Annotated in this window: 61 protein-coding genes and 1 tRNA gene (1 of these 62 running past the window's edge); 29 read left to right on the forward strand and 33 right to left on the reverse strand. The window is 68.6% G+C overall.

The genetic code is table 11. The features are described from left to right. Both VHS75_RS08685 and VHS75_RS08690 read left to right on the forward strand, forming a co-directional pair. Window positions 1–396: hypothetical protein (locus VHS75_RS08685; RefSeq protein WP_329638214.1), on the forward strand; the 396-nt coding region annotated here is incomplete at its 5' end. Further along, on the forward strand, window positions 389–1,096 hold the full coding sequence (locus VHS75_RS08690; protein WP_329638215.1) for a Fe-Mn family superoxide dismutase: 708 nt from the start codon (window positions 389–391) through the stop codon (window positions 1,094–1,096). The genes VHS75_RS08685 and VHS75_RS08690, both read left to right, overlap by 8 nt. A gap of 3 nt (window positions 1,097–1,099) precedes the next feature. Here VHS75_RS08690 and VHS75_RS08695 read toward each other — a convergent pair whose 3' ends face one another. From VHS75_RS08695 to VHS75_RS08705, 3 genes are all read right to left on the reverse strand, one after another. Beyond that, window positions 1,100–2,398 (reverse strand): divalent metal cation transporter, encoded by a 1,299-nt coding sequence (locus VHS75_RS08695; protein WP_329638216.1) that lies wholly within the window; start codon window positions 2,396–2,398, stop codon window positions 1,100–1,102. Between the two features lie 66 nt (window positions 2,399–2,464). Beyond that, complete coding sequence (gene copC / locus VHS75_RS08700; RefSeq protein ID WP_329638217.1) at window positions 2,465–2,821, reverse strand: copper homeostasis periplasmic binding protein CopC; 357 nt, start codon at window positions 2,819–2,821, stop codon at window positions 2,465–2,467. 23 nt (window positions 2,822–2,844) lie between these two features. Next, on the reverse strand, window positions 2,845–3,423 hold the full coding sequence (locus tag VHS75_RS08705; RefSeq protein ID WP_329638218.1) for a hypothetical protein: 579 nt from the start codon (window positions 3,421–3,423) through the stop codon (window positions 2,845–2,847). 102 nt (window positions 3,424–3,525) lie between these two features. Between VHS75_RS08705 and VHS75_RS08710 the strand changes: the two genes are divergently transcribed. The 5 genes from VHS75_RS08710 (at window position 3,526) to VHS75_RS08730 (ending at window position 9,047) form a co-directional block, all read left to right on the forward strand. After that, the gene (locus VHS75_RS08710) at window positions 3,526–4,806 is read left to right on the forward strand and encodes a hypothetical protein (RefSeq protein WP_329638219.1); all 1,281 of its coding nucleotides are present in this window, start codon (window positions 3,526–3,528) and stop codon (window positions 4,804–4,806) included. 113 nt (window positions 4,807–4,919) lie between these two features. Then, on the forward strand, window positions 4,920–5,300 hold the full coding sequence (locus VHS75_RS08715) for a GntR family transcriptional regulator (RefSeq protein WP_329638220.1): 381 nt from the start codon (window positions 4,920–4,922) through the stop codon (window positions 5,298–5,300). A 1-nt stretch (window position 5,301) separates the two neighbouring features. Further along, the gene (locus VHS75_RS08720) at window positions 5,302–6,276 is read left to right on the forward strand and encodes an SPFH domain-containing protein (protein ID WP_329638221.1); all 975 of its coding nucleotides are present in this window, start codon (window positions 5,302–5,304) and stop codon (window positions 6,274–6,276) included. Between the two features lie 28 nt (window positions 6,277–6,304). After that, on the forward strand, window positions 6,305–7,300 hold the full coding sequence (locus VHS75_RS08725) for an alpha/beta hydrolase (RefSeq protein WP_329638222.1): 996 nt from the start codon (window positions 6,305–6,307) through the stop codon (window positions 7,298–7,300). A gap of 76 nt (window positions 7,301–7,376) precedes the next feature. Next, a complete protein-coding gene (locus VHS75_RS08730) occupies window positions 7,377–9,047 on the forward strand; it encodes an amidohydrolase (protein WP_329638223.1) in 1,671 nt (556 codons plus the stop codon). A gap of 54 nt (window positions 9,048–9,101) precedes the next feature. Here the strand turns inward: VHS75_RS08730 and VHS75_RS08735 are convergent, their stop codons facing one another. Beyond that, entirely contained in the window at window positions 9,102–9,380 is a 279-nt protein-coding gene (locus tag VHS75_RS08735; RefSeq protein ID WP_329638224.1) for a hypothetical protein, read from the reverse strand. Window positions 9,381–9,492: 112 nt separating this feature from the next. On the opposite strand from VHS75_RS08735, the gene VHS75_RS08740 reads away from it, so the two are divergent. Continuing rightward, window positions 9,493–9,777, forward strand: coding sequence for a hypothetical protein (locus VHS75_RS08740; RefSeq protein WP_329638225.1), 285 nt, complete (start codon window positions 9,493–9,495; stop codon window positions 9,775–9,777). Between the two features lie 118 nt (window positions 9,778–9,895). Here VHS75_RS08740 and VHS75_RS08745 read toward each other — a convergent pair whose 3' ends face one another. Beyond that, complete coding sequence (locus VHS75_RS08745) at window positions 9,896–10,417, reverse strand: thioredoxin family protein (protein WP_329638226.1); 522 nt, start codon at window positions 10,415–10,417, stop codon at window positions 9,896–9,898. Between the two features lie 179 nt (window positions 10,418–10,596). Here VHS75_RS08745 and VHS75_RS08750 point away from each other — a divergent pair, with 179 nt between their 5' ends. The 4 genes from VHS75_RS08750 (at window position 10,597) to VHS75_RS08765 (ending at window position 15,522) form a co-directional block, all read left to right on the forward strand. Beyond that, window positions 10,597–11,553 carry a CsgG/HfaB family protein gene (locus VHS75_RS08750; protein WP_329638227.1) on the forward strand — a complete coding sequence of 319 codons (957 nt, stop codon included), beginning with the start codon at window positions 10,597–10,599 and terminating at the stop codon, window positions 11,551–11,553. An 85-nt stretch (window positions 11,554–11,638) separates the two neighbouring features. Then, window positions 11,639–12,133 carry a pyridoxamine 5'-phosphate oxidase family protein gene (locus VHS75_RS08755; RefSeq protein ID WP_329638228.1) on the forward strand — a complete coding sequence of 165 codons (495 nt, stop codon included), beginning with the start codon at window positions 11,639–11,641 and terminating at the stop codon, window positions 12,131–12,133. A gap of 298 nt (window positions 12,134–12,431) precedes the next feature. Beyond that, a complete protein-coding gene (locus tag VHS75_RS08760; protein ID WP_329638229.1) occupies window positions 12,432–13,145 on the forward strand; it encodes a Crp/Fnr family transcriptional regulator in 714 nt (237 codons plus the stop codon). Window positions 13,146–13,386: 241 nt separating this feature from the next. Next, a complete protein-coding gene (locus VHS75_RS08765; RefSeq protein ID WP_329638230.1) occupies window positions 13,387–15,522 on the forward strand; it encodes a M13 family metallopeptidase in 2,136 nt (711 codons plus the stop codon). 136 nt (window positions 15,523–15,658) lie between these two features. On the opposite strand, the gene VHS75_RS08770 is transcribed toward VHS75_RS08765, so the two are convergent. Both VHS75_RS08770 and VHS75_RS08775 read right to left on the reverse strand, forming a co-directional pair. Then, window positions 15,659–15,907, reverse strand: a complete 249-nt coding sequence (locus VHS75_RS08770) for a DUF6356 family protein (RefSeq protein WP_329638231.1) — start codon at window positions 15,905–15,907, stop codon at window positions 15,659–15,661. A gap of 205 nt (window positions 15,908–16,112) precedes the next feature. After that, complete coding sequence (locus VHS75_RS08775; RefSeq protein ID WP_329638232.1) at window positions 16,113–17,168, reverse strand: hypothetical protein; 1,056 nt, start codon at window positions 17,166–17,168, stop codon at window positions 16,113–16,115. 101 nt (window positions 17,169–17,269) lie between these two features. Between VHS75_RS08775 and VHS75_RS08780 the strand changes: the two genes are divergently transcribed. Then, window positions 17,270–18,196 carry a pyridoxal-phosphate dependent enzyme gene (locus tag VHS75_RS08780; RefSeq protein WP_329638233.1) on the forward strand — a complete coding sequence of 309 codons (927 nt, stop codon included), beginning with the start codon at window positions 17,270–17,272 and terminating at the stop codon, window positions 18,194–18,196. Here the strand turns inward: VHS75_RS08780 and VHS75_RS08785 are convergent. Further along, complete coding sequence (locus VHS75_RS08785; protein WP_329638234.1) at window positions 18,193–18,423, reverse strand: hypothetical protein; 231 nt, start codon at window positions 18,421–18,423, stop codon at window positions 18,193–18,195. The two genes, VHS75_RS08780 and VHS75_RS08785, sit on opposite strands and share 4 nt — an antisense overlap. Before the next feature lie 118 nt (window positions 18,424–18,541). On the opposite strand from VHS75_RS08785, the gene VHS75_RS08790 reads away from it, so the two are divergent. Beyond that, window positions 18,542–19,048, forward strand: coding sequence for an OsmC family protein (locus VHS75_RS08790; protein WP_329638235.1), 507 nt, complete (start codon window positions 18,542–18,544; stop codon window positions 19,046–19,048). 18 nt (window positions 19,049–19,066) lie between these two features. On the opposite strand, the gene VHS75_RS08795 is transcribed toward VHS75_RS08790, so the two are convergent. Beyond that, window positions 19,067–19,141 (reverse strand) — tRNA-Gly (locus tag VHS75_RS08795). Window positions 19,142–19,298: 157 nt separating this feature from the next. Between VHS75_RS08795 and VHS75_RS08800 the strand changes: the two genes are divergently transcribed. Continuing rightward, the gene (locus tag VHS75_RS08800; RefSeq protein WP_329638236.1) at window positions 19,299–20,393 is read left to right on the forward strand and encodes an NADH:flavin oxidoreductase; all 1,095 of its coding nucleotides are present in this window, start codon (window positions 19,299–19,301) and stop codon (window positions 20,391–20,393) included. A 210-nt stretch (window positions 20,394–20,603) separates the two neighbouring features. Further along, window positions 20,604–21,191: an HD domain-containing protein gene (locus VHS75_RS08805; RefSeq protein WP_329638237.1), complete on the forward strand. Its 588-nt coding sequence runs from the start codon at window positions 20,604–20,606 to the stop codon at window positions 21,189–21,191. 125 nt (window positions 21,192–21,316) lie between these two features. On the opposite strand, the gene VHS75_RS08810 is transcribed toward VHS75_RS08805, so the two are convergent. The 12 genes from VHS75_RS08810 to VHS75_RS08865 all read right to left on the reverse strand — a co-directional run bounded on the left by VHS75_RS08810 (window position 21,317) and on the right by VHS75_RS08865 (window position 31,471). Then, window positions 21,317–21,505, reverse strand: coding sequence for a helix-turn-helix transcriptional regulator (locus VHS75_RS08810; protein WP_329638238.1), 189 nt, complete (start codon window positions 21,503–21,505; stop codon window positions 21,317–21,319). Further along, on the reverse strand, window positions 21,502–21,879 hold the full coding sequence (locus VHS75_RS08815; RefSeq protein ID WP_329638239.1) for a hypothetical protein: 378 nt from the start codon (window positions 21,877–21,879) through the stop codon (window positions 21,502–21,504). The genes VHS75_RS08810 and VHS75_RS08815 overlap by 4 nt, the downstream gene beginning before the upstream one ends. Window positions 21,880–22,182: 303 nt before the next feature. Beyond that, window positions 22,183–23,067 carry a TraB/GumN family protein gene (locus tag VHS75_RS08820; protein WP_329638240.1) on the reverse strand — a complete coding sequence of 295 codons (885 nt, stop codon included), beginning with the start codon at window positions 23,065–23,067 and terminating at the stop codon, window positions 22,183–22,185. 27 nt (window positions 23,068–23,094) lie between these two features. Then, complete coding sequence (locus VHS75_RS08825) at window positions 23,095–24,114, reverse strand: 2'-deoxycytidine 5'-triphosphate deaminase (protein WP_329638241.1); 1,020 nt, start codon at window positions 24,112–24,114, stop codon at window positions 23,095–23,097. A 41-nt stretch (window positions 24,115–24,155) separates the two neighbouring features. Next, a complete protein-coding gene (locus VHS75_RS08830) occupies window positions 24,156–24,902 on the reverse strand; it encodes a basic secretory protein-like protein (RefSeq protein ID WP_329638242.1) in 747 nt (248 codons plus the stop codon). Between the two features lie 14 nt (window positions 24,903–24,916). After that, window positions 24,917–25,963 carry a hypothetical protein gene (locus VHS75_RS08835; protein WP_329638243.1) on the reverse strand — a complete coding sequence of 349 codons (1,047 nt, stop codon included), beginning with the start codon at window positions 25,961–25,963 and terminating at the stop codon, window positions 24,917–24,919. A 106-nt stretch (window positions 25,964–26,069) separates the two neighbouring features. Then, on the reverse strand, window positions 26,070–27,305 hold the full coding sequence (locus VHS75_RS08840) for an alpha/beta hydrolase (protein WP_329638244.1): 1,236 nt from the start codon (window positions 27,303–27,305) through the stop codon (window positions 26,070–26,072). A 12-nt stretch (window positions 27,306–27,317) separates the two neighbouring features. Continuing rightward, window positions 27,318–27,899 (reverse strand): hypothetical protein, encoded by a 582-nt coding sequence (locus VHS75_RS08845; protein WP_329638245.1) that lies wholly within the window; start codon window positions 27,897–27,899, stop codon window positions 27,318–27,320. A gap of 62 nt (window positions 27,900–27,961) precedes the next feature. Next, window positions 27,962–29,035: a hypothetical protein gene (locus tag VHS75_RS08850; RefSeq protein WP_329638246.1), complete on the reverse strand. Its 1,074-nt coding sequence runs from the start codon at window positions 29,033–29,035 to the stop codon at window positions 27,962–27,964. A 202-nt stretch (window positions 29,036–29,237) separates the two neighbouring features. Next, complete coding sequence (locus VHS75_RS08855; RefSeq protein ID WP_329638274.1) at window positions 29,238–29,408, reverse strand: hypothetical protein; 171 nt, start codon at window positions 29,406–29,408, stop codon at window positions 29,238–29,240. 1 nt (window position 29,409) lies between these two features. Beyond that, window positions 29,410–29,844: a DUF1801 domain-containing protein gene (locus VHS75_RS08860; RefSeq protein WP_329638247.1), complete on the reverse strand. Its 435-nt coding sequence runs from the start codon at window positions 29,842–29,844 to the stop codon at window positions 29,410–29,412. A gap of 211 nt (window positions 29,845–30,055) precedes the next feature. Continuing rightward, window positions 30,056–31,471 carry an aldehyde dehydrogenase family protein gene (locus tag VHS75_RS08865; RefSeq protein ID WP_329638248.1) on the reverse strand — a complete coding sequence of 472 codons (1,416 nt, stop codon included), beginning with the start codon at window positions 31,469–31,471 and terminating at the stop codon, window positions 30,056–30,058. A gap of 98 nt (window positions 31,472–31,569) precedes the next feature. Here VHS75_RS08865 and VHS75_RS08870 point away from each other — a divergent pair, with 98 nt between their 5' ends. From VHS75_RS08870 to VHS75_RS08895, 6 genes are all read left to right on the forward strand, one after another. Then, complete coding sequence (locus VHS75_RS08870) at window positions 31,570–32,460, forward strand: LysR family transcriptional regulator (RefSeq protein WP_329638249.1); 891 nt, start codon at window positions 31,570–31,572, stop codon at window positions 32,458–32,460. 323 nt (window positions 32,461–32,783) lie between these two features. Next, entirely contained in the window at window positions 32,784–33,278 is a 495-nt protein-coding gene (locus VHS75_RS08875; protein WP_329638250.1) for a hypothetical protein, read from the forward strand. A 202-nt stretch (window positions 33,279–33,480) separates the two neighbouring features. Beyond that, the gene (locus VHS75_RS08880; protein ID WP_329638251.1) at window positions 33,481–34,020 is read left to right on the forward strand and encodes a hypothetical protein; all 540 of its coding nucleotides are present in this window, start codon (window positions 33,481–33,483) and stop codon (window positions 34,018–34,020) included. 308 nt (window positions 34,021–34,328) lie between these two features. Then, window positions 34,329–35,513: an O-succinylhomoserine sulfhydrylase gene (gene metZ / locus VHS75_RS08885; protein WP_329638252.1), complete on the forward strand. Its 1,185-nt coding sequence runs from the start codon at window positions 34,329–34,331 to the stop codon at window positions 35,511–35,513. 41 nt (window positions 35,514–35,554) lie between these two features. Next, the gene (locus VHS75_RS08890; RefSeq protein ID WP_329638253.1) at window positions 35,555–36,109 is read left to right on the forward strand and encodes a surface-adhesin E family protein; all 555 of its coding nucleotides are present in this window, start codon (window positions 35,555–35,557) and stop codon (window positions 36,107–36,109) included. Between the two features lie 105 nt (window positions 36,110–36,214). Then, complete coding sequence (locus VHS75_RS08895; protein WP_329638254.1) at window positions 36,215–37,645, forward strand: methyltransferase domain-containing protein; 1,431 nt, start codon at window positions 36,215–36,217, stop codon at window positions 37,643–37,645. Here VHS75_RS08895 and VHS75_RS08900 read toward each other — a convergent pair. The 4 genes from VHS75_RS08900 to VHS75_RS08915 all read right to left on the reverse strand — a co-directional run bounded on the left by VHS75_RS08900 (window position 37,642) and on the right by VHS75_RS08915 (window position 41,688). After that, a complete protein-coding gene (locus tag VHS75_RS08900) occupies window positions 37,642–38,544 on the reverse strand; it encodes an Hsp33 family molecular chaperone (protein WP_329638255.1) in 903 nt (300 codons plus the stop codon). The two genes, VHS75_RS08895 and VHS75_RS08900, sit on opposite strands and share 4 nt — an antisense overlap. Window positions 38,545–38,584: 40 nt before the next feature. Continuing rightward, entirely contained in the window at window positions 38,585–39,520 is a 936-nt protein-coding gene (gene argF / locus VHS75_RS08905) for an ornithine carbamoyltransferase (protein ID WP_329638256.1), read from the reverse strand. Next, window positions 39,517–40,710 (reverse strand): aspartate aminotransferase family protein, encoded by a 1,194-nt coding sequence (locus VHS75_RS08910; protein WP_329638275.1) that lies wholly within the window; start codon window positions 40,708–40,710, stop codon window positions 39,517–39,519. The genes argF and VHS75_RS08910 overlap by 4 nt, the downstream gene beginning before the upstream one ends. Before the next feature lie 159 nt (window positions 40,711–40,869). After that, the gene (locus VHS75_RS08915; RefSeq protein WP_329638257.1) at window positions 40,870–41,688 is read right to left on the reverse strand and encodes an ABC transporter permease; all 819 of its coding nucleotides are present in this window, start codon (window positions 41,686–41,688) and stop codon (window positions 40,870–40,872) included. A 250-nt stretch (window positions 41,689–41,938) separates the two neighbouring features. Between VHS75_RS08915 and VHS75_RS08920 the strand changes: the two genes are divergently transcribed. The 3 genes from VHS75_RS08920 (at window position 41,939) to VHS75_RS08930 (ending at window position 44,278) form a co-directional block, all read left to right on the forward strand. Continuing rightward, a complete protein-coding gene (locus VHS75_RS08920) occupies window positions 41,939–42,439 on the forward strand; it encodes a GcrA family cell cycle regulator (RefSeq protein WP_329638258.1) in 501 nt (166 codons plus the stop codon). A gap of 134 nt (window positions 42,440–42,573) precedes the next feature. Then, the gene (gene xseA, locus VHS75_RS08925; protein ID WP_329638259.1) at window positions 42,574–44,031 is read left to right on the forward strand and encodes an exodeoxyribonuclease VII large subunit; all 1,458 of its coding nucleotides are present in this window, start codon (window positions 42,574–42,576) and stop codon (window positions 44,029–44,031) included. Between the two features lie 28 nt (window positions 44,032–44,059). Next, on the forward strand, window positions 44,060–44,278 hold the full coding sequence (locus VHS75_RS08930; protein WP_329638260.1) for a DUF2093 domain-containing protein: 219 nt from the start codon (window positions 44,060–44,062) through the stop codon (window positions 44,276–44,278). Here the strand turns inward: VHS75_RS08930 and VHS75_RS08935 are convergent. Then, on the reverse strand, window positions 44,275–45,186 hold the full coding sequence (locus VHS75_RS08935) for a lysophospholipid acyltransferase family protein (protein WP_329638261.1): 912 nt from the start codon (window positions 45,184–45,186) through the stop codon (window positions 44,275–44,277). The two genes, VHS75_RS08930 and VHS75_RS08935, sit on opposite strands and share 4 nt — an antisense overlap. Before the next feature lie 47 nt (window positions 45,187–45,233). Then, window positions 45,234–46,169 carry a lysophospholipid acyltransferase family protein gene (locus VHS75_RS08940; RefSeq protein WP_329638262.1) on the reverse strand — a complete coding sequence of 312 codons (936 nt, stop codon included), beginning with the start codon at window positions 46,167–46,169 and terminating at the stop codon, window positions 45,234–45,236. A 124-nt stretch (window positions 46,170–46,293) separates the two neighbouring features. Here VHS75_RS08940 and VHS75_RS08945 point away from each other — a divergent pair, with 124 nt between their 5' ends. Together VHS75_RS08945 and hisN are read left to right on the forward strand one after the other, a co-directional pair. Further along, entirely contained in the window at window positions 46,294–46,689 is a 396-nt protein-coding gene (locus VHS75_RS08945; protein WP_329638263.1) for a helix-turn-helix transcriptional regulator, read from the forward strand. A gap of 26 nt (window positions 46,690–46,715) precedes the next feature. Continuing rightward, window positions 46,716–47,543, forward strand: a complete 828-nt coding sequence (gene hisN, locus VHS75_RS08950; protein WP_329638264.1) for a histidinol-phosphatase — start codon at window positions 46,716–46,718, stop codon at window positions 47,541–47,543. On the opposite strand, the gene VHS75_RS08955 is transcribed toward hisN, so the two are convergent. From VHS75_RS08955 to VHS75_RS08965, 3 genes are all read right to left on the reverse strand, one after another. Continuing rightward, entirely contained in the window at window positions 47,540–49,090 is a 1,551-nt protein-coding gene (locus VHS75_RS08955; RefSeq protein ID WP_329638265.1) for an alpha/beta hydrolase, read from the reverse strand. The two genes, hisN and VHS75_RS08955, sit on opposite strands and share 4 nt — an antisense overlap. An 11-nt stretch (window positions 49,091–49,101) precedes the next feature. Beyond that, entirely contained in the window at window positions 49,102–49,419 is a 318-nt protein-coding gene (locus VHS75_RS08960) for an SCP2 sterol-binding domain-containing protein (protein ID WP_329638266.1), read from the reverse strand. Window positions 49,420–49,492: 73 nt separating this feature from the next. Then, the gene (locus VHS75_RS08965; RefSeq protein WP_329638267.1) at window positions 49,493–50,362 is read right to left on the reverse strand and encodes a methyltransferase; all 870 of its coding nucleotides are present in this window, start codon (window positions 50,360–50,362) and stop codon (window positions 49,493–49,495) included. 235 nt (window positions 50,363–50,597) lie between these two features. On the opposite strand from VHS75_RS08965, the gene VHS75_RS08970 reads away from it, so the two are divergent. Then, window positions 50,598–51,050 carry an Hsp20 family protein gene (locus VHS75_RS08970; RefSeq protein WP_329638268.1) on the forward strand — a complete coding sequence of 151 codons (453 nt, stop codon included), beginning with the start codon at window positions 50,598–50,600 and terminating at the stop codon, window positions 51,048–51,050. A 71-nt stretch (window positions 51,051–51,121) separates the two neighbouring features. Here VHS75_RS08970 and VHS75_RS08975 read toward each other — a convergent pair whose 3' ends face one another. The 3 genes from VHS75_RS08975 to gpmA all read right to left on the reverse strand — a co-directional run bounded on the left by VHS75_RS08975 (window position 51,122) and on the right by gpmA (window position 53,621). Continuing rightward, window positions 51,122–52,378, reverse strand: a complete 1,257-nt coding sequence (locus VHS75_RS08975) for a pentapeptide repeat-containing protein (protein ID WP_329638269.1) — start codon at window positions 52,376–52,378, stop codon at window positions 51,122–51,124. A 77-nt stretch (window positions 52,379–52,455) separates the two neighbouring features. Continuing rightward, on the reverse strand, window positions 52,456–52,893 hold the full coding sequence (locus tag VHS75_RS08980) for a deaminase (protein WP_329638270.1): 438 nt from the start codon (window positions 52,891–52,893) through the stop codon (window positions 52,456–52,458). A gap of 17 nt (window positions 52,894–52,910) precedes the next feature. After that, window positions 52,911–53,621: a 2,3-diphosphoglycerate-dependent phosphoglycerate mutase gene (gpmA, locus tag VHS75_RS08985; RefSeq protein WP_329638271.1), complete on the reverse strand. Its 711-nt coding sequence runs from the start codon at window positions 53,619–53,621 to the stop codon at window positions 52,911–52,913. 102 nt (window positions 53,622–53,723) lie between these two features. On the opposite strand from gpmA, the gene VHS75_RS08990 reads away from it, so the two are divergent. After that, window positions 53,724–53,861, forward strand: the 5' portion of a protein-coding gene (locus tag VHS75_RS08990) for a hypothetical protein (protein ID WP_329638272.1). It continues 108 nt past the right edge of the window; 138 of the gene's 246 nt are visible here — the first part of the coding sequence; the start codon lies at window positions 53,724–53,726; the stop codon falls past the right edge of the window.

Consider the following 53,861-nt stretch of genomic DNA (forward strand, 5'->3'; position numbering starts at 1 on the left):
CGCGTGGCGGGGTTCGGGCGTCAGCTGGTCCGCGCCCTGGCGCCGCGCGAGGCGGGACCCGCCGGGCCCAGGCTCTATTCCGGGCCGGACGATGCGCGGTTCCAGCGCCTGCGCGCGCTCATGGAGCGGGACTGGACCCCAGGCCTGGCGCGCCGGCTCGGGATCGCCCCGGACGACCTGCCGGTGATCTGGGACGCCGACCTCCTGCTCGGGCCAAGGACACCGCTGGGAGATGACAGCTACGTACTTTGCGAGATCAATGTCAGTTCGGTCTTTCCGATTCCGGACGAGGCGCCGGAGGCGCTGGCCGAAACGACACTGAAGCGGCTTACCGCGGCCAAGCGGCCGCGCCGCCGAGAAGCCCCGACCTTGTCCACGGAGAAACCCCATGACTGAACCCACCCTCGACCGCCGTATGCTGCTCGGCGGCGCAGCCCTCGCCGGCGCAGCGGTCGCCGCCGCCGCCGCGACCGCCGTGGCCCAGCCCGCGCCGCCGGCCGCGGCGGGGTTCGCCCAACAGCCCCTGCCCTTCGACCCGAAGGCCGTCCCGGGGCTCTCGGAAAAGCTGCTGGTGAGCCACCACGACAACAACTACGTGGGCGCCGTGAAGCGGCTGGGCGCCATCCGCGCCGAGTTCGGCAAGCTGGATCCGGCCAGCGCGCCGGTGTTCGAGGTCAACGGGCTGAAGCGCGAGGAGCTGATCGCCTGGAACTCGATGATCCTGCATGAGGTCTATTTCAGCGGCTTCGGGCCGTCCGCAGCGCCCAGCGCGCCGCTGGCGCAGGCCGTGGAACGCGACTTCGGCAGTCTCGACCGTTGGGCCGCGGAGTTCTCCGGCATGGGCAAGGCGCTGGGCGGCGGCTCGGGCTGGGTGATCCTGACCTACAGCCGCCACGACGCGCGTCTGGTGAACAGCTGGGCCTCCGACCATACCCAGACCGTGGCCAACGGCGCGCCGCTGCTGGTGCTCGACATGTATGAGCACGCCTATCACATGGACTATGGCGCGAAGGCCGGCGACTACGTGAACGCCTTCATGAAGGCCGTGTCCTGGCGCCACGCCAACGAGGTGTTCCGGAAGGCCAGCGCGGCCTAGGCGCTACTTTCCCCAGGTCGCGAAGAGGCCGATCGCCGCGGCGGCCATCACGGCGGTGGAGAGCCAGCCCACGATTTTCAGGCCGCGGCCGAGCTTGAAATCGCCCATGGCTTCCTTGTGGCTGGAGAGGTGCATCATCAGCGCCATCACCGGCACGGCGACCACGCCGTTGATCACCGCGCTCCAGAACAGCGCCTTGATCGGGTCAATAGGGCTGTTGTTGAGCAGCACGCCCAACAGCGTGGCGACGGCGATGGCGGCGTAGAAGGCCTTGGCGCGCCGCGGCTTGCGCGCCAGGCCCACATGCCAGCCGAGGGTCTCGCCCAGCGCATAGGCCGAGGAGCCCGCCAGCACGGGCAGGGCCAGGAGGCCGGTGCCGATGATGCCGATGGCGAAGATCGTGAAGGCGAAGCGCCCGGCGATGGGGCGCAGGGCCTCGGCGGCCTGGGATGAGGTCTGGATGTCGGTGATCCCATGGGCGTGCAGGGTGGCCGCCGTCGTCAGGATGATGAACAGGGCCACGGCATTGGAGAATCCCATACCGATGTAGGTGTCCCAGCGGATACGGCTGAACTCGGCCGTCGCCTGTTCGGGGGCGCGCTCCAGCGGCTTGGCGTCGGTCCGCTCCTTGACCTCCTCGACCTCCTCCGCCGCCTGCCAGAAGAACAGGTAGGGGCTGATGGTGGTGCCGAGGATGGCGACGACCACGGTCATGTAGGCCGGGGTGAAGGTGATCTGCGGGATCACCAGGCTCCTGGCCACCTCGCCCCACGGCGTGTGGACGACGAACACCACGCCCACATAGGCGAACAGCGACAGCGTCAGCCACTTCAGGATCGAGACGTAGCGGGAGTAGCGGGAGAACACCTCCAGCAGCACGGTGACCAGGCCGAAGAGGGCGGCGTACACGAGCTGCGGCCCGCCGATCAGCAGCTTCAGCGCCGCGCCCATGGCGCCCAGATCGGCGCCCAGGTTGATGACGTTGGCGATCACCAGCAGGGTGACGATCGAGGCGACCACCGGGGTCGGATAGTGCTTCTTCAGGTTGCCGGCGATGCCGCGGCCGGTGACCCGCCCGATGCGCGCGCTGATCTCCTGGATGGCGCACATCAGCGGCCAGGAGAACAGCATCACCCAGCTGAGGCCGAAGCCGAACTGGGCGCCGGCCTGGGAGTAGGTGGCGATGCCGCTGGGATCGTCGTCCGACGCGCCGGTGATCAGGCCGGGGCCCAGCACCTGCAGGAGCTTCGGCCGCTCCGGCTGCTTGACGTCCGGATTCGGGGCGGCGGCGCGTTCGGTCATCTGGGTCAGCTCCCCTTTCGAGCCCAGCCGGAACGCACCTCCGCCGTTCTGGCTCCGCTGGGGAGCCTATTTCACGGTAAAGCCGAAGTCGCCGTCGGTTTCGTGGCCGTCCTCGGTCTTCATGTGCCACTTCACCCTGTAGGCGCCCGCGGCCAGAGAGCCGGTGAAGGGCACGGTCACGACGCGCTTGGTCTTGTCGAGCGCCATCGGGCCGGTGGCCACCGCCGCGCCCCCGGGGCCGGCGACCTTCACGCTCGAGGCGGCGGGGACCAGCTCTTCGCTGTAGTGCAGGGTCAGCGCCTTGGGCGCGGCGACGGTGGCGCCGTTCTTGGGCGAGCCGGTGATCAGCCGGGCGTGGGCGGAGGCCTGGCCGGCGAGAGCCAGGGCGGCGACGGCGACGAGGGCGAGGACGGTCTTGTGCATGAGGGGTCTCCTGGGTGAGGCCGTCAGGTCGCCGGCTTGGCTTCGTACTTGCCCTGCTTGGCCTTGATGTCGGCCGGCCAGTCGGGCAGCGGATTGCCCTGGGCGGGGCCGTTGGCCTTGATGCCCGGGTCGATCACGTACTCTTTGTGGCAGGCCGTGCAGATCAGATAGACCTTGGCGCCCTCGTCGTAGACGCCCTGCTTGTCGTGCTTCTCGGCGGCGGCCTTGGCCAGGATCGCCTCGGCGGTGAGCTGTTGGGCGAACTTGTCGAAATCGGCTTCCGGCGCCCGCGGGCGGCCCGGCAGCTGCAGGGCGTTGCCGGCCTCGATCAGCACGGCGGCGGCGGTCTCCATGGACTCCCAACCCTCGTCGGTGGTCGGCGTCAGGTCCTTGGTTCCCTTGCCCGTCTCTTCGGTGCCCGAGCCCTTCCAGTAGGCGAAAGAGGCCGGGTCGACCACGTGGCCCATGAACTCCTTCATGTCCAACGCGTCGACGTTGTACTTCGCCTGGCTGGCGGGCGCGGCCGGTTTCTGCGGCGAGCAGGCAAGCATCAGCGACACGGGAAGGGCGGCGCAGGCCGCGAGCGTGAGAAGGCGTTTCAAGGGAGTCCCCCGGATTTTCACTGTCGGAAGCCATACTTTGCCAACTGGGTCCGTGTCCGGTTAAATACGGTCTCTCAGGGGTTACATAAGGTTACAGTTACATTGTCCGAGGCGGCCAGGGAGCAGGCAGGCGACGAGATCGCCGAGCTGGCCGCGCGGCTGCGGGCGCGCCAGGCGCTGGGCCGTTCGGACGGCCAGAACCGGTTGTTCGACTTCCTGGCGGAATGCGCCGTGGCCGGCGCGCGGCCCAAGGAGTTCGAGGTGGCCGCCGCGGTGTTCGGCCGCTCGTCCGCCTTCGACGGCTCGCAGGACGCCTCGGTGCGGGTGGCGGTGCACCGTCTGCGCCGCAAGCTCGACGACTTCTACGCCGGCCCTGGCCGCGACGAGACGGTGCGGCTGACGATCCCCAAGGGGGAGTATCGCATGGTGGCCGAGCCGCGGGCCGCCGAGCCGCCGGCCGCGCCGATCGTCGCGCGCTCGATGCGAGCCTACGTCATCGCCGGGATCGCGGCTCTCATCCTGCTGAACCTGGCGGCCTGGGCGGCCTTTTGGATGACCCATGGCGCCGAGCGGCCCCTGGCCCGGGCGCAGAGGGCCGCGCCATGGAGCGCCGTCCTCAAGTCGCCGACGCCGACCCTGCTGGTGATCGGCGACTACTACATCTTCGGCGAGATCGACGAGGCCGCCGGCGTCGACCGGCTGATCCGGCAATATTCGATCAATTCGGCGTCGGACCTCGACGACTGGCTGATGGACAATCCCAAGGCCATGGGCCGCTACCGCGACTTGGATCTCTACTACCTGCCGGTCGGCGCGGCGTTCGCCCTGCGCAGCGTGGCGCCCCTGCTGTCGGCGGGCGCGGCGCATGCGGACAATGTGCGCGTGGTGATGGCCTCCGACCTGACGCCGGAGATGCTGAAGCGCAACAACATCGTCTATGTCGGATACCTGAGCGGCCTGGGCGTGCTGCGCAATCCGGTGTTCGCCGCCTCGCGCTTCTCGGTCGGCGAGACCTATGACGAGCTGGTGGACGGCCCGACCCGTCACATCTACCGCAGCCAGGAGGGCGGGCCGAGCCAGGGCGACGCCAGCCGCCGCGACTACGGCTACGTGGCCGCCTTCCAGGGCCCGTCCGGCAACCACATCGTGGTGATCGCCGGCGCCCGCGACACCGGCCTGCAGCAGGCGGCCGAGGCCATGGCGAACCCACAGACGCTGAAGGCGCTCGCCCAGACTGTGAAGACCAAGGACAATTTCGAAGGTCTTTACGAAGTCGACGGCATCGGCCGTTCCAGCCTGGGCGGACGGCTGGTAGTCGCCGCGCCGCGGACCAAGGTCGATCCCTGGACCGCCCAGCCCAACCTCAGCTTCCCGCAGGGCTGATCTCCTCTCCCCCGGCGAAGCCGAGAGGGAGAGGTGTCACGCCTACCAAACACCGTTTGACAGCCCTCGTCGTCGGCGTATTGTATGAGTGTATGCATACACAGGCGCAAATATTGGCCGCGCTGCGGCTGGGGGACTCCGGCGTCCCGATCTATGTGCAACTGCGCGAGCAGTTCCTGCGCGCGATCGGCGCCGGCGTGCTCAGCCCCGGCGACCAGATGCCGACCATGCGCCAGGTGGCTGTGGCCCTGAAGGTCGACCTGAACACCGTGCGCCGCGCCTACGACGAGCTGGAACGGCTGGGCGCGCTGGAGCTGGTGCGCGGGCGCGGCAGCTTCGTGGCTGTGCCGCCGCCGGCCATGCAGGGCCACGAACACGAACGGGAAACCGAGAACCTGGCGCGCCAGACCCTGGCCGCCGCCGCTGCTCTGGGGGTCGACCCCCTGGCGCTCGCGGATCGCATCGCGGCGCTCGCCGCGCAAAAGGAGACCTAAGATGAGCAACGCCTACATTCCGGGCGTGACCTTCCCCGCCGGCAGCTTTCGCCGGCGCGGGAGCAATGGGCTGGCGACGCTGATCGCCGTCGTCCTCGTCGGCTTCGCGGCGTTCTCCTTCCAGGAGGGGGTTCGCAGCGGGTTCAGTCTCTACTTCTGGCTGGGCGGGGGTCTGCTCCTCTTGGGCGTGCTGACGCCCATGTCGATGAAGATGGCCAACCAGTGGGAGCGCGCGGTGGTGCTGCGGCTGGGCAAGCTGCAAGGGGTCAAAGGGCCGGGGCTGTTCTTCATCGTGCCGGTCATCGACGACGTGTCGTCCTGGCTCGACCAGCGCATCCAGACCACCGAGTTCAACGCCGAACAGGCGCTCTCCAAGGACACCGTGCCGGTAGATGTGGACGCCGTGGTGTTCTGGCAGATCCACGATCCCGAGCGCGCCGCGCTGGAGATCACCGACTATCGCTCGGCGATCAGCCGCGTGGCCCAGACCTCGCTGCGGGAAATGGTCGGCTCGTCCCTGCTTTCCACCCTGCTCTCCGACCGCAAGCACGGCGACGAGCTGCTGCGCGAGGAGATCGGGCGCAAGACCGCCGACTGGGGCGTCACCGCCATCAGCGTCGAGATCCGCGACATCGGGGTGCCCGACGCCCTGCAGGACGCCATGAGCCGCGAGGCCCAGGCCCAGCGCGAGGCCGCCGCGCGGATCCACCTGGGCCAGGCCGAGCTGTCGGTGGCGGAGAAATTCGTCGAGGCCGCGGAGATCTACGCCCGCAGCCCGGCGGCCCTGCAGCTGCGCGCCATGAACATCATCTACGAGACCACCAAGGAACGCGGGGCGACCATCCTGATGCCCAGCGCCATGGTCGACGCCATGAACCCCGGCGGCTTGCTGGGACTGGTGAGCGCCGCCCAGGCCGGCCAAGTCCCGCCGCCGCCGGCTCCGCCGGCGCCGCCCGCTTCACGCACCCGCCGCTAGCCGGCCGCCAGGGCCGGAGGGGACGACGATGATGTTGCGCAGACTGACGATCTGGATCGCCTGCCTGACTGTGGCGATGCTGACGATGGCCATGGTTCTGGCCAGCGCCGCCCACGCCGAGGAGGGGACCGCGAAGGGTATGGAACGGGAAGTCACTGTCGATGGCGGAGCCGCGCCGCTCTACGGCTCCCTGCTCGCGCCGGCCGTCGCCCGGCCCGGGCCGGCGGTGCTGCTGATCGCCGGCTCGGGGCCCACCGATCGCGACGGCAATTCGACGGTCCCCGGCGTCAGGCCCGCCAACCTCAAGCTGATCGCCGACGGGCTCGCGGCCGCGGGCGTGACCAGCCTGCGCTACGACAAGCGCGCCATCGCCAAGAGCGCGCCCGCGGCGGTGCGCGAGGCGGACATGCGTTTCACCACCGCCATCGACGACGCGGTGCTGTTCGCGCGCCTCCTGAAGGCCCAGCCGGGGGTGACCTGCGTCATCCTGCTCGGCCATTCAGAGGGTGCGCTGGTCGCCGCCCTGGCGGCGCAGAAGATCGAGACCTGCGGCGTGATCGAAGTGTCCGGCGCGGGCCGCCCGTTCGGCGTGGTCATCCGCGAACAACTGGCCGCCCAGAACCTGCCGCCGCCGCTCATGGCCCAGATCGAAACGGGTCTGACGGACCTGGAGCATGGGCGCCAGATCGCGAATATTCCGGGCCTGGAAGCGTTGTTCCGGCCCAGCGTACAGCCCTATCTCATCTCCCAGCTGACCCTCGATCCGGCCAAGGCGCTGGCGGCGGTCAAGGCGCCCGTCCTGATCCTGCAGGGCGACAACGACGTACAGGTCTCCGTGCAGGACGCTCGACTGCTGGCGGCGGCGCGGCCCGACGCCAGGCTGGTCATCGTGCCGGGCATGAACCACGTCCTGAAAAGCGCGCCGAACGACCGCGCCGGCAATATCGCGACCTACGCCGATCCCGGCCGTCCGCTGGCGCCGGGGGTGACGCAAACAATCGTGGCTTTCGTGAAATCGGCGTAGCATCGACCCTCCGCGAGACGCCGAAGGAATGCAGCAGCCGATTGCCGCCAGCCCTGCGCGGGGCTAGCTAGGCCGTATGCGCACATTCGCCCTCGGCCTTCTCGCCACCGTCGCCCTCGCCGCCCCGCTGGCGGCGTCCGCAGCGGCCCCCGCCGCCGACCTCGTCATCTGGGGCGGGCCGATCTACACGGCGGTCGACGCCAAGCCGAAGGTCGAGGCCGTCGCGGTCAGCCATGGACGGATCGCCTACGCCGGCGGCAAGGCCGGCGCCCAGGCCCTGGTCGGCCCCAAGACCCAGGTGATCGACCTGAAGGGCTCGGCGCTCTTCCCCGGCTTCACCGACGCCCACGCCCACCTGAGCGAGATCGGCAAGCGCGAACTGACGCTGAACCTGGAGGGCTCCAAGTCGGCCGCCGAGGTCACCGGCCGGCTCAAGACCTATATGGCCGAGCACCCGGGGGTCCGCGTGATCGAGGGCGTGGGCTGGATCGAGACCGGCTGGCCGGAAGGCCGCTTCCTGCAGCGCTCGGACCTCGACGCCGTTGCGCCGGACGTGCCCGTGCTGCTGCATCGCGCCGACGGCCATGCGCTCACCGCCAACACGGCGGCGCTGAAGGCGGCCGGGATTGACGAGACCACCGCCGTCCCCGCCGGCGGCCAGATCCTGAAAGGGCCGGACGGCAAGCTCACCGGGATGCTGGTGGACAACGCCATGCGCCTGGTGGCCGGCGTGCACCATGCGCCGACCCGCGAGGAAAAACTGGCCGCCTATCGCGCGGCGTTCCGCGTCGAGACCGCCTACGGCTGGACGGGCATCCACTACATGAGCGTCGCCTGGCCCGACGTGGCGCTGATGGAGGAACTCGACAAGTCCGGCGAGGCGACCTTGCGGGTCTACAACATGGTCGACGCCGCCGAGGCCGGGCCGCTGTTCGCCGGCGGGCCGCGCGCCACGCCGGACGGGCGGATCACCACGCGCGGCATCAAGCTCTACATGGACGGCGCGCTCGGTTCGCGCGGCGCGGCCCTGTTCGAGCCCTATTCCGACGCGCCGGGCCTGAAGGGGACCTTCATCACCGAGCCGAAGGTGATGGCCGGCTATCTGAGCCAGGCCCTCGCCAAGGGCATCCAGGTCTCTACCCACGCCATCGGCGACCGCGGCAATGCGACGGCGCTGGACCTCTATGAGCAGGCCTTCAAGGCCGACCCCGCCAAGGGCAGAGCCGCGCGCTGGCGGATCGAGCACGCCCAGATCCTGCGGCCGGTCGACATCCCGCGCTTCCAGGCCGACGGGGTGATCGCCTCCATGCAGCCCAGCCACGCCATCGGCGACTTCCACTTCGCCCCGGCGCGACTGGGAAAGGATCGGCTGAAAGGCGCCTATGCCTGGCAGAGCCTGCTGAAGTCCGGCGCCGTGGTGGTCGGCGGCTCCGACGCCCCGGTGGAGCGTGGGGCGCCGCTGATCGAGTTCTATGCGGCGGTGGCGCGCAAGGACCTGAGCGGCTTCTCCAACGCCGACTGGCATCCGGAAGAGGCGCTCACGCGCGCCCAGGCGCTGAAGCTGTTCACGGCGTCAGCCGCCTATGCGCGGTTCGCGGAGAAGGATCTGGGGACCATCAGCGTCGGCAAGCGCGCCGACCTCTCCGGCTTTTCGGTCGACCTGATGACCGCGCCGGAGGCGGCGATCCCCAAGGGCCATGCCGTGCTGACCGTGGTCGACGGCAAGGTGGTCTACGACAAACGATAGCTTGCAAGGCGCGGCGGGGCGCCTGGGCCCCGCCGGCTCGAAATTCAGTCGGATCTAGTCGTCGCCGTCGGTGATGTCGGCGATGCCGCCGCTCATCTTTTCACCGAAGGCGGTGTTGACGACCTTGCCCTTGTCGATCTGGCCCGGGTGGGCTTTCCCGTCATCGACCTTCGCGGCGTGCGTCCTGCGCCTGTCGTCCCCGTCGGCGATGTCGGAGAGATGGCCGTCCATCTTCTCGCCAAAGGCCGAGTTGACGACCGTGCCCTTGTCCTTCTGGTTCGGCCGGGCTCGCGGGCCGTCGGTGGTCTTGGGATCTTCCGGGGTCTCGGCCATGGGGAATTCTCCTCCTCTTGAGCCACCAGCTTATGGGCCCTGCCCTGCGCTTTCAACTCGCGCGGCGTTGCGAAGGCGCGCTAAGCCACCCGCGCTCAGCAAGGAGGCAGGAATGGCGGCAGGGTGGCTGATCGCGGTGCTGGTGGAGATCGCCGGCGAGCCCAAGGCCCTGCGCCACTACTTCGCTGTCGGTCACGAGGACCAGGGCAAGGCCGAATGGACCGCCGTCGATTGGGCGCAACGCACCGGCCGCGTGGCGTCCAGCCCGGTCGGCGGCGAGGAGCCGGTGCAGGCGGTGCGCGCGCTGACGGAGGCCAAGATGAAGGTTCTGGGCCTGGCCCAGGGCGAGGTGCGCGAACTGGGCTGGCGCCATCCGCGGCGTTGGCTGACGGGTTAGGCTTCTAGAGCGCGTCAGGGTGAAGTGGAAGCCGGTTCACCCGTCCGACACGCTCTAAACCTTTGAAGATAGACCCTTCTCGTCCGGTTCAGGTGGAAACACCTGAACCGGGAAGGGTCTAACGCGCCCACTGCGCGAGCCAGTCGGCCAGGGCCTGCGGCGTCATGCTGCGCGCGTCCTGCAGGGCCGAGACGCGGCCCCCGTCCAGCAGCTTGTCGGTCGTGGGATCGACGACCAGCAGCGCCGGCACGCCCTCTAGTCGCTCGGTGATGCCCCAATGGGCGGGGACCTGCAGGTTCTTGTCGAAACGGCCGACGTCCACGAGGACGGTGACGTAGTGCTTGTCGAGGAAGGCCTTGAACTCCGGCCGGTCCATGGACGCCGACAGGATCCGGCAATCACCACACCAGTTGCCGCCCAGGTCCACCAGCAGCAGTTTGTGTTCGGCCCGGGCGCGCGTCTTGGCGCGGGCGACCGCGGCGTTGGCGTTGGCGTCGGCCGCGTCGTTGTAGGGATAGGGCAAGGGCGTCTGCAGCTGGGCGAAACTGTCGATGGCGATCTTCGGCGGCGTGACCGGCGCGGCGGCGGCGGGGCCGGCCAGCGCCAGGGCCGCCGACGCGGTGACAAGATATCGGAACATACGATCTCCTTGGGCGGCACACTTAAGGTCGCCTTGGGCGACGCTCAAGGCCACGCTGCGCTTCGGCGAAGGGAAAAACGTCCGATGTCTGCTCGCCCCAAGGGCGACTTCAATTGAAGCAGCGCCCTGCGAGGTATAGATTGCCGCGGTTAACTTTGATCGGCTTTCGGGGGGCAAGGATGCGCAGACTTTCGTCACTCGCCAGCGCCGTGGGCCTCGCCGCCGTCCTCTGCGCCCAGCCGGCGTCCGCTCAGTATGGCACGGACAAGAAGAAGCCCGAGGGCACGCCGGAACTGCCACAGTGCGACAAGCCGCTGGGCCGCGCGGCGATCAAGGAGCCGCAGCGCGACTGGTGGACGGGGCTCGGCCTCTCCAATCCCGAGACCTTGCTGAAGCTGTTCGCCTCCCGCTCCAACTGCCTGCGGATCGTCGACCGCAACGCCGGCCTGGCCATGCGCAACGAAGAAACCGCCCTGGGCGCGAGCGGCGACCTGCGGCGCGGCTCCAACATCGGCAAGGGCCAAGTCGCCGGCGCCGACTTCTTCATCGTGCCGGACTTGGCCAACTCCAACGCCAATGCCGGCGGCAACAATCTGAGCGGGGTGGGTAACAGCTTCGGGCGCCGTCTGGGGGGCTTTGGGGCGCTGGCCGGCAGCATCAGCACCAAGCGCTCCGAGGCCCAGGCGCTGATCACCCTGGTGGACGCCCGCTCCACTGAGCAGCTCTATGTGGCCGAGGGAACCGCCCAGAAGACCGACATCTCGTTTGGCGCCGGCGGCGGCAGCTATGGCTGGAGCGGCTTCGCCGCCCTGGCCGGCGGCGGCTATTCCAACACCGACATAGGCAAGGTGGTGACGGCGGCCTATTTCAACGCCTTCGTCGACCTCGTCCACTATATGCAGAAGGACGCGCCGACCGGCGAGCAGGCGAGCCAGGCGGCCGGCATCCAGGCCTACACGGTCAAACAGGCGATCGTGATGCGCAAAACGCCGTCGCCGCAGGCGGCGCAGGTGCGCAGCTTCAAGATCGGCGACATGGTTTATCCCACCGGCCAGAAAAACGGCATCTGGTGGGAAGTCGACGACGAAAACGGCAATCGCGGCTGGGTGTCATCGGCAATGATTGCGACGCACTGACGGGAGTGCGGGAACGGGGCTGGCGCGGCAGCGTCGTCCGTCGAGAGACGGCGATCTGCGCCAGGACAACATCGGGGCGGGGTCCATGAACAAGGTCGTGCACGGCGGCGACGCCATACTTCAGCGCCTATGGGACGCGATCGCCGCGCAGCGCATGGGCATGCTGGGGCTCACCAAGTCCGGGCTGCACGCCCAGCCGATGCTGGCCTTCGTCGAACGGCGGCGCAAACGGCTGTGGTTCATCGCCCGGACCGACACCGAGATGGTTCAGAGCATCGGCGATGGCGGCAGTTGCGCCTTCGTCTTCCAGGACGGCGATCTGATGGCCTCCATTGGCGGAGCGCTGAGTCTGGTGGACGACCGGCGGCGCATGGCGCGCTGCTGGAACGCGGCGGTCGCGGCCTGTTTGCCGGAAGGCCGACACGATCCCAAGCTGACCATGCTGAGGATGGACTGCGTCGAGGCCGAGGTGTGGATCTCCGGCGTCGGATTGACCAAGTTCGCCTGGGAAGTCGCCTGGGGCGCGGCGCCGCTGAAATTGCTTGAGATGACCGGCCGGGCGCAAGCCACCCTTCACTAGTCGCTTTGATCGGATCGCGACGCACACTCGAATAGTGATTCGAGCGACATCAGGCCGAGGCCGAGTGAATCTGGTCGGCGCAGGGCGCGCGTGGATGTCTTCAGCTATTTGAACGTCGACCATCCGACACCCACAGCAGGTCGCAGATGGCTGTAAATCTCTGCAGTTTCATCATTTCTTCGAAGTATTTCTGATTTTTGCCATTTCTCCTGGCTGAAGTGTCGAGTCCTCGACAGTCCAGAGCAAATCGCATCGATAACTTGAAACCCAAGCCGGACGGCGACGTTTCGATTCCCCGATGCAAAGGCTCCTCACCCAGGTGCACAACCGATTGCTCGCTTCGTTGTCGCCCGAAGACTATGGGCTCTTGGCCCCTCACCTGGCCCAGATAGACCTCGAGCGGGGGCGGCTGCTCTACGATCCCGGCGACCGGATCGACGTGGTCTACTTCCCCCACGACGGGGTGATTTCGCTGATGACCCTGATGGAGAACGGCGCGGCGATCGAAAGCGCCACCATCGGCAGCGAGGGCGCGCTCGGCCTGATGGCCGCCGTCGCGCCGCGCCAGTCTTTGTCGCGGGCCATCGTCCAGACGCCCACCCGCGCCGCCCGGATCGGCGCCGCGCAGCTGCACGAGGCCTGGGACAAGAGTCCGCGGATCCGCGACGTGGTCGACCGCCACAGCGAGGCGCTCTACGGCCACGCCATCCAGTCGGTGGCCTGCAACGCCCTGCACTCGGTGGAGGCGCGCTTCTGCCGCTGGCTGCTGACCTGCCATGACCGGATCTCCAGCGACACGGTGGCGCTCACCCAGGAGTTCCTGGCCGACATGCTGGGCGTGCAAAGGACCACCGTGACTGCGGTCGCCCGCACCCTGCAGGCCAAGGGCGCGATTCGCTATCGCCGCGGCGTCGTCGACATCGTCGACCGCGGCGTCCTCGAGCAGCTGGCCTGCGAGTGCTACGGCGTCATCCGCCGCAACTACGAGCGGCTGTTGCCGGAAGAGGCTTAAGCCCTTCCCTTCCCACTTGTGGGAAGGGGGGACCATTGGCCGAAGAGCCGATGGTGGGAAGGGCAAGCCTCAAGCTCTGCGCACCCGCTCTCCCTCTCCACCACCCGCTCTCCGGCGGGTGGTCCCCCTCTCCCGCTACGCGGGAAAGGAAGCTTGCGCAGGATCAGAATTCCCCGTTTCTTGACGCGCACGGCAGGAACCAACCCTGCCAGCTCCCATCCCGCGCATCAGAGAGACGCCGATGATCCCCGCTCGCCGAAACATCCTGCTCGCCGCCGCCGCGGTCGCCGCGTTCGGCGTGGCCCCTGCGTGGGCGGCCCCGCAGGCGCTTAAGGGGCATCGCACCACGACTGTCCGGATGCCTGAAGGGACAAACGAGGCGCCGGTGCCGGCCGCCGACCTGGCGACGCCGAAGTACGGGACCTGGGGCTTCGACGTCTCCGGCATGGACACCTCGATCAAGCCCGGCGACGACTTCTTCAACTACGCCAACGGCAAGTGGGCGGCGCGCACCGAGATCCCCGCCGACCGGACCCGCTTCGGCAATTTCGACAAGCTCTCGGTGCTGTCCGAGAACCGCGCCCACGCCATCGACATGGACGCTGCGGCGGGCAAGCTCAGCGACCCCCAATCGCTGAAGAACGGGGACGCCGCCAAGATCGGCGCGGCCTACGCCTCCTTCATGAATGAGGCCCTGGCCGACCAGCTGGGCGCCAAGCCCATCCAGCCGGAGCTGGCGCAGATCAAGGCCGCCAAGACCAAGGCGGCGTTCACAAGCCTGATGGCCAAGGCCAATTCCACCGGCTTTGCGACCATCTTCCCGGTGGGCATCACCATCGACGCCAAGGCGCCTAAGAAATACGCCGTGCATGCGGCCAACGGCGGGCTGGGCCTGCCCGACCGCGACTACTACCTGCAGGCCTCGTTCGCCGAGAAGAAGGCCAAGTACCAGGCCTATGTCGAGCAGATGCTGACGCTGGCCGGCTGGCCGAAGCCCGCCGAGAACGCCAAGGCCATCGTCGCCTTCGAGACCCAGCTGGCCGAGGCCTCCTGGACCCGCGTCCAGCGGCGCGACCGCGACAAGACCTACAATCCCGCCACCCCGGCCGAGATGGACACGCTGGCCCCTGGCATCGGCTGGGCCAAGTACCTGGCGGCCGCCGACCTGCCCGGCGTCAAGCGCGTGGTGGTGACCACCAACACCGCCTTCCCCAAGGTGGCCAAGATCTACGCCGACACCCCGCTGGAGACCCTGAAGGCCTGGCAGGCCTTCCATCTCACCGACGGTGCGGCGCCCTATCTGTCGAAGCCCTTCGTCGACGCCCACTACCAGTTCCGCAACAAGGAGCTGGCCGGCCAGCCGGAGCAGCAGCCGCGCTGGAAGCGCGCCGTGGCCTTCACCAACGGGATGGTCGGGGAATCCGTGGGCCGGGTCTATGTGGCCCGCTATTTCCCGCCGTCGGCCAAGGCCAAGATGGACGCCCTGGTGGGCGACATCCACACCGCGCTCCACGCCCGCATCGAGAAGCTCCCCTGGATGAGCGATCCGACCAAGGCCAAGGCGCTGGAGAAACTGTCGAAGTTCACCGTCAAGATCGGCTATCCGGCCAAGTGGCGCGACTATTCCAAGCTGGTGCTGAAGAGCGACGACCTCTACGGCAACGCCATGCGCTCCGGCGCCTTTGAGTGGCATAGGGACGTGGCGCGGCTGAACAAGCCGGTCGACAAGTCCGAGTGGGGCATGACCCCGCAGACGGTCAACGCCTACTACAACTCCTCCAACAACGAGATCGTCTTCCCGGCCGCGATCCTGGCTCCGCCGTTCTTCGATCCGGACGGCGACATGGCGATCAACTATGGCGGCATCGGCGGGGTGATCGGCCACGAGACCAGCCACGGCTTCGACGACCAGGGCCGCAAGTCCAACGGCGATGGCCTGCTCACCGACTGGTGGACCGCCGAGGACGCGACGAAGTTCAAGGCCCAGACCGACCGCCTGGGCGCCCAGTATTCGGCCTTCGAGCCCCTGCCCGGCGCGCATATCCAGGGCGGCCTGGTGATGGGCGAGAACATCGGCGACCTGGGCGGACTTTCCCTCGCCCTCGACGCCTACCACGCCAGCCTGCACGGCAAGCCCGCGCCGGTGATCGACGGCCTGACCGGCGACCAGCGGGTGTTCCTGGGCTGGGCCCAGGTGTGGCGTGAGAAGATCCGCGAAGACACCCTGCGCCAGCGCCTGGCCACCGACCCGCACTCGCCGGCCGTCTATCGGGTGAACGGCACGATCCGCAATATCGACGGCTGGTACTCCGCCTTCGACGTGAAGCCCGGCGACAAGCTGTACGTCGCGCCGGACCAGCGGGTTCGGATCTGGTGATCTCTTCCCTCCCCGTGCCGGGGAGTGACAGGCCGCATCGCGGCCAGGGTGAGGAAGTCTGAGTCAGCACTTGAACGCGACTGCCTCACCCGTCTCGCTGGCGCTCGCCTCCCTCCCCGACGGGGAGGGAAAAGCCTCAGATCCCTTCGGCGTAGCCCAGGAAGCCTTGGGTCTCGGGGGCGCGGTGGCGGTTGGTGACCATGCGCTGGTGCAGCAGCTTGATCCGCTGGCTGCCGCTCTTCTGGCAGGCGAACGGCAGGATGGCATGGATGAGGCAGGCGAAGGCGCCCACGAACATGGTCATGGCGAACCAGGACGCCGAATGCATGTGCTCGAAATAGGTCTCGCCGACGCTCTCGGGATGTTCGGTGAAGGCGCGAAACATGGAGCAGGACCCTTGGTCTGAAGCGTAGGGACATGATGGGACCTGGCCGGAGAAAAGCTTTGTCTGTTTGTGGTCTGAAACGACTCGGAGATGGAATTTTCTCCTGCGAATGCGTGATTGGGGAGAATCATGTTCTTCGTATTGAGTATGTTAACCGCACCCTAACGCGCCAAGCCGGCTTTCGGAGAATCACCCCTCCGCCGGGCTAGCGGTCCAGGGCCACGGCGCGGGGCGCGCCGGTAGCCGACGCCGGCGGGCGCGGCTTCAGGCCGATGGTCTGACGGCGTGGGTCGTAGAGCACCGACCAGGCGAAGTAGGGCGCGGTGCCGGCGTAGATGACCGTGCCGGACACCCGGCGCTCCTGGCGGTAGCTGAGGCGGGTGCCGAGATCGCGGTCGCCAACCCCCATCTCGATCCGCGCGGCGATCCCGCCGGTCGTGTCGAAGAGCTCCAGAGTGGCCGTCGAGCCATCCGACCAGGGCCCGCCCTCCAGACGCCCGTTGGCCACCGCCAGGCCCGGCGCGCCGGTGTCCATCAGCACCAGCCCGCAGGCGCTCTGGCGCGCGGCGCGGTTGCTGAGGCAGCCGGGCGCCGCGTCGTGCAGGCCGCCGCCCCGCTCATGTGCATAGGGCGCGGCCAGCGGGGTCTGGGCGTAGCCGGCGACCTCGGCCTCGGTGGGGTTGAGGATCAGCCGGCCTTCGCCCTCGCCCGGCCGCGGCAGCTCGACGATCCAGCGGCGCGCGCCCAGGAAGCGTAGCGGATTGCCCACCCGGCCCGGCGCCATGTCGATGCCGAGGATCGCCTTGAAGCCCTCGCCCGGCAGGCCGTCGCTCGCGATCCCGTACTTGTCGAGCGTGGTGCGCGAGGCCGGGCAATGCGGCAGGTAGCTGTAGCAGCCGATGGTCGCGATCAGGTGCACCGGCGCGGTCCCCTCAGCGCCGGCGATGGTCAGCTTCGCGTCGCTGACCACGCCCTCGTAGCGCGAGCCGGAGGCATAGCCGTAGGTCTCGGCCTCCTGGCTCGCGGCGGCGTCGCCCGGCTTCAGCGCGCCGGGCAGGATGCGCAGACCGGTCGAGCCGGTGTCGAGCGCGGCCATCAGGCGGGTGGCGCCCACCTGCACCTCCACGGCGTAGCGCCGCGCGCCGTTGGTCAGCACGGTCTCCACGATCGGCGTCTCGCTGCGGACCGCCGCCGGCTGGGCGCAGGCCGGCGCGGCGGCGGCCAGGCCGAGCCAGGATGAGATGAGGAGGCGGCGCCACATGGCCCGTCATCTGACACCGCCCAGCCGCGCCCCGCAAACCGCCTCTGGCCTTGGACCGCGGAACTGGCGAAAAGGCCTGACCGCCGCCGTCGGAGACGCCCTTGGGCCCGCTGCACATCGAAACCCCTTACATGCCCCACCGCGGGCTGCCGGCCAGCGGGCGCGAGACCTGGGTGAAGATGGACGCCTATCAGCCGACGGGGTCCTTCAAGATCCGCGGCGTCGGGCGGCTCTGCCAGGCGCTGATGGCGCAGGGCGCGAAGAGCCTGGTCTCCTCCTCCGGCGGCAACGCCGGCTATGCGGCGGCCTACGCGGGCCAGGCGCTGGGCGCGCCGGTGACCGTGGTGGTGCCCTCCACCACGCCGGTCTTCATGCGCGACAAGATCGCCGCCCTCGGCGCCCAGGTGATCGTCGAAGGCGACGTCTGGGACCAGGCCGACGCGCTGGCCCGCGCCATCGCCGCGCGGGGCGAGGCCGCCTACGTCTCGCCCTTCGACCATCCGCAGCTGTGGGCCGGACATTCCAGCCTGATCGACGAGATCGTCGCGCAGGGCCCGGTCCCCGACGCGGTCGTGGTGGCGGTCGGCGGCGGCGGGCTGATGTGCGGGGTCGCAGAGGGCCTGGGCCGCCATGGACTGGACGGCGCCGTGATCGTGGCGGTGGAGACGACCGGCGCAGCAACCCTGGCGCGGTCGATGGCGGCCGGGGCGCAGGTGACGCTGGAACGGATCGAGACGATCGCCTCCAGCCTGGGCGCCCGGCGCGTGGCGGACGCGGCCTTCGCCTGGTCGCAGGCCCGGCCGATGGTTCCGGTGGTGGTCTCCGACGCCGACGCGGTGCGCGCCTGCGCCCGTTTCGCCGACGATCATCTGGCGCTGGTCGAGCCCGCCTGCGGGGCGGCGCTCAGCCTGGCCTATGACGACCACCCGGCGCTGACGCCCTTCGCCCGGGTGGCGGTGATCGCCTGCGGCGGGGTGGTGGTGAGCCTGGAGAAGCTCAGCGCCTGGCGGGACCAGTTCGGGGTCTAGTTCAGCGCGACTTCCGCCTGGCGCGGCAGGCCGTAGGCGCGCACCGAAGCCGGCAGGCGAAGCGCCATGCGGGCCGCCTCGCGCATGGACGCGAAGGTGGTGGCCCGCTGCGGATCGGGGGTCCAGTCGGCGTGGCCGGTCTCGGAGAGCATGAGGTAGCTGGCGATCGCGCCCGGCCGCGAGACGAGCGCGGGCATCGGTTGGAGCGGAGCTAGAACGGCGGACATCTGCGGCCTCCCTGGTGTTAACCAGAAGCTAGACCCCATATTTGAACTCAACCATTCGTGGCGGTTCCCTAAGCAGTTCTACGGGGCCGCCTGTCCAAGAACCTGATTGGAGCCGCCCATGTCCGCAGATCCGCTTGCCGCCGTCGGTGAGGAAGTCGTCGTCGCCGAGACCGGGGTCGGCCGCCTGCAGGTGGAGGCCCGCACGGCCTCGGGCGCCATCCTGATCGACGAGCCGGTGTCGGTCGGCGGCCTGGGCTCCGGCCCGAACCCCTATGATCTGCTGAGCGCGGCGCTGGGCGCCTGCACCTCGATGACCCTGCGGCTCTATGCGGAGCGCAAGGGCTGGCCGCTCACGCGCGTGCAGATCAGCGTGCTGCACCATCGCGCCTCGGTGGACGCCCGCGACCTGTTCGAGCGCACGATCAGCCTTGAGGGGCCCCTGGATGACGCCCAACGCGCCCAGCTCATGACCATCGCCGAGCGCTGCCCCGTACACCGCACGCTCGAACGCGGCTCCGAGATCCGGACCACCCTGACCGCCGCGGCCATGACCGCCGAGCCGTCGCTGGCCAAGCCGCCCGAACACATGCGCGACTGCGAGGCGGCGGTGGCCGGCGCGGGGTAAGGCGGTGTTGTCGGGAATTGGAGCGGCCGGGGGGAATCGAACCCCCGACATTCAGCTTGGGAAGCTGACGTTCTACCTCTGAACTACGGCCGCGATCCTGAAGAGGCGGTTCCTTAGCCGGTCTGGCCGCGGGCCTCAAGACGGCGGCGGGGCTTGAGGCGGGCTGGCGGCGCTTTCAGGCCTGCTGGATTGCGGGGGGCTCGAAGGGTCGGCTAGGGTCGCTCAAACAGCCGTTTGAAGGACACGCGCCTTGCCTGACCTGTTCGAGCCCATGACGCTGGCCCACGGGCCGGCGCTGAAGAACCGCCTGGTGCTGGCGCCGCTGACCAACCTGCAGAGTCATCCGGACGGCACGCTGTCGGACGACGAGTTCAAATGGCTGACGTTCCGGGCCGAGGGCGGATTTGCGCTGACCATGACCTGCGCGGCGCATGTGCAGCGGGTCGGCCAGGGCTTTCCGGGACAGCTGGGCGTGTTCGGCGACGAGCACGTGGCCGGCCTGACGCGGCTGGCGGCGCGGATCAGGGAACTGGGCAGCGTGGCGGTGGTCCAGCTGCACCATGCCGGCATGCGCAGCCCCAAAGACCTGATCGGCGAGGCGCCGCGCTGCCCGTCGGACAACGCCGAGTTCGGGGCCCGGGCGTTGAGCCTGGCCGAAGTCGAACAGCTGCGCGACGACTTCATCGCCGCCGCGGTGCGCGCGGAGCAGGCGGGCTTCCAGGGCGCCGAGCTCCACGGGGCCCACGGCTATGTGCTGGCGCAGTTCCTGAGCCCCGAGGTCAACCAGCGCACCGACCGCTATGGCGGCAGCGTCGAGAACCGCGCCCGCATCGTCCACGAGATCATCGATGGCGTCCGCGCCAGCACCGGCCCGGACTTCAGCCTGGGCCTGCGGATCTCGCCCGAGCGGTTCGGCCTGAAGCTGGGCGAGATCGTCGAGGTCGCCCGCGGCGTGCTGGCCGACGGCAAGATCGACTACCTGGACCTGTCGCTCTGGGACTACGCCAAGGCGCCGATGGAAGAGGAATTCCAGGGCCGCAGCCTGATGAGCTATTTCGCCGAACTGCCGCGCGGCCAGGTGCGCATGGGCTGCGCGGGCAAGGTGATGACGCCCGCCGACGCGCGGGCCTGCCTGGAGCGCGGCATGGACTATGTGCTGCTGGGCCGCGCAGCGATCCTGCATCACGACTGGCCGAAGAAGCTGGCCGCCGATCCCGACTTCAAGCCGATCGCGATCCCGGTCAGCGCCGATCACCTGCGCGCCGAGCGCCTGGGCCCGGCGTTCGTGAAATACATGCAGACCTGGAAAGGCTTCGTGGCCGAGCCGGAGACGGAGTTGGCGTGATTTGAGCATCCTTCTCCCTCGGGAGAAGGTGGCCTCCGCAGGAGGTCGGATGAGGGGATTCTCGGACTCGTCGATTTCGTTTCGCGCCGATAGCCGGGCATGACCCCTCATCCGTCGGCTTCGCCGCCACCTTCTCCCCCAGGGAGAAGGAACGTTGACGGGCTCCTGCTCGCGCCGCACCCTTAAGCGCAACGATCGAAGGAGGCCGAGATGGCTGACGGTGAGGTGGTCCTGGACCGCGCGAAATTCCACGCCATGACCGAGGGGACCCAGGAGGACTGGGCCGCCATCGGCCGCGCCGCCGCCCCGCATCGCGGCGAGCTGGCCGACCGGCTGCTGGCGCACCTGAAGCTCTTGGACAACGACCACGGCGGCTTCGCGGTCGACCGGCTGGAGCACTCGCTGCAGACCGCGACCCGGGCGCACCGCGACGGGCGGGACGAGGAATATGTGGTCTGCGCCCTGATGCACGACATCGGCGACATCCTGATGCCGGCCAATCACGCGGAGCTGGGGGCCACGATCCTCAAGCCCTACGTCTCCGAGGCCAACCACTGGATGATGGACAAGCACGGGGTGTTCCAGGGCTACTACTTCTTCCACTACCTGGGTCTCGACCGCGACATGCGCGAGCAGTTCCGGGGCCACCCGCACTTCGAATACTGCGCCCAGTTCTGCCACCTCTACGACCAGAACAGCTTCGATCCGGCCTATGACTCCATGCCGCTGGACGCCTTCGAGCCGATGCTGCGGCGGGTGGTCGAGGTTCCGAAGGCCTCGATCTACAAGAAGGATTGAAGCCCTCCCCGAATGTCCCGGCGGAAGCCGGGACCCAAGCTGAGCTGGGGATCGTGGCGAAGGCCGCGAATTCATTTCGTACGCCCCATGGTTCCCGGCTTTCGCCGGGATAGTCGGGATGTTTTCTAGGCCTCGAAGATCGCCTCGATAGGCATCGCGAACAGCGCCGCGATCTTGAAGGCCAGCGGCAGGCTGGGATCGTACTTGCCGGTCTCGATGGCGTTGACGCTCTGGCGCGAGACGTCGAGGCGCTCGGCCAGGTCGGCCTGGCTCCAGTCACGCTCGGCGCGCAGGACCTTCAGGCGGTTCTTCACCGGAATCTCCAATAGACCAGCGGCGTCGAAATCCCCTGGGCGATCACATAGAGGGTGGCCACATGGTAGAGCGGAACCATCGGCGCGCCCGCTAGCGCCTGCAGGAACCCGTAGACCGTGGTGACCGCCAGCACGATCGCCAAGGCGCAGAGCATGGCGGTCATCATCATCCGCCGGTGGAACTCGTCGGTCTCCTCGATCAGATAGCGCACATTGACCCAGAGGACCCCGAGCAGCGGGACGGCCGGGACGACCGCGGCCAGGTAGCGCCAGATGCCAGTGGGCGGGCTGTGCCGGAAGAGCAGGATCACGCCCGTCAGCACGACGGCGTAGAGCATCAGCATCGGCCAGACGCGCCTTTGGTGGCGCTTCATGGCCGGAGACCAAGCCGCAGGACCTCGCCGCGGCGCCGGTGGGGAAAACGACTGACTCATGCAAGCCTCCTTGTCTTGATGACAAGGAAACATGACATGATTGTCATGTCAAGTACACGTGACAAAACGTAAGCCTTCCTTTCCCATTCATGGGAAAGGGGGACCGTCGGCCGACCCCGGCGAAAGCCGGGGAAAGAGCCGATGGTGGAAAGGGCAAGCCGGGAACGCGGGGCTTGCCGCTCGCCCTCTCCACCGCTCGCTCTCCGGCGAGCGGTCCCCCTCTCCCGCTGCGCTGGAAAGGAATTATTGAACCCGATCGACCTTGAAGCCGCGGGCGGCGAGCAGGGCCGGGAGGCCGTCGGGGCCGACCATGTGCAGGGCGCCGACATTGACCAGTTCGACGCCGGGGCTGCGGGCCATTTCGGTCGTCAGCTTGTCGGCCCAGGCGAGGTTGCGGCGCTTGAGCAGCACGTCGTAGAGCGCCGGATTGTCGTGCGCCAGCTCGCCTGCCAAGCCGGGGCCGAGGCGCGCCAGGTCGCCGGCCAGCCAGTCGCGTTCCAGCGAGGGCGCGCTGGGGCCAAGCGCGAGCCGCTTCGGCGGCGCGCGGCGCTCGTGGATCACGTCGGCGAGGTATTGGAGCTCCGCCGGCTCCGGCAGGCTGGCGAACACCCGGGCCTGGTCCTCCAGGGTCTCGAAGGTGCGGATCGTCTTGCCGCCATCGCGCGCCTGGCGCGTGACGGTGAGGTCGGCGCCGGTTTCCACCGTCGCGCCCTTGGCCAGCACCGGCTGCATCGACAGCATCAGGGCCGCAGCCCAGGGGCGCAGGTGCTCGATGCGGTCCATGTCGGGCGTCTCGCCCTTCAGGGCGCGAAGGTCGGCGGCGCCCAGCTTTTCGGAGAGGCCGCGCTCGGGGTCGACGCCGTAGCGGCTGACGATCAGGCCGATGGTGGCGGGATCGGCCGCGCCGAGGTCGACCTCGAACCAGACGGACCCGGCCTTGGCATAGGCGGCGTCATAGGCCGGCGTGCGCCAGGCGACGTTGGGCTGCAGGGCGTGCAGGGTTCCGAAGAGATAGATTTCGGAGCCGGCGCCGGTGACCCGCCACATGGCCGGCGCGGCGTGGGCGCTCATGCCCAGCATGCCGCCGATCACTCCGGCCGCCAGGGCCAGGACGCGCAACAGGGACATCGACAGGCCCTTCGACGGGGCCCCGCGCTACTCGCCCCAGATCCGGAAGTGCTTTGATAGCTTGAGACCCTGTCGCTGGTAATGCGACCCGAGGTCGCCGTAGAGCCGCTCGGGCTTTTCCGTCAGGGGCTCGTAGACCAGCCGCGCCACGGTCTGGCCGTCCTCCAGGATGAAGGGCGTCTCGTGGCTGCGCACCTCCAACACCCCGCGCGAGCCCTTGCCGTGGGCCTCGTCGGTGCCAAAGCCGGGGTCGAAGAAGCCGGCGTAGTGCACCCGGAACTCGCCGACCGACGGGTCGATCGGGGTCATCTCGGCGGCTTCCAGCACCGGGATCTCCACCGCCTGCTTCGACGCCAGGATGTAGAACTCGCCGGGATCGAGCAGCAGCTGGCCGTCCTTCGGCCGCAGCGGTTCCCAGAAATCGCGCGGGTCGTGGCCGTCTTCCTTATCGAGGTCGACGAGGCCGGCGTGCCGCCGCCCCCGGAAGCCCGCGATCGCGCCGGTCAGGTCGACGCCGACGCTTTCGGTGCGCAGGCGCGGCGGGTCGCCGGCCTTGAGCCGCAGCTGGTTCAGCCGTGTGCCGGCGCGCACCAGCACCGAGAAGGTCTGCGGCGCGATCTCCATATAGAGCGGCCCGTCGTAATGGGCGTCCACGTCGTCGAACCGATTGCCGCAGTCGGTCAGCAGACGGACGAACACATCCACGCGCCCCGTCGAACTCTTCGGATTGGCCCGCGCCGAAACCCCGGCCGGCAGCTTCAGCCGCTCCTGCAGTTCGGCGATGTAGACGCAGCCGCGCTCCAGCACCGCGCCGACGGTGAGGTCCACCTCGTGCATCGCCACCTCGGCGATCCGCTCGCGCACGGTGTGCCGGCCGGGCAGGAAGGACGCCCGCACCCGCCAGGCGCGGCCGCCCAGCCGCAGGTCCAGGCTGGCCGGCTGGACCTGGTCGACGTCGAACGGCGTCGCGGCCGAGATCGCGCCGTTGGCGATCAGGGCTTCGATGGCTTGGCAGGGCAGGATGCCCGGGCGTTGAGGCTCGCTCATGGGCGGCCAAGACTTAGCGGAGACGGCGAAGGTTGCAAGGGCTAGCGCGGCGAGAGCGCGCGGATCGCGGCCTGCTCGGCCTCCGGGGTCGCGGCCGGCGGCGAGGTGGCCAGATAGGCCCGCCAGAGCCGGGTGATATCGCCGCCGCCGAAGCGCTTCAGCGGCCCGAAACCGTCGCCACCGTCGCGCAGGTCCGCGTTCGTCGCCTGCACGGCGCCGGGATGCTGGCGCTCGATCCAATCCAATAAGGCGGCAGTGGACTGATAGCCGGCCCAAGGACCCCGACCGCGCGGGTCGAAGCCGCGGTTGATGTCGTTGGGCAGCAGGACGTAGTAGCGCAGGTAGTCGGCGATCCCCTCAGTGAGGAACGGCGGGGCGCCCGGCGGATAGGCCTGCGCCACGTGGACCATCTCGTGGGCCACCATGCCCGACCGATCGGGATTGCGGATCTGGCTGAGGACGTAGCCGGCGTCGACGGTGATACGCGTCCCGTTGGTCATGGCCGGAATGGTCTTTGGCGATATCGCGCTGATGTCGAGGGTGATCCTCGACGCCGGCGTGAATCCGGGCGAGGCCAGGGCGGTGGTGATCACCGGCCACCACCCCTGAGCCAAGGCTTCAAGGTCCTTCGTCCAACTCTCCAGCGCTGTCCGCTGGTCCAGCGTCAGCCGCGTGCTCCAGACGACGTCAAACAACGGCGGATGGTTCTGGGCCGCCGTCGCAGGAGCGGCCAGGAAGGCGAAGAGACCGGCCACGACGGCGCGGCGATCTGCGAACGAACTGGGCATGGGGCGCCGCCCGATCAATTTCCGCCCTTGGCCGCCGCTGCTTCCGCGAGCCGGGCGCCGCGAAGGATGCCCTCCATCGCGTAGTTCCCTTCATGGCAGGCGTATTCGTAGATCTGCCCTTTGGCGGGCTTGAAGGAATACTCGCCCGACCAGGCCTTGGTGTAGTGCGTCGGATCGTCGACCGTGAACTGGTAGAGCAGTTCGTCCTTCGCGATCCGCGTGAACCGCTCCGTCACCGTGCCCTGGGCCGACACGGGCGTGAGCGTGCGGCCTTCCTGAATGGGGTGCACGTTTCTCGTCTCGGTGACCATGGTGTCGCCATCCCACCAGGCCACGGCGTCACCCAGCCAGGGGCGGATCACCGCCGGATTGTGATGGGCGCGGGCCTCCTTCGCCGAGGCGAAGATCGGGGCGATCCGGAGGTCGTGGTTCATCTCCAGGTCGATGACGAAATAGCCGGGGGTGACGAAGAAGGCGTAGTTGTTGTTGTAGATCGCGTTCAGCATCACCGGGCCGCCGGCGTCGCTCTGGGAGATCAGGCAGCGTTCGCGGAGCGGGAGATCCTCCGGGTCGGAGTAGGCGCCCTTTCCGGACTGATACTCGACCCCGTCGCGGTTCATCAGCGCGAGGCTCTTCGCGCGGTTCTTGAACGGCATCTTGCCGTCGGCGGGGCTGGTGATGAAGGAGGAGCGCGCCTCGCCGCGAACGCGCATCAGCCCGTCCCCGGAGTCGATCCAGAACGAATTGTAACCGGCGGTCGCGTTCTCGTCCTTGAAGTTCCCCTTGCTGAGGTCCGAGGCGCCGTTGGCTGCGGCGTTGCGCGCTTTCGTGGCCTTCGCCACCGCCTCGGCCTGGTCCTTGGAGACGACGAGCGTCGAGAAGTTCGCCGGTCGCTCCAGCCGGGTGACGGTGGCGTTGGTCCAGACCCCACCGAAGTCGCGCGCCAGGTCTTTGGGCGCAGCCGCCTGGGGCTGCGGCGCCTGGCCCTGGGACTGGGCGAAGGCCGGGCTGGCAAGCAGAACGGCCAGCGCGGCGGCCGCAGACATCGTGGCTCTGGTCATCGCATCATCCTCCCTGGCTCGGCGCTTCGCGCTCTGCCGACAGTTTGGCGCCTTGCGTTCTCCAAGTTCAAGGCGCTCTCGCACGCGTCGCCGGGAGTCCACGCCGTCAGTTGAAGCGGCCCGATGTCGGCGACGCCTTGTGGCCTTCTCCGCTGCCGTTCTTGTCCGAGTCGCCCGACGGCGGCGGCGGCGGCGGGTTGCAGTCCCCGCGCGCAGGTTCCTTGGGATTGAGGGGGACCCGTGTCGGCGCGCCGGGGGGCTTCAGGTAGCGGTCGAACCAGTCGATGGCGGCGTTGATCGCCCGCGCCCGATCGCCACCATAGATGTCGTAGTGGGTGGCCTTGGGAAGCATCACCATCTTGCGCGGCCCTTTGACCTCCTCGCAGGCCAGCTGTCCGTTGTGGGTGTTGGAGAACAGCTCCTCGTTCTGAGCCAGGACGAACAGCGCCGGGGTGATCACATCCTCCGCCTGGTCGATCGGGGTCCAGCGCACCACCTTGTTTCCGACTGCGCGCGCCGGGTCGGCCGGATACTGCGCCTGGCCGGTGGCGAGCCGCGAGGCGGCGGCGTCGGCCTCGGCGACCACCTTGGCAGGGTCCGGCTGGTAGGGCTTGGAGGGGCGGGTGTCCATGCGGCTCACCTGGCTGACCAGCGCCTTGATCCGGGGCTCGAAAGCCGCCGCATAGATGACGTGGCCCCCGGCGAGATCGGACCCCAGGACGCCGATGCGGTCGGCGTCGACCGTCGGCATGGTCACCGCGTAGCTGACGGCGTTCAGCCAGTCCTGCGCCTGCTCCGACGGATCGACATAGCCGCGCAACTCACGCACCTCGGCGGAGAACGCACCGCCTGTCACCGGCCCTGCTGCGACGGCCCCCCCTGCGACAGACCGGGCGCCTGCGAGCATCACCCGGCCGTCGCTGTCGCCCCAGCCCCGGTAGTCGAACAGCATGACCAGATAGCCGGCGCGGGCCAGGTCGATGGCGCCCTCCCGCAGCGTCGCGGCCGTGGCGCCCCAGCCGGGCGCCATGATCACCGTGGGCAGCGTCTTGCCGTCGCTATCGGCGGCCCAGAACCATTGGGCCGTCAGATGCACGTTCTCGCTGATGAAGTCGGCGGCGCTGAAGGTGATCCCCTGCGGCGGACGGTAGTCGTGGGCCGAGGGGAGGCCTTGCAGGGTGGCGGGATCGATTGCCGGGACCTTGGGTCCGCCGCCATCCAGCGGGATCGGGACATCGGGAGCGCTGCCACCTAGCGAGATCGTTCTTTGCGCCGGCGCGGCGGTGGGCCAGGCGAGGGCGAGCACGGCAGCACAGATCAACGGGGCGAAACCGGATTTCATGAAACGCAACGATCAGCGAAAATAGTCATCGTAAACGCCCAGGATTCGATACTGAATTTCAAGTTTAACATCGCCCTCCTTTTCATGCAGGGTGACGGTTCCACTATACAGATCCGGGTTTATTCGCTTCAGGTTGCCCGTCTCTGTTGTCGTATCCCAATGATCGCCTGAGGCGGAGATTCCGCAGGGCTGGAATTTTTGAAGAGCATCATGCTGCTCGGGCGTGGGAATCTTCTCGGCTTCGAGGGGCGGCATCCAGGCCGTGCTGAGGTTGCTGCGCAGCCAGACGGTGTTGATGCAGTCCCCCGTCGGCGCCCGGAAAACCCGAACCGTGCGGGAATAGGTCCAGCCCTGACCATCGAAGACCGCGGGCCTCTGGTAGATGTTGAAGACGATGCCTAAGCGGAACGCCGGCAGGTCGGGCACGGGCTTGGGGGCCGCATCGAGCTTGGCCTGCAGCCGCCGGATCTGCTCGGACATGACCTGCGTTTCGACCTTTTCCCTTTGAATGGCCTCCTCGTTCATCAGCATGAGCGCGGCCACCAGGATCAGGAACAGAAACAGGATCCCGATGAACAGGTCGGTGAATGACACGAACGGTCCTTCATCGCCCGCCAGCTCCGTGGACCCGACGCGTCGCCGCAACCGCCCGGGCATCACTCGCCGCTCCGTCGCGGCGGCGCCGGTCCGAATGAGATGACCAAATCCCTCGCATTGGCCTTGATCGCCGCGGCCGTCTCGGCGAGCGCCGCGTTGAGGGGCTCCAGATCCAGCTTCGCAATCCGGGCGAAGACGGCCTCCCTCACGAACCGCAGGTCGCCCTCCTCCTGGCTGGCCACGCTGGCGTCCGGTGGGCACCAGGCGGCGGCGATCTCGGGATCGGTGAGCGCATGGTCGAAGGCGTCGCCCAGGCGCACGATGTGCTGAGCCTTCTCCGAGGTGGAGCGATAGATCTGCACGATCAGGGCGCAACCGACGCCCACCGCGGAGATCCAGAATTTGTTGGCGGCCGTCGCCAGCAGGACCTGGATGAAGTCGCGCATGTGCGCGCTTTGCGCCTCGGCCGATCCTTGGGCTGCGCCGATGTTGGCGCTCGCGATCGTCAGCGCCGCGATCAGGCCCATGAATGTGCCGAGCAGCGCCACGCGGATGATGAAGTCGCCAAAGCCGCTCAGGCCCTTGTGGAGCCGCCGGTACTCGTCCTCCAGCATCGTCCTGGCGGGACGCAGGCCCTCAAGACTGTGGCGCCCCGCGGGCACGGCCGCCATCACGCCCAGATAGCTGGCGGTCGCCCTGGCGGTCGCGGACTTGGGGTTTCGCCAGACCCTGTGTTCCACAAGGTCGTCCCTGCGGCAGGCCTCATGGGTGAGGATGCGGGCGCCCGTGGACTCGTTCAGCAACAGCAGCTGCGCGACCTTGCCGGATGCGTCAGGGGCATGGGCGCCGTCGACCAGCTTGATGATCTCGCCCGAAACCTTGGCTTCCGAGTTTATCGAGATCTGATTTCGAACAATCGCGATCGCAGTCAGTAAAACCAGCAGCCCAGAATAAACATACAGAAATGAACTGGACGCAAATAATCTAGCTATATCCACGAATGCTTCCCCCATTGCGCCGCGCTGTGCTCGGCTGGACCCCGTCCGTCCGCGTTCAGCTACCTTGGACGGACCTGCTGAACGTCCGCAACGGGTCGGAAGCGGTCGCTGGCTTGCGGCGGGAATAGAGGCCACCGTCCGGTGAACCGCGAATGTCCTATTTGTGGCGTGGCCGCAATGGCTCCTGACGCAGCGCTGACTCACAAGCGCGCCTCCGGAGAGCCCGCCTTAGGACCATTCGACATTCATCCGATGGTTCGTCGATCCTCCTCCCAAAGCGCCGCGCCGGCGTGGTTCTGATGGCGTCCGCAGAGCTCACCTTAGGCTGAAAACTCAATTATAGTTGATATATATCAATATCTTGAAAAATCCCGTCATCCCGGACGGCCCGCAAGGCCGAGCCGGGACCCAGGGGCGACCGCACTACACAACCCCCTGGGTCCCGGCTCTCCGCTGCGCTGCGGCCGGGATGACAGCGGTTGGAGTGGCAAACAATTGAGTCACCAATCTTAGGACGATGCGCCCGCCGACCGCGGCCCCATGGCGTCCGCGACGACCTCTTCGAGCACGCCGAGGTCCACGTCATTTACGGATCTGAACCTGATGCAATATCCGGTGATCTTGGCCTTCCCGAGCCGCGATCCATAGGTCTCGGACAGGTATGTCTTGTCCTTAGGACCCACGACATAGACCGATATGCCGGACGTATTGGCGCTCAGGCCGATCTTGTAGAACGCTCTCGAATCCCCGGCGGCATAGCTGAGCGTCTGCGACCCATATCCAATGTTCGGATTGGAAACGACCTTGCCGGCGTCGTTCCGGCCATCCAGGAACCACAGCTCGGCGTCGGGCGAAATCGCCAGGATGCGCCGATGCAGGTCCCGCAATTCCTCGCCCTTCGCCGGAGACTGATCGGCGATGTATCTGTCGATCTGATCGCTCACGCTCATACCAGGGGCCTCCCTCTTCCATCTTGCCAGGCTGCAGCCCGGACCGCGAACACCAGCCTCTCATCAAGACGACGAACGAGGTTGCCGGAAACCGACATGGGGTCGCGGTGGCGGCGCCCTAAACCAGCAGCCTTCAGCTCACCGGCGCCTGCGGTGGCGCCGGCGCGCTGAGCCCGAGCGGACGGTTCGGGCGCCGCGCGGGACGTCAGCCCAGGATCGCCTTGACCTCCAGGTGGGCTTCTAGCCCGTAGCGGCCGTATTCGCGGCCGATACCGGACTGCTTGAACCCGCCGAACGGCGCCAGGGGCGCGTGCGGCGCGCCATTGATCGTCACGCGGCCACAGTCCAGCCGCTCGGCCACCCGACGCGCGTGCGCCACGTCAGCGCTCTCGACATAGGCGTGCAGGCCATAGGGGCTGTCGTTGGCGATGGCGATCGCCTCCTCCTCGTCGTCGTAGGGGATCACACACAGCACCGGGCCGAAGATCTCCTCGCGGGCGATGCGCATGTGGTTGTTGACGCCGGCGAAGACGGTGGGCTGCACGAACCATCCCCGCTTGAGGCCAGCCGGCCGGCCTTCGCCGCCGACCAGGATTTCGCCGCCGTCTTCGAGGCCCAGACGAATGTAGCTTTGCACCCGATCCCACTGCTTCTGGCTGACCATTGGCCCGATCTTGACGGCAGGATCGGTGGAATCACCGACCTTGAGCGCCGCGACCGCCGTCTTGAGGTGCTCGAGGATCTCCGGCAGGCGCGATCTCGGCGCCAGGACCCGGGTTCCGGCAATGCAGGCCTGACCGCTGTTGAGGAAGCCGACCGCCACGACGGTCGAGACCGCGGCCTCTATATCCGCGTCGGGCAGGATGATGTTCGGACCCTTGCCGCCCAGCTCCAGGGTGACGCGCTTCATCGTCTCGGCCGCGGCGCGCATGATGGAGCGTCCCACGGCGGTCGAGCCGGTGAAGGTCACCTTGGCGATGTCCGGATGGGACGCCAGTTCGGCGCCCACCACGTCGCCTCGGCCGTTGACGATGTTGAACACGCCGGGCGGCACGCCGGCCTCGTGCAGGGCCTCGGTGAGGACCTGGGTTTGGGTGGCGCTCATCTCACTGGGCTTGATGACGACGGTGCAGCCGGCGGCCAGCGCGGTCGCAAGTTTGCTGCAGACGGAGCCGATATTGCTGTTCCAGGGGCTGATGGCGGCGACGACCCCCACCGGCTGCAGGGTGACCTCCGCGCCGCCGACAGTCTGTCTGAACTCAAACGCTTCCAGCGTCTCGGCCATGTCGAGGAAGAGATTGGCCGCGTGGGAAGCGGAGAAGCCGACGAACGTCTGCGGCGCGCCATACTCTTCGATCATCGCCGCGGCCAGCGCATCGGCCCGTGCGGCGACGGCGTCATGCAGCCGGCGGAGCAGCGCGATCCGCTCGGCCTTCGTGGTTTGGGAATAGAGCGGGAAAGCCCGCTTGGCGGCCGCGACGGCGGTCTGGGCGTCCACCGCGTCGCCCAGGCGCACCTGGCCGATCTTCTCCTCGGTGGCGGGGTTGAACAGGTCGAACAGCTCCTCCCCGTGCGGGGTGACGAACTGGCCGTCGATATAGACCGTGTCGATGGTGCGCATGGCGCGTCTCCTCTGGGTTGGTGAAGGGACATGTGACCTCAATCGACTGATCTGATAAGGCGATCAGAATGGCACAGGTTGATGCGAAAAATCGCGCAATGCGAGCGAGCCAGCTGGAGCTCGAAGCCGTGGTGGCCGTGGCGCGTCACGGTGGCTTCCGGGTTGCGGCGCGCGAACTGGACATGTCGTCCTCGGCGCTCAGCCACGCGGTGGCGGCGCTAGAGGCGCGTTTGGGCGTTCGTCTGTTCAACCGGACGACACGCAGCGTCGCGCTCTCCGCTGAAGGCGAGCAGTTCGTGGGGGAGATCGCGCCGGCCTTGGCCGCGATCCGCACCGCCATGGAACGGATCGACGAGCATCGCGCCGAGCCGGTCGGCGCCCTGCGTTTGAATGTGCCGCCGGGCGCGGGGCGCATGATCCTGTCGCCGCTGATCACCGAATACATGCGCCGCTATCCGCGCGTGACGGTCGACGTGGTCAGCGAAGGGGCGATGGTCGACATCGTCGGGCAAGGCTTCGACGCCGGCGTTCGGCTGGAGGAGTTCGTTCCGCCGGACATGATCGTGGCGCCGATCACCCGCCCGATACGCTCGATCGTGGTGGGCTCGCCCGCCTACTTCGCGGGCCGCAAGCGGCCAAGAACGCCGGCCGACCTGGCGGAGCATCGGTGCATTCGCCGGCGCCTAGGGAGCGGCGCGATCTACCGCTGGGAGTTCGAGAAACGGGGCGAGGCTGTCGCGATCGACGTCCCGGGCCAACTGACCCTCGACGACAACGATCTGATGCTGATGGCGGCCCTGGCCGGCGAGGGCCTGGCCTTTGTCTCCGACATCGCCGCCGCCAAGTCGATCGAGGCCGGCCTGTTGCTGCCGGTCTTGGAGGACTGGTCGCCGGAATATCCGGGTCTTTGTCTCTACTATCCGAGCCGCCGCAACATTCCGGCCCGGCTGCGCGCGTTCATCGACCTGATCCGGCGCCAGCCGCGCTGATCTCAACCTTGGATCTCAGCCTTCCTGTCCCCTCATGACTCCATCAACCCGCTCCTCTCCCAGATGCGAAGCATCGTGGGAGAGGTTGGGAGAGGCGCAGACGGCGGACAAGGCCGGCCCTTCGTCGGTGGCGCAAAGCCGACGGTCCGCTAAGATCGGCCTTCCACATTCGGCGGCGTTCAGTTTTGCAGGTGGTCGGTTTGGCGTCATGGGCCCCTCTTCCACCTTGGTCTAGGCTCGGCGCGGGGATGCTGCTGGCCGCGTCGGTCGCGGGTTGCCAGACCGCCAAGACCGTGGCGACAGCGCCCCTGATCCCGTTCCTGATGATGGCCGACGGGGCGGGCGTGTCCGATCCTGCCAAGGCGTACGTCAATCCGGACCGCCGCGTCCTCGAAACGCCGGGCGTCTACATCTTCAGTCACAAGGACGCCCCTCAAGGTTTCACCAGGCTGACTGTAAAATCCGACCTGGCGGTTATCCTGGACGGCTTTGGCTGCCATCTGGAGGGGCACCTCGATCCCAATCCCGCGGGAGCCTTCTTCGGCGGCGGCACGACCGTGGACTTCGCCAAGGCTTACCTTGCGAGCGCGGCTTCCGGGTCCTGTCCGGCGCCCGAAGGGACCGGGTTCTATATCCAAGGCATTTTCGACGTGCAGGTCGGCGTGCGCCGGCGGGACTTCCCATTCGGCAACATGTTGTTCGTGCAGGTCTTCGTCCCCTATCCCTATGCCAAGGCCAACTTCAAACCTCCCTTCAACCCTGACGGCGCCGCGGCCCGGGGTGTCTTTTCAAAGGTCGAAGCGCTTCCCTTGGAATAGCAGAACACGCGCGCTCTGATCGAATTACGGTGACAGCGTACGAAACCGGTCACCTTCACCTCGCCGGCGCCGAAGCCCGGCGTCGACGCCTGCATCTCCCAGATGCCGCCCCTCCTTAAACCTCATGGAGGATGCGAGCCTTCGGGGCAGGGCAAGTCAAGGTTCGCCAAAGGCGACCGCCACGCGGCGGCGCAAAGCGCCGATGCATGCGGCGGCGCGCGAGGCGCAGCGGCGGTTGCTGGAGGCCGAGACGACGGACGATTTCGCCAAGCTGACCGCCTCGCTGGCCAAGCTGGCGCGCGGCGTGCGCCAGTCGATCCTGCTGCACCGCAGGCTGGAGGCCGAGCGGCTCGCGGCGGCGGAGCGGGCGGAGGCGGAGCGGGCGGGCGCGGAGGCCGGCTCGGAGTTCGTCCCGCGCTATCTCAAGCGCGTGCGCATCCGCACCGCGATCACCTGCCACGTCTGGAACGAGTTCGATGACGACGAGGACGCGGAGCTGTTCCGCGACGACCTGAACGCCCGGCTCGACGAGCTGGAGGGAAGCCACGACTTCCTCGACATCCCCATCGACGACCTGATCGCCGGCCTCTGCCGCGACCTCGGGTTCGAGCCGCCCGAGCCCTCTACCTGCCCCGTCGCGGCAGCGACGGCGGGAGGGGGACCATCGGCCGCAGAGCCGATGGTGGAGGGGGCAGGCCCCGCCCACGGCGGCCCCGCCCTCCACGCGCCCAACACCTCCTGATCGCCGCTCATCCCCGCGCAAGCGGGGACCCAAGATCGAACCACGGAAAACACGGAAAGAGCACGGAAAGCGGGTCGTCCGAGCGGCTGGCGCCAGGCCGAATCGCGCGCTTCGCGCGCAATCAGATCCTCCGCCGCATCCAAGATCGAATCTCGTTCCGTGCTCTTTCCGTGTTTTCCGTGGTTCAAAAAACCTGCGCGCCGCTCGCGCGGGGATGAGCGGAATTGCGCCCGTTTGCAGGAAACCGCGCCTTGACGCCCCGCTCCGCCTGCCGTTCAAGCGGCGCTCTAAAGCGAAGGAGCCCCGCCATGGCCGAAGATCCGCGAGACTGGGACGTCGAGACCCGGCTGGTGCGCGGCGGCATGGCCCGCAGCCCCTATGGCGAGATCTCCGAGGCGCTGTTCCTGACGCAGAGCTTCGCCTACGACAGCGCCCAGGCCGCCGACGACCGCTTCTCCGGCGCCGATCCGGGCTTCATCTACCAGCGCTTCGGCAACCCCACCACGCAGATGTTCGAGGACCGCCTGGCGCTGCTGGAAGGCGCCGAGGTCTGCCGCGCCACCGCCTCGGGGATGAGCGCGGTGCATGTGGCGCTGCAGGGGCTCCTGCGCGCCGGCGACCACCTGGTGGCGGGCCGGGCGCTGTTCGGCTCGTGCCGCTGGATCATCTCCGAATGGCTGCCGCGGTTCGGGATCGAGGCGACCTACGTCGACGCCACCGACCTGGAGGCCTGGAAGAACGCGGTCAGGCCCAACACCAAGGCCTTCCTGATCGAAAGCCCGGCCAATCCGCTGCTGGAGGTGACCGCCATCGGCGCGGTGGCCGAGATCGCCCATGCCGCGGGCGCCAAGGTGATCGTCGACAACGTCTTCGCGACCCCGATCTTTCAGAAGCCGTTGGCGCTGGGCGCCGACATCGTCGTCTATTCGGCCACGAAGCATATCGACGGCCAGGGCCGGGTGCTGGGCGGGGCGATCCTGGGCGCCGAGGCGCTGATGACCGAGGCCTACAAGGACATCCTGCGCCACACCGGCCCGGCGCTGTCGCCGTTCAATTCCTGGGTCCTGCTGAAGGGCCTCGAGACCCTGGAGCTGCGCGTGCGCCGCCAGACCGAGAACGCCGCCAAGGTGGCCGACGTGATCGCCGCGCACGCCAAGACCCGCCAGACCGTCTACTGCGGCCGGCCCGATCATCCGCAGGCGGCGATCATCGCCAACCAGATGACCGGCGGCGGCAATCTGGTGGCCTTCGACCTGGGCTCCCGCGAGGCGGCCTGGAAGTTCCTGGATGCGCTGCAGATCGTCGACATCTCCAACAACCTCGGCGACGCCAAGTCGATGGCCACGCACCCCTGCACCACCACCCACCGCTCCATGCCCGAGGCGGAACGGCTGGAGATCGGCCTGACCGAGGGCTGGGTGCGGATGAGCGTCGGCCTGGAAGGCGCCCGGGACCTTTCGCGCGACGTCAGCCGCGCGCTGGACGCGGCCTGACGCCCTTCGCCTTGCGCCGGCCCTGTGCCAGGATGGACGCCATGACGCGGATGCGGACAGCGATGCTCGGCGTGGCCATGGCGGCGAGCCTGACAGGCCCTGGCCTCTGCGCGACGAAGCCGCCCGCGAAGCCCGCCATCGTCGATCCGCCGCCGCCGGCCAGCCTGGAGGTCGGCGACGTCGAGGCCTGGGCCTCGGCCTATATCGACCGCGACATGTGGACCCTGATCACCCACGACCTGGAAGGCGCGCGTTTCGTGCGGCCGGAGGGCGGCAAGGCCACCGCGCCCTTCACCATCGAGGCCGACATCCGCACCGAGCTGTTCCAGCCGGTGCAGATGGGCCCGGGGCTGGCGCGTTCGGGCCTGGCGCACTGGTCGGTGGATTGCGCGGGCACGCGCTACTCCGTGCTCAGCATGACCATCTACAGCCACAACAACCTGCGCGGCGAGCTGGCGCGCAAGCCGACCGCCGACAAGGACTGGATAACGCCCAACGAATTCCAGGTCGCGACGATCAAGGTGATCTGCAAGGCCGTGCTGAGCGGCAAGCCGCTGGAAACCCCGCTTGGCGCCCCGCCGGTCGCGCCCTCCTGACCCCGCCGCAAATATGGTTTCCGCGCTGGTAACCTTTCGCTAGCCAGTACGAACTAGCCCTGTGACAGGGCCCGCCGTTCCGGCGCGCGCCGCAGAGGTCCCGGTATGCGTTCGTCAGCCCGCCACGCCTATTCCGAGACCGCGCCGGCCGTCGCCGAAACGGCGGAGGTCACCGACCTCGTCCGCCACGGCCTGCGCCGCTTCCAGATGGGCGACTTCGAGCAGGCCGCCCGGATCTTCACCGCCCTGGTGGGCGGCGCGCCGCACCTGGCGCTGTCGTGGAACCACCACGCCATGGCCCTGATCAACCTGGGCCGCCACGAAGACGCCGCGAGCGCGCTGCGCCACTCCGTCGAGATCGACCCCACCCAGGCGCAGGCCTGGAACAGCCTGGCCGCCGCCCTGGCCCAGCTCGGCCAGTTCGCGGAGGCCGAGGCCGCCTGCCGCGCCGCCCTGGCCGTCGGCGGCGAGACCGGCCCGACCTGGCAGATCCTCGCCATGGCGCGCACGGCCCAGGACGACTTCCCCGCCGCCGCCGAAGCCTTCGCCCGCGCCGTGGAGCTCGACGGACCGAGCGCCAGCGGCTGCGCCAACCTGGGCGCGGCCCTGCTGAAATGCGGCCGCTTCGCCGAGGCCGACGCCGCCCTGGCCGACGCCGTGGCCTTCGAGGATTCGACGCCGCCCATCGCCGAAGCCAAGCGGCTGAGCGGCCTGATCGCCTCGGCCCTGGCCGGCGCGCCGGACGCGCCGCAGGACACCCCCGACGACCACTTCAAGACCGCCCTGCTGCTGCTCGACGCCGGTGGCGAGCGGGCCGCCGCTGTGCGGGTGGCCGAGGCCTGGGTCGCGCGCGAGCCGGTCCCCGTGGAGGCCCGGCACCTTCGCGACGCCCTGCTGGCCCGCCCGGTGGACCGCCAGCCGGCGGACATGGTCGCCCAACGCTTCGACGCGGTCGCCGAGGGCTTCGACGAGCATCTGCTGGACAAACTCGGCTACGACGGCCCGGCCCAGCTCACCGTCCTGCTGGCCGCCTGCGGCGAGCCCAAGGGCGCGTTCGATATCCTCGACCTCGGCTGCGGCACAGGCCTCTGCGCCGAGGCCGTGACGCCCTTCGCGCGGCGTCTGGCGGGCGTCGACCTGTCCGGCGGCATGCTGGCCAAGGCCCGCGAGCGCGGCCTCTACCAGAGCCTGGACCAATGCGACCTGAAGGACGCCCTGGCCGCGCCGGGCCAGTGCTGGGACATGATCGTGGCCTTCGACACCTTCCCCTACCTGGGCGCCCTGGAGGAAACGTTCGCCGCGGTCGCCAAGGTGCTGCGTGGTGACGGCTGGTTCGCCTTCTCCACCGAATATGCCGAGGGTGACGGCTTCCTGCTCCGCGGGAACGGCCGGTTCGCCCACAGCCCGGCCTATGTGGCCGGTCTGGCCGCCGGACGCTTCGAGATCGTCAGCCAGCACACCGCCGTGCTGCGCCGCGAAGGCGGCCGTGCGGTGAACGGCGCCTACTACCTGTTGCGCATGCGTTCGGACGCCTAGATGGCGGGCGCCGTCTCCAGCGCGCCCGGCTCCACGGCGTAGGTCCTGGAGCAGTATTCGCAGGTGACGTGGATGCGGCCGTCGTCCTCGACCATCTCGGCGCGTTCTGCCGGTTCGAAGGACTTCAGCACCGTCTCGATCCGCTCCTGCGAGCAGCGGCAGAAGGCGCGCAGCGGCTGCGAGCCGAACACGCGCACGCCATCCTCGTGGAACAGCCGGAACAGCAGGTGCTGCGACGACAGCTCCGGATCGATCAGCTCCTCCTCGCCCACCGTCTCGAAGAAGGCCTGGGTGCGGATCCAGGCCTCGGTCGTGGAGCCGCGCGCATCGTCCTCGGCCACCGACTGGATCAACATGCCGCCGGCGCGCCACAGGCCGTCCGATTGGCCGACCGCCAGGCGAACCCGGGTCGGCGTCTGCTCCGACTGGGCGAAGTACTGCTCGGCGCAGAGCGCCAGGGTCTCGCCCTCGATGGCGGTGACGCCCTGATAGCGGTCCATGTCCGGACCCTGATCGACGGTCATCATGAAATGGCCCGCGCCCAGCAGCGACCTGGCGCCGGGGCGCGCGAACCCGCCGCTGACCGCGGCGACCGCCTCGGCGTCGAAGCCGCAATAGCCGCGCAGGCCGCCGGAGGTGTCGTAGTCGGCGACCACGAAGCGCACCGGGCCGTCGCCACGCGCCTCGATGATCAGCCGGCCGTCGAACTTCAGGTTCGAACCCACCAGGCCGGCCAGCGCACAGGCCTCGCCCAGCAGGTTGGCGACGGCCTCGGGATAGGCGTGGGCGCGCAGGATCTCGTCAATCGCCGGGCCCAGACGCGCCAGGCGCCCCCGCACGGGCTCGCCCTCGATCTGGAAAGCGGTGACCGCGTCGTCGGGTACGGGAGGAGAAGGCATCGCGCCCATATAGGAGCCCAAGGCTGAAATGCGAACGTGGCTAAATCGCCCCGAAGCACCAGGCGAGGATCGACTTCTGGGCGTGGAGGCGGTTCTCGGCCTCGTCCCAGATGAGCGACTTCGGCCCGTCGATCACCTCGTCGGTGACCTCCTCGCCGCGGTGGGCCGGCAGGCAGTGCAGGAAGATCGCGTCGCCCTTGGCCAGGTCCATCAGTTGCTCGTCCACCTGATAGGGCTCCAGCGCATCGATCCGCTCGTCGTGGTCGGTGTCGCCCATGGAGACCCAGGTGTCGGTGATCACCACGTCGGCGCCCTTGACGGCCTCACGCGGGTCGTCGCCGGCCTCGACCATGCCCTGCTCCTGCGCCGCGCGGGCCAGATCGTGCAGGTCGGGGTGATAGATGGCCGGCGAGGCGATCTTCAGCCGGAAGCCCAGCTTCGGCGCGGCGTGGATGAAGCTGGCGCAGACGTTGTTGCCGTCTCCGACGTAGGCCAGCGTCTTGCCCGCCACCGGCCCGCGATGCTCCTCGATGGTCAAGAGGTCCGCCATGATCTGGCAGGGATGGCTCCTGTCGGAGAGCCCGTTGATCACCGGTACGCCCGAGGACAACGCCAGGCGCTCGACGTCCTGATGGTTGTTGGCGCGGATCATCACCGCATCGACCATCCGCGAGAGCACGCGGGCGGTGTCCTCGATCGGCTCGCCGCGGCCGAGCTGCATGTCGACGGCGTTGGAGATGATCACGTCGCCGCCCAGCTGGCGCATGGCCGCGTCGAAGGAGAACCGCGTCCGCGTCGAGTTCTTCTCGAAGATCATCGCCAGCACGCGGCCCTCGCCGACCGCATCCTCGTCGGGCCGGCCCTTCGGCCAGCCGAGGCGCGCGGCCTTGCGCCGCTTGGCGTCCTCCAGGATGGCGCGCAGGTCCGAGCCCTGCAGCTTCCAAAGGTCGAGGAAGTGCCTGGGCGGCTGGCTCACGCGGCCGGCGCCCTGGCTTGGCTTTGGACCTTGGCGCGCGCCGCCTCGCAGGCGCCTTCCAGCTTCCCGATCGCCTCGCTGGCCTCGGCGAGGGTCAGGTTGAGCGGCGGCAGCAGGCGCACGCAGTTGTCGCCGCCGCCGGCGATCAGCAGATGCTGCTCGCGGGCGTGCTGCATGAACTCGCGGTTGGGCGTGTGCAGCTTCAGGCCGATCAGCAGGCCCTTGCCGCGGATCTCCTCGACCACGTCGGGATAGCGTTCGGTGAGGCCGCCGAGCTGCTGCTTGAAGTAGCCCACGAGCTCGCGGACGTGGGCCATCAGTTCCGGCTTCACCAGCTCGGCCACCGAGGCCTCGCCGACCGCCATCGCCAGCGGGTTGCCGCCATAGGTCGAGCCGTGGGAGCCCACGGTCATACCGCGACCGGCTTCCGCCGTGGCCAGGCACGCGCCCACCGGGAAGCCGCCGCCCAGCGCCTTGGCGATGGCCATGATGTCCGGCGCGGCGTCGGCGGCCCACTCATAGGCGAACAGCTTGCCGGTCCGGCCCAGGCCGCACTGGATCTCGTCGTAGATCAAGAGCGTCCCGGTCTCGTCGCAGAGCTTGCGGATGGCGGTGAGGTCCGCTTCCGGCCAGGAACGGGCGCCGCCCTCGCCCTGCACGGGCTCCAGGATGATGGCGGCCGTGGTCGGGCCGACCGCGGCGCACAGCGCGTCCATGTCGCCGAACGGCAGGTGCACGAAGCCCGGCATTGGGGGGCCGAAGCCCTCCAGGTAGCTCGCATTGCCCGAGGCATTTACCGCCGCCAGCGTGCGGCCATGGAAGGAGCCGTCGAAGCCGATGATGTCGATCCGCTCCGGCGCGCCCATCGCCCAGTGGTACTTGCGCGCCGTCTTGATGGCGCACTCGATCGCCTCGGTCCCCGAGTTGGTGAAGAAGACCTCGTCGGCGAAGGACGCGTCGGTCAGGGCCTTGGCGAGCTTCTCCTGGTTCGGGATCGTGAAGATGTTGGAGGTGTGCCAGAGCTTCTCAGCCTGGGCTTTCAGGGCCGCGACCAGGATCGGGTTGGCGTGCCCCAGCGCATTGACCGCGATACCGGCCATGCAGTCGAGATAGGCATCGCCATCGGTGGTGTAGAGGCGCGCGCCCTCGCCTCGCTCGAACGCCAGCGGGGTGCGGCTGTAGACACCCATGATGTGGTCGCTGGGAACGGTCGCGGGAGCTTGGGACGCGGTCTTCTCGGTCACCGGAAGAGCCCTCCAAAACGGAAGCATCCCCGCCGGGTTGCGACGGGGACTGGAAGGCTTGGCGTTCTCGTCTTGTAGCGGCGCGAAGTCAATCGCGAGCGTGTGTCAGGTCTTGATCTTGTAGCCCGTCCTGAACATCCAAAAGCAGGTCCAGCCGGTCGCCAGGACCAGCGCGCCTGTCATCGCCGCCCCCACCGCCAACGAACTTTCCGCCTGACCGATGAAGCCATAGCGGAAGCCGTCGATCAGGTAGAAGAACGGATTGAAGTTGGAGAAGCTGCGGAAGGGCTCGGGCAGCCGGTCGATCGGGTAGAAGGTGCCCGACAGGAAGGTCATCGGCATGATCACGAAGTTGGTCACCGCCGCCATGTGATCGAACTTCTCGGCCCATAGGCCAGCCATGATGCCGATAAAGCCCATGATCAGCGCCGCGCCCAGACCGAAGTAGGCGATCGCCCAGGGTTGGGCCACGGACAGGTGCGCGAACGGCACGATCGCCACGAGGGTGACGGCGCCGACGACGAGGCCCCGGGTCGCAGCCCCAGCGCCGAAGCCGACCAGATGCTCAAAGGGCGATAACGGCGGGGTGATGAAGTCCCCCATCAGGCCGTTGAACTTCGCCTGCAGCAGCGAGGACGAGGAGTTGGCGAAGGCGTTGGAAAGGATCTGCATCATGATCAGGCCGGGCGCCACGAAGGTGCCAAAGGCCACGCCATTGATGCTGCGTCCGCCGCCGACGGCGACCACAAACACGAGCATGTAGAGCAGCGCCGTGACTACCGGGGCCGCAAGGGTCTGCATGCCCACCTTGATGAAGCGGCGCACCTCGCGGACGTAAAGGGTCTTCAACCCCTCCCAGTTGACGCTCGGGTAGTCGCGCGGCTGCGGCGGCAGCACCGCTCCGGTTAGGGCCATGTCCTTCATGCCCCCTCATGTGCGCCGCCCGAAGCCGCCTCGCAAGAGCATGGCGGCGTTGGCCTGTTTCAAACGTCCAAACTGCGACGCAGCGACGCTACATCTAGTTCCTGTGGACGAAAGGTAGGGCGCCTATTGTGGCTCTTAAGGAGTTGTTTACTACTGGTGGTGGTTGGTGAGCAGCAAGATTGCTGGGCGCCACAAGATGTTGAATCCGAACCGCAGGGGTGCGTTTCGGCAACAAGGGCGGGAGGCGAACATGGGCTGGACGGACGAACGCGTCGAACTCCTCAAGAAGCTCTGGCAGGACGGCCTTTCGGCCAGTCAGATCGCCAAGCAACTGGGCGGCGTCACCCGCAACGCGGTGATCGGCAAGGTCCACCGGTTGGGCCTTTCAGGCCGCGCAACGCCCTCGAAGCCGGCGCGCACCACCTTCAAGGCGCCGCGTCCGGCGCGTCCGATCAGCGCCGCGCCGTCGGCTCCGCGCCGCATCGCCGAACCGGTCAGCCACGCGCCGCACCCGACGCCGGTGCGCTATGTGGACGAAGCCCCCGGCACGGCCACCGTCCTGACCCTCGGCGCCCATATGTGCAAGTGGCCGATCGGCGACCCGTCGATGGACAATTTCACCTTCTGCGGCCGCGGCGCCGACGACGGCCCCTACTGCCACGAACACAGCCAGGTCGCCTATCAGCCGGCCCAGGCCAAGAAGCGCTCCGGCGCCGCCGAACTCGCCAGGAGCCTGCGCCGCTACATTTAGTTCACCGAGATCCGTCAAGTGAGGCGGCTTACCAATCCGTTGGGGATGGGGACGCGTTCGGCCCGCGGCGGTTTTCCGCCAGCAGGGCCGGGCGCGTCCTTTTCCTTATCTGAGGGCGCCGCTACGCTCCGCGAATGACCGATGCGGCTCCCGAGTCTGAGGCCGCTCCCACAGAAGACGGCAACGCCAAGCCCTATTCAGTGTCGGAGCTGGCGTTCGCGCTGAAGCGGACGCTGGAGGACGCCTATGGCTTCGTGCGGCTGCGCGGCGAGATCTCCAAGGTCACCCACCATGCGAACGGCCACGTCTATCTGACGCTGAAGGACGAGCGCGCGGCCATCGACGGGGTGGTCTGGAAGGGCCAGGTCCGCGGCCTCGGAATCCGGCCCGAGCAAGGGCTTGAGGTGATCGTCACCGGCAAGATCACCTCCTACCCGGCGGGCTCGCGCTATCAGATCGTCATCGAGACCATGGAGGCCGCTGGCGTGGGCGCCCTCTTGGCGCAGCTCGAGAGGCTGAAGGCCAGGCTGGCGGCCGAGGGCCTGTTCGCGGTGGAGCGCAAACAGCCCCTGCCCTCGATGCCGGCGGTGGTCGGCGTCATCACCAGCCCGACCGGGGCGGTGATCCGCGACATCCTGCACCGCATCCGCGACCGCTGGCCCTGCCGGGTGATCGTCTGGCCGGTGGTGGTGCAGGGCGACTCCGCCGCCGCTCAGGTCGGCGCCGCGATCCGGGGCTTCGAGGCCTTGAGCGAGGGCGGCGCGCTTCCGCGGCCCGACGTGCTGATCGTGGCTCGCGGCGGGGGCTCCGTGGAGGATCTCTGGCCGTTCAACGACGAGGAACTGGCCCGCACGGTGGCGGCCTGCAGCATCCCGCTGATCAGCGCCGTGGGCCACGAGACCGACACCACTCTCATCGATTTCGTCTCCGACCGCCGCGCACCCACGCCGACGGCGGCGGCCGAGATGGCGACGCCGGTCCTGGCCGAGCTGAAAGCGCTGGTGGGCGACCTCGGCGCACGCATGCACCGTTGCGGCGGCCGGACGGTGGAAGACCGCCGCGGGCGGGTCGAAGCCGCCGGACGGGCGCTCACGCGGGTCACCGATCAGGTCGAACTCGCCACCCAGCGGTTCGGGATCGTCTCTGGGCGGCTGGCGGCGGGGTTGGCGAAGAACGCCGCAGCCCATGAGCGCGACCTAGTGCGGGTGGCCTCGCGCCTGTCGCCCCTGCTCCTGCAACGGCCGCAGGCGGTGCAGCGCCAGCGGCTGGAGGGCGTGGCCCTTCGTCTGCAGCCAGGCGTCATGCGCGGCCTGGAGCGGGCTTCCGAGCGGCTGGCGGCGCTGTCCAAGCTCTATGTCTCCGTCGACCCCGACCGGCCGTTGCAGCGCGGCTTCGCCCGGGTCACCCGCGCCGACGGCTCCATCGTCCACGCCGGCGCTATCCTGGCGAGCGGCGAGGAAGTCGCTATCAAGTTCGGCGACCAGATCACCCGCCAGGCGGTGATCGAGGGCGCGGCGGGTGAGCCGGCGGCGGCCAAACCCTTGAAGCCGAAGTCAAAGACCGCGAATTCCGCGCAGGGTGACCTGTTCTGACGCCGGCCGGCGCGCTAAATAGAGCGTCATGAACGCTTTCGACCGCGACTTTTCGGCCTCCGACCTCGCCAAGCTGCACTACGGCGACGGCGACTTCGCCGTGCTGAAACCCGGCCGCTATGTGGTCTGCGCCGTCAGCGGCAAGAAGGTTCCGCTGGAACAGCTGCGCTACTGGTCGGCGCCGCTGCAGGAGGCCTATGCCGGCCCCGCCGAGGCCCTGCAGCGCTGGCGCGAGACCAACGGCTAGGCCGCGCGCTTGTAGGTCTCCTTCGGCCAGCGCTTGTGGACCCAGAACCACTCGGTGGGCCGGGCCAGCACCCGCTCCTCGATGAAGGCGTTGATGCGCCGCACGCCGGTTTCGATGTCGGCCTCGCTGTCGCCGGTGTCCTCCAGCAAGAACGGCTCGTGCACGATCACCCGGAAGCGGGCCTTGTGGATCCGCTGCACGCTCATGGGCTGGATCGGGATGCCGAACCGGAGGGCGAAGCTTGAAGGTCCAGGCGCCGTGTGCGCCATGACCCCGAACAGAGGCGCGGCCACACCGCCGTTGAACTTCTGATCGTTCATCAGCGCCACGGATTCGCCGCGCCCCAGGGCTTGCAGGAGCGTCCGCGCGCCCGCCAATCCCTTAGGCGCGAACAGCCGGACGCCGTAGCGCCAGCGGCTCTCCCGGAAACGCTCGTCCACATAGGGGTTGTTCATGGCCCGGTAGGTGATCTGGGAGGTCACGCCGGAATGGACGATCACCGCCGACATGATCTCGAAGGACGAGAAATGTCCTGAGATGAACACGACGGGCTGGCCAGCCGCGATCTCGGACAGGCGCTCGGCGCCCACCACTTCGACCCGGGCGGGATCGGCGATAATGCGGTCCAGGGTCGGGAACTCCGCGATCCAACGGCCGGTCTCCTCCCACTGGGCGCGCAGCAGCGCCGCCAATTCCGCCGGCGTCGCGTCGGGGAATACGATCCTGAGGTTGGTTCGCGCCGTGCGGTGCGGCCCCGTCAGCGGCCCCAGGTTTCGGAACAGCCAGGCCCCGAAGTCGGACACGGCGTCGATGGGAAACAAACGGGCCAGAAATTGCGCGAAATCGTAAGCCCAGGCTTCAAAGCGCCATTGGATGTTCTGTCGCGTCGGCGGTGGGGCTTGTGTCATGTCCCATTACTAAGGGGTCGACTTCTAGACATTAGCAACGCGCGAATTCAGCGCAGGGCGGCGAGCGCCCGGGATTTCTTCATATAGGTTTCTTTGGGCCAGCGTTTGTGGACCCAGAACCACTCGGTGGGCCGGGCCAGCACACGCTCTTCCATGAAGGCGTTGATGCGGTGGACGCCTGTCACGATGTCGGCTTCTCGGTCGCCGGTGTCTTCCAGCCGGAACGGCTCGTGCACGATCACCTTGAAGCGGGCCTTGTCGATGCGCTGTACGCTCATCGGCTGGATCGGCACATGACACCGCAGGGCGTAGGTCGAGGGTCCGGGCGCGGTGCGGGCCATCTTGCCGAAGAACGGCGCGGCGATCCCGCCGTTGAATTTCTGGTCATTCAGCAGGGCGACGGACTCGCCGCGGGCGAGCGCGCGGAACAGCTCGCGGGCGCCGCTTGTGCCCTTGGGCGCGAACAGCTTGACGCCGTAGCGGCGGCGATTGGCGACGATGCGGGCATCCACATAGGGATTGTTGGTGGCCCTATAGGTGATCTGGCACTGGACGCCGGCCCGCACGATGGCCAGCGCCATGACGTCGAAGTTGGAGAAGTGGCCGCTGATCAACACGGCCGGTCCTTCGCCGCGCGCCAGGGCCGTCAGGTGCTCAAGGCCTTCGACCTGGACGCGCTCCGGCTCCTCGGCAATCCGGTCGAGGATCAGGAATTCAGCCACCCATCTGCCCGTTTCGTCCCACTGGGCGCGCAGCATCTTTCGGATGTCCGCGTCGGACGCTGTTGGGAAGACGATCCGCAGATTGGTTTCCGCCACATGGTGCGCGCTGGTTAACGGACCCACGGTGCGGAACAGCCGTGCGCCGAAATCCGAAACAGTGTCCACAGGGCACAGTCGGGCTAAAAACCGTGCAAAATCATATAGCCAAGCTTCGATATGCCACAGAAGCGTCCGTCGCCAGGGAACCCGAGATTCTGTCATGCATCTTTACTAAGGCTGGCTCCGTAACCTTAGCAACGCGCGCATTTGGCGCGGGGCTTGCGGCGGACCCCGCGTGCCGTCCCGGTCTGGGACAAAGGGGTTTGAGGAGGATGGGCGTCGCGTCATGATGGACTTGATCGATATTCATCTGGGTCGTCGGCTTCGCCGTCGCCGCCGGATTCTGGGTCTGACCCAGCAGCAGCTCGCCGGCGCTTGCGGCGTGCGCTTCCAGCAGATCCAGAAGTACGAGTGCGCGGCCAACCGCATGTCGGCGGCCCGCCTCTGGCAACTGGCTGAGGTGCTCGAAGTACCGGTCAGCTACTTCTATGAAGGCCTTGGCCAGGAATCCCTTGTCGAAAGGGAACCCGAGCCCCCGGAGCCCCATCAGGGCAAGGAGACCAAGGATCTGATCCAGGCCTTCTACGCCCTGAGCGAACGCCCCCGCCAACGTCTGCTGGACCTCGCAAAGTCCCTGAATGAGACCGATCCCGACGTCACGCCGGGGCACGCGTTTCCCTGAGCCGCGCCAGGGGGTAAAGCGGTCGCATGACCGCCCAGACCCCCGACCGACTCCCCTCCGAAAAGATCGTTGAGCTCGACGACTTCCTGGTCGAGCTCAACCGGGCGGCCGGCGGCGCAATCCTGCCGCTGTTCCGCGCGGACCACGGCCTGGTCGACAAGGGCGGTGCCAAGGGCTTCGACCCGGTCACCGAAGCCGACAAGGGCGCCGAGCGCGCCATCCGCGCCCTGATCGAGGCGCGCTATCCCGACCACGGGGTCATTGGCGAAGAATATGGCGAGGACCGGCCCGACGCCGAGTTCGTCTGGGTCCTGGACCCCGTCGATGGCACGCGGGCGTTTATTGCCGGTCTGCCCGTCTGGACGACGCTGATCGGATTGCGCCACAACGGAACGCCGGTGCTGGGCTCCATCGGCCAGCCCTACATCGGCGAGCTGTTCATCGGCCACGCCGGCGGATCGCGATTGGAAACCCGGGGCCAGAGCCGTCCGCTGAAGGTCCGGCCCTGCCCGGGGCTCTCCGGCGCGATCATCGCTACCACCGACCCGGTTATCTTCGAAGGCGCCGAACGCGAGGCCTGGCGCGCGGTGCGGGCGGCGGCGCGGCTGGCGCGGCTGGGCTGCGACGCCTACGCCTACGCCATGGTCGCGGCAGGGACGCTCGACCTGGTAGTCGAGACCGGCCTGAAGGCCTGGGACATCGACGCCGCGATCCCGGTGATCGCCGGCGCGGGCGGGATCACCACCGACTGGGACGGCCAGCCGGTGGGCGCCCACGGCGGGCGGGTCGCCATCGCGGGCGACCGCGCCTGCCTGGATGCGGCGTTGGCCGTCCTGCGGACGGCCGCCGCCTAAGCCTTGTTCGGCGCAGGCTTCGCCGCCGCCGGCTTCCTGGCCGCGGGTTTCTTAGCCGCCGCAGGCTTCTTGGCCGCAGCCGGCTTGGCCGTGGTCGGCGCCTTGGCGGCCGCAGGCTTGACGGCCGGCTTCTTCGCCGCCGGCTTCTTGGCCGCAGCGGGTTTCTTGGCTGCGGCGGGCTTCTTGGCCGCCGCCGGCTTAGCCACGGGTTTCGCGGCAGGCTTCTTCACCGCCGGGGCTTTCGCCACAGCCGGCTTGGCCGCGGCCTTGGCGGGAGCCTTCTTGGCCACCGGCTTTTTGGCGGGCGCCTTCTTGGCCGCGGCCGGCTTGGCTGCGGCCTTCGCGGGAGCCGGAGCCTTGGCCGCGGCCGGCGCCTTCACCGCCGCGGGCTTGGCGGCCGACTTTTTCGCCGCCGGTTTCTTGGCCGCGGCTTTCTTCGTTGCCGGCTTCTTGGCGCCGGCAGGTTTGACCACGACCGGCTTGGCGCCGACGGACGCAGCGGGCTTCGGCGTCGGCGCGGCGGCGGCCGGAGCCGGCGCGGGTGTCGGCGCAGGCGCAGGGGTGGATTTCGGCGGCTCGGCGGGCGTCGGGGCGACACGGCCGGTGAGCGCGTCAAGCGCCCTCAGGAAGATGTTACGCATCGGGTCGGTCTCCATCAGGATTTCGTGGAAGGCGCCGGGGACGTTGATGAACTTTCCCTGCGGCAGGTGGCGGGCGGCGGCGGCCTGGGCCGCGTTGTCGACAAGCTGGTCGGCTTCAGCAGATACAATGACCACCGGCACAGTGACGTTCCGCAGGGCGTCAGGCCGGGCGAGGTAGGCGGTGGCGCGCAGGCTGAAATCGACCCAGCCCCAGGTCGGACCGCCGAGCGCCAGTTTCGGCTCCGCGGCGACCAGCCCCCAGGCGCGCGCATAGCGCACCGGGTCGTGCGTCAGGGCGTTCCCGTCGAACGGCGCGTCGAAGGGCGCGCCTGGCCCGGCGACGGTGTACCGCCCGCCCTGGCCGAGCGCGATGTTGAGTCCGGTCAGGAACTTGGAGACCAGCATCGGGAACGGGGTGCGCAGACCCAGCATGGGCGCCGAAAGGATCGCGCCCGCGAACCGGGTCTCCCCCTGCGCCATGGCCAGGAGCGCCAGGCCACCGCCCATGGAGTGGGCCACCGCGACCCAGGGCTTCGGCAGCCGATCGGCGTAGGCGCCCAACAGGGCGCGGAAGTCGTCGAGGTAGGCCTTGTAGCCCTTGGCGTGGCCCTTCAGCGGGTCGGCCAGATCGCGCTGAGACAGCCCCTGCCCGCGCCAGTCGTGGGCCAGGACCACGAAGCCGCGATCCAGGCATTCGCCGATGAACTCGTAGTACTTCTCGATCACCTCGGTGCGACCGCCCGACAGGATGATCGAGCCGCGCACGCGGCTTCCCTTCGCCAGGTTCGGGGGCGTGAACAGCGCCGCGCGCAGCTTCGCCCCGCCCGCGCCGGCGAACCACGAGGCTTCACCGCCGGGCGGAGCCTTGGCGTCGGCGGTCTCGATCAGGGGCGCCGGGTCGAGCATCTGAGCAGGTCTTACGCGGCCTTGGAGAACAGGGATTGAATCGTCGGCTGCAAACGCATGGCGAGCCCCATATCCGACAGTCTGAGGCGCCCGGTCATCATCGCCCGCGTCGGATCGAGCTCGCCCTTGCCGAGCGCGGCCAGATCCTTCAGCGCCACGGTCACCACCAGGTCGGCGGGCAGGTCGTCGTTGGTCACGGCCGCGCCGTCGATGTGGATCACGCCCTCGCCTTTGAGGTCGAGTTTGATGGACGAAACCAGGCCCGCGGGGCCGGCCTCGGACGCCGCGGCGCGGCGGATCCGATCGGTCAGCTCCTCAAGCGTCGCCATGCGCGAACTCCCAGCCTCCGACTGTTTCAACTGCGACGCAGACCTTCGCTTCAGACGTGTGCGAAGTAAACCGTCACGCGTGCGCCGCGACAGGCTTGATGAGTTTCAGGGTCATCCGGTCGCTCTCGCCGATGGCGTCGTATGGCGTGTGATCGAACTTGGAATCTGGCGGTTGGCCTATGGGCGACGAGCGGCGCACCGGCGGCAGGGTCCAGACGCCGAACGGGTGGTCGTGATGGTCCTTGGGATTGGCGTTGATCTCGCTGGCCGCAGCCAGCTCGAAGCCCACCTCCTTGGCCAGCTGGATCGCATAGGCCTGGGGCACGTAGCCGGAGCTGGCCATAACATCGGGCGTCGCCGCCGGGTCGGCGCGATGCTCCTCAATGCCTAAGACGCCACCGGGCTTGAGCGCGGTGAAGGCGTCGCGGAACGCCTTCTCCGCGAGACCCGCCGCCATCCAGTCGTGCAGGTTGCGCAGGAACAGGACCAGGTCCGCCGTCCCGGCCGGCGCCACAGCGCCACTGCCCGGGCCAAACGCCGCGAAGCTCACCTTGCCGTAGAGCCCGGGACTGGCTTCCAGACGGCGGCGGTAGGCCTGCACCATGGCCTGACCATCGGGATCGGCGGGGGTCAGATCGGCGGCGATGAACCTGCCGCCCGTCGCCGTCACATAGGGCGCGACGATGTCGGTGTACCAGCCGGCGCCGGGCCAGAACTCGACCACCGTCTGGCGCGGTTGCAGCCCCCAGAATTTCAACGACTCGACCGGGTGTCGGAATGCGTCCCGCGCGCGGTCGGCAGGGGTGCGCCAGGCGCCGGCCACTGCAGCCTCGATGGTCGCGGGCGGGGCCGCGCCCTTTGGCCGACCGGCCGAGCAGCCGGCAAGCGCCATCGCGCCCAGCACGACGCCTCGCCGCGAAACGGAAATGCCGGAATACGCCATCGGACCTCGCCACGCCCCCCAGCGTCGCTTCGACCTAGGCCTACCGCGCAGGCGCCCCAGGGTCAAAGACGCACAGCAACCCAACTCCGTGGCGCAAGACCTTGAACCGGAAAATCGCGCGCCTACCTCATCGCCCGAAGGCGCCGGATGTCTGGGCCTTCTGGGCGCCGCGAGGCCTTCTGGCTCGCAGACCCATCTGAACCGCAACCTTGCTTAGACAAGAAGGATGTGACGCATGCGAACGATCGATTTTTCCCCCCTGTACCGCTCTGTCGTCGGCTTCGACCGCCTGGCCGACCTGTTGGACAACGCCGCCGCTGACGGCGCCACGGGCTATCCGCCCTACAACATCGAGCGCACTGACGAGAACGCCTATCGCGTCGAGATCGCGGTGGCCGGCTTCCGTCCGGAAGAACTCTCCATCGAGGTCAAGGAAAACCTCCTTACCGTGACCGGCCGCAAGGTCGCCAATGACGAGCCGCGCCGCTTCCTGCACCGCGGCTTGGCCGAGCGGAACTTTGAGCGCAAGTTCCAGCTCGCGGACTATGTGGTGGTGACCGAGGCCGCCCTGGCCGATGGCCTGCTGTCCATCGCCCTGAAGCGCGAACTGCCCGAAGCACTGAAGCCCCGCCGCGTTGAGATCAACGTCGGCCAGCCCAGCCTGATCGAAGGCGAAAAGGCGGCGTAGCCCACCGCACGGAATGAACGAGGCGGCGCGAGTGATCGCGCCGCCTTTTTCGTGGGCGCCGCCCGGGATCGCTAGAGCGTGTCGTCGAGGCCGCGGGCGCCGTGCCGGGAGACGCCGTTGAAGTTCGCCTGGCGCAACAGAGCTCCGGTGAAGTTGGCGCGGGAGACATCGGCGTCGATGAACAGCGCCTGGCGCACATCGGCGCCGGTGAGGTCCGAACCCTTCAGCTCGGCGCGGCGCATGTCGCAGGCAAGCACGCGGTCGGCGCCCAGCAGCAGCGGACCCATCTGCGCCTCGCGCAGGTCGGAGCCGGAAAGCTTGGCGTCGGCGAGCTTGGCGCCGCGCAGATCGGCGCGGCGAAGATTGCAATTGCGCAGGTCCGCGCCCTCGAGATGCGCGCCCTGTAGCTGAACGCCCTCCATGTCGAGGCCGTAGAACACCGCGCCCTTGGCCGAGAGCGCCGTGAGGTTGTAGCCGCGCACCGTCTCCAGCGCGCGCAGGTCGGCGTTGTCGAACACCGAGGGCGCGCCGTGCAGGCCGCCGGTTTCGCACCACCGGGCGTGATCCTGGATCATGGTCTTGTAGGGCAGGCTGGAGGCGGCGATCCCCGCCGGCTTGTCGGTCAGGGCGCCGGTCATGTTGGCGTTGGAGACGTTCCACTGCAGGGTCTTGGCGCCTACCAGCACCGCGTCGCGCAGGTCGGCGCCGCCCAGGTCCGCGCCCGACAGGTCGGCGCCAGAGAGGTTGCAGCCCTTCAGGGTCGCCTGCTTCAGGTTGGCGCGCACCAGGCGGGCGTCCTTCAGGATGGCGTCGGTGAAGTCGGCCTTCACGGCGATGACGCCGGAGAGCTTGGAGCGTTCGAGATTGGCGCCCACCAGCTTGGCGCCCTGGGCGTCGCCGACGCGGCTCGCGCCGCCGGCTTCGATGCGGCGGAAGCCGAACTTGGGATCGGCCGCGGCCAGGATGCCCTCGCGCAGGTCGGCCTCGAACATGTCGGCGCCGGTGAGGTCGGCGTTGCGCAGGCAGGCGCCGCGCAGGTCGGCCCGCCGCAGCGAGGCGCCGCGAAGGTCCGCGGACTGCAGATCGGCGCCGAACAGGGTCGCGTGGTCGAGCCGCGCGGCCGCCAGCAGGCAACCCGCCATCACCGCGCCGGAGAAGTCGGCGTCGCAGAGGTTCTTGCCGGACAGGTCGATGCCGGACAGGTCCATCCAGGCGAACACAGCGCGCGCGCCGCCGGGCTTGGAGCTCCACAGCCGGTCATGCCGGGCGCAGATCTGATCGGCTTCCGCCTGCGTGATCCGGCGCGCGACATTGGGGGATTCAGACATGCAGCTCGCCGGACAAACGGAATGGTTACCCGATCCTAGACGCGGATGATTAACGCCCCATTTCCAATCCCTTAGCGCTAAGGTTGTGGTCGGTAGCCGCGATAGAGCGCCGCGGCCTCTTCCGTGCCCACGCCCAGGTTGACGGCGATGCCTGCCTGCGCCAGTCGATCGAGGCCTCGCCCCGACGCAAGAGCCGAGGAATCGGCGCAGGCGACGACCACCCGGGCGACGCCCGCGCGTGCCAGACGCTCGCCGCAGGACGCCGCGCCGGATGAGCGTTCACCGCAGGGTTCCAGGGTGACGTAGGCCGTCGCGCCGGCGGCGGCAGGCCCCGCGGCGTCCAGGGCGATCTCCTCGGCGTGTGGCCGTCCGCCCTCGGCCGTCGCGCCCTCGCCCACCACGCCGCCGTCCTTGACCAGGACGCAGCCTACCGACGGGTTGTCGCCGGTCTTGCCGACATTGGCGCGCGCCAACTCAATCGCGCGGCCCATCCAGACTTCGTCGGCGGCGGCCATGGATGCAGTTCTTTCGGCTAGTTTCTCGGCAAGGGCTGGGCGCGCGCCTCGTCCAGGTAGCGGGCGCTGATCGGTTTCAGAGCGCCGTCGAGTTCGATGAGCAGCGGATTGCCGGTGGGGATTTCTACGCCGACGATCGCCTCGCCGCTCAGGCCCCACAGCAGCTTCACGATGGCGCGCAGGGAATTGCCGTGGGCGGCGACCAGCAAGGTCTCGCCGGCCGCCAGCTTCGGCGCGACCTCAGCCTCCCAATAGGGCTGCACGCGGAAGAGCGTGGTTTCGAGGCTCTCGGTGTCGGGCAGCACCGCGCCGGCGTAGCGGCGGTCCTTGGCGAAATCGAACTCGCCGCCGGGCGCCAGCGGCGGCGGCGGCACATCGTAAGAGCGCCGCCAGATCTTCACCTGGTCTTCGCCGTGCGTGGCGGCGGTCTCGGCCTTGTTCAGGCCCGTCAGGCCGCCATAGTGGCGCTCGTTCAACCGCCAGTCCTTCACCTCCGGCACGAAGGTCTGTTTGGCGGCGGCCAGCGCCAGCCAGGAGGTGCGGATCGCCCGGGTCAGCACCGAGGTGTAGCAGCGATCGATGGCGATCCCGGCGGCGGCGATCAGCTCGCCGCCCTTCCGGGCTTGGGCCTCGCCCTCAGCGGTCAGGTCGACGTCCACCCAGCCGGTGAAGCGGTCCTCCAGGTTCCACTGGCTCTGGCCATGGCGCAGCAGGATCAGGGTGGGCAAGGGCTTAAGCTCCGCAGGCTACCGGTAGATGGGCTTTCTATCCGCTGGGCGGGCCGACGCAACGGTTGGTCCGACGCGGACGAAGCGGCTATAGAGCCTGGCATGTTCGACCGTCTCTACCTGCCCGCCCTGGCGCTCGCCGCCATTGCCGCGGTGGCCTTCGCCAGCATCTGGCCACAGGGCCTGGGCGACCGCTCGCCCGCGCCGTTCGGCTACATGCCCATCCAGCGCACGCCGGCC

The organism is Phenylobacterium sp., assembly GCF_036264965.1.
In the GTDB taxonomy this organism is placed as follows: Bacteria; Pseudomonadota; Alphaproteobacteria; order Caulobacterales; family Caulobacteraceae; genus Phenylobacterium.

Bases quoted from the DNA above. Each gene is read 5' to 3' on its own strand.
- VHS75_RS08740 (WP_329638225.1), top strand. From the start codon at position 9,493: ATGGCGGCAGGGTGGCTGATCGCGGTGCTGGTGGAGATCGCCGGCGAG.
- VHS75_RS08770 (WP_329638231.1), bottom strand. From the start codon at position 15,907: ATGTTTCGCGCCTTCACCGAACATCCCGAGAGCGTCGGCGAGACCTAT.
- VHS75_RS08755 (WP_329638228.1), top strand. From the start codon at position 11,639: ATGAACAAGGTCGTGCACGGCGGCGACGCCATACTTCAGCGCCTATGG.
- VHS75_RS08785 (WP_329638234.1), bottom strand. From the start codon at position 18,423: ATGTCCGCCGTTCTAGCTCCGCTCCAACCGATGCCCGCGCTCGTCTCG.
- VHS75_RS08765 (WP_329638230.1), top strand. From the start codon at position 13,387: ATGATCCCCGCTCGCCGAAACATCCTGCTCGCCGCCGCCGCGGTCGCC.
- VHS75_RS08725 (WP_329638222.1), top strand. From the start codon at position 6,305: ATGATGTTGCGCAGACTGACGATCTGGATCGCCTGCCTGACTGTGGCG.
- VHS75_RS08750 (WP_329638227.1), top strand. From the start codon at position 10,597: ATGCGCAGACTTTCGTCACTCGCCAGCGCCGTGGGCCTCGCCGCCGTC.
- VHS75_RS08915 (WP_329638257.1), bottom strand. From the start codon at position 41,688: ATGAAGGACATGGCCCTAACCGGAGCGGTGCTGCCGCCGCAGCCGCGC.
- copC (WP_329638217.1), bottom strand. From the start codon at position 2,821: ATGCACAAGACCGTCCTCGCCCTCGTCGCCGTCGCCGCCCTGGCTCTC.
- VHS75_RS08875 (WP_329638250.1), top strand. From the start codon at position 32,784: ATGATGGCCGACGGGGCGGGCGTGTCCGATCCTGCCAAGGCGTACGTC.
- VHS75_RS08825 (WP_329638241.1), bottom strand. From the start codon at position 24,114: ATGAGCGAGCCTCAACGCCCGGGCATCCTGCCCTGCCAAGCCATCGAA.
- xseA (WP_329638259.1), top strand. From the start codon at position 42,574: ATGACCGATGCGGCTCCCGAGTCTGAGGCCGCTCCCACAGAAGACGGC.
- hisN (WP_329638264.1), top strand. From the start codon at position 46,716: ATGACCGCCCAGACCCCCGACCGACTCCCCTCCGAAAAGATCGTTGAG.
- VHS75_RS08690 (WP_329638215.1), top strand. From the start codon at position 389: ATGACTGAACCCACCCTCGACCGCCGTATGCTGCTCGGCGGCGCAGCC.
- VHS75_RS08935 (WP_329638261.1), bottom strand. From the start codon at position 45,186: ATGACACAAGCCCCACCGCCGACGCGACAGAACATCCAATGGCGCTTT.
- VHS75_RS08970 (WP_329638268.1), top strand. From the start codon at position 50,598: ATGCGAACGATCGATTTTTCCCCCCTGTACCGCTCTGTCGTCGGCTTC.
- VHS75_RS08930 (WP_329638260.1), top strand. From the start codon at position 44,060: ATGAACGCTTTCGACCGCGACTTTTCGGCCTCCGACCTCGCCAAGCTG.
- VHS75_RS08865 (WP_329638248.1), bottom strand. From the start codon at position 31,471: ATGCGCACCATCGACACGGTCTATATCGACGGCCAGTTCGTCACCCCG.
- VHS75_RS08960 (WP_329638266.1), bottom strand. From the start codon at position 49,419: ATGGCGACGCTTGAGGAGCTGACCGATCGGATCCGCCGCGCCGCGGCG.
- VHS75_RS08965 (WP_329638267.1), bottom strand. From the start codon at position 50,362: ATGGCGTATTCCGGCATTTCCGTTTCGCGGCGAGGCGTCGTGCTGGGC.
- VHS75_RS08945 (WP_329638263.1), top strand. From the start codon at position 46,294: ATGATGGACTTGATCGATATTCATCTGGGTCGTCGGCTTCGCCGTCGC.
- VHS75_RS08980 (WP_329638270.1), bottom strand. From the start codon at position 52,893: ATGGCCGCCGCCGACGAAGTCTGGATGGGCCGCGCGATTGAGTTGGCG.
- VHS75_RS08695 (WP_329638216.1), bottom strand. From the start codon at position 2,398: ATGACCGAACGCGCCGCCGCCCCGAATCCGGACGTCAAGCAGCCGGAG.
- VHS75_RS08745 (WP_329638226.1), bottom strand. From the start codon at position 10,417: ATGTTCCGATATCTTGTCACCGCGTCGGCGGCCCTGGCGCTGGCCGGC.
- VHS75_RS08775 (WP_329638232.1), bottom strand. From the start codon at position 17,168: ATGTGGCGCCGCCTCCTCATCTCATCCTGGCTCGGCCTGGCCGCCGCC.
- VHS75_RS08735 (WP_329638224.1), bottom strand. From the start codon at position 9,380: ATGGCCGAGACCCCGGAAGATCCCAAGACCACCGACGGCCCGCGAGCC.
- VHS75_RS08760 (WP_329638229.1), top strand. From the start codon at position 12,432: ATGCAAAGGCTCCTCACCCAGGTGCACAACCGATTGCTCGCTTCGTTG.
- VHS75_RS08805 (WP_329638237.1), top strand. From the start codon at position 20,604: ATGGCTGACGGTGAGGTGGTCCTGGACCGCGCGAAATTCCACGCCATG.
- VHS75_RS08790 (WP_329638235.1), top strand. From the start codon at position 18,542: ATGTCCGCAGATCCGCTTGCCGCCGTCGGTGAGGAAGTCGTCGTCGCC.
- VHS75_RS08870 (WP_329638249.1), top strand. From the start codon at position 31,570: ATGCGAGCGAGCCAGCTGGAGCTCGAAGCCGTGGTGGCCGTGGCGCGT.
- VHS75_RS08975 (WP_329638269.1), bottom strand. From the start codon at position 52,378: ATGTCTGAATCCCCCAATGTCGCGCGCCGGATCACGCAGGCGGAAGCC.
- VHS75_RS08920 (WP_329638258.1), top strand. From the start codon at position 41,939: ATGGGCTGGACGGACGAACGCGTCGAACTCCTCAAGAAGCTCTGGCAG.
- VHS75_RS08895 (WP_329638254.1), top strand. From the start codon at position 36,215: ATGCGTTCGTCAGCCCGCCACGCCTATTCCGAGACCGCGCCGGCCGTC.
- VHS75_RS08815 (WP_329638239.1), bottom strand. From the start codon at position 21,879: ATGAAGCGCCACCAAAGGCGCGTCTGGCCGATGCTGATGCTCTACGCC.
- VHS75_RS08955 (WP_329638265.1), bottom strand. From the start codon at position 49,090: ATGCTCGACCCGGCGCCCCTGATCGAGACCGCCGACGCCAAGGCTCCG.
- VHS75_RS08840 (WP_329638244.1), bottom strand. From the start codon at position 27,305: ATGAAATCCGGTTTCGCCCCGTTGATCTGTGCTGCCGTGCTCGCCCTC.
- VHS75_RS08910 (WP_329638275.1), bottom strand. From the start codon at position 40,710: ATGGGTGTCTACAGCCGCACCCCGCTGGCGTTCGAGCGAGGCGAGGGC.
- VHS75_RS08820 (WP_329638240.1), bottom strand. From the start codon at position 23,067: ATGTCCCTGTTGCGCGTCCTGGCCCTGGCGGCCGGAGTGATCGGCGGC.
- VHS75_RS08880 (WP_329638251.1), top strand. From the start codon at position 33,481: ATGCATGCGGCGGCGCGCGAGGCGCAGCGGCGGTTGCTGGAGGCCGAG.
- VHS75_RS08900 (WP_329638255.1), bottom strand. From the start codon at position 38,544: ATGCCTTCTCCTCCCGTACCCGACGACGCGGTCACCGCTTTCCAGATC.
- VHS75_RS08835 (WP_329638243.1), bottom strand. From the start codon at position 25,963: ATGACCAGAGCCACGATGTCTGCGGCCGCCGCGCTGGCCGTTCTGCTT.
- VHS75_RS08720 (WP_329638221.1), top strand. From the start codon at position 5,302: ATGAGCAACGCCTACATTCCGGGCGTGACCTTCCCCGCCGGCAGCTTT.
- VHS75_RS08890 (WP_329638253.1), top strand. From the start codon at position 35,555: ATGACGCGGATGCGGACAGCGATGCTCGGCGTGGCCATGGCGGCGAGC.
- VHS75_RS08730 (WP_329638223.1), top strand. From the start codon at position 7,377: ATGCGCACATTCGCCCTCGGCCTTCTCGCCACCGTCGCCCTCGCCGCC.
- VHS75_RS08940 (WP_329638262.1), bottom strand. From the start codon at position 46,169: ATGACAGAATCTCGGGTTCCCTGGCGACGGACGCTTCTGTGGCATATC.
- VHS75_RS08830 (WP_329638242.1), bottom strand. From the start codon at position 24,902: ATGCCCAGTTCGTTCGCAGATCGCCGCGCCGTCGTGGCCGGTCTCTTC.
- metZ (WP_329638252.1), top strand. From the start codon at position 34,329: ATGGCCGAAGATCCGCGAGACTGGGACGTCGAGACCCGGCTGGTGCGC.